This is a genomic window from Mesorhizobium sp. M7A.F.Ca.MR.176.00.0.0, assembly GCF_004023165.1.
GTDB lineage: Bacteria > Pseudomonadota > Alphaproteobacteria > Rhizobiales > Rhizobiaceae > Mesorhizobium.
Map to the genome: position 1 here is coordinate 3,494 of NZ_RZTC01000004.1, position 56,981 is coordinate 60,474.

Sequence of the window (56,981 nt, forward strand, 5' to 3'; positions counted from 1 at the left end):
CGGCAACCATGTGCGCCAACCGCACCGGCAGGGCGAGCTTGCGCATCGCTGCACCCGCGTCCGTCAGGCGCCCCATGTCGTCGATGGCATCCAGCGCGCGTAGTAGCCCCCTTGCCTCATTAAGGGCCGGAACAGGCGGCGGATCGAGAAAAGCGAGCCCTGCCGGATCGGCAACGCCGAAGGCAGCGCAATCGAGCAGCAGTCCGGACAGATCGGCCTCAAGGATTTCCGGCGGCGTGAAGGCGGGGAGTGCAGCCGTCTGCTCGGCCCGCCACAACCGGATGGCGACGCCTGGCTGCGTGCGCCCGGCACGGCCGGCGCGCTGGTCGGCGGAAGCCTTGCTGACGCGCACGGTCTCCAACCGGGTGAGGCCGCTGGCCGGCTCATAGCGCGGCAGCCGCGACAGGCCCGAATCGATGACGACGCGCACGCCGTCGATGGTGATCGAGGTTTCGGCGATCGAGGTGGCCAGCACCACCTTGCGGCGGCCGGCCGGCTGCGGCTTGATCGCCGCGTCCTGCGCCTTGCCGTCGAGCATGCCGTAGAGCGGGACGATGTCGGTATCGGTGCCGACCTTGCCGGCCAGCCGTTCGGCGGTGCGCTCGATCTCGCGCTGGCCGGGCAGGAAAGCAAGCACGCTGCCGCTTTCGTCGGCGAGGGCGGCGCGGATCGCCTTTGCCATGGCGTCCTCGATGGCGATGCCGGCCGGCCTTTCGTCATAGCGGATTTCGACGGGAAAGGCGCGGCCCTCGCTCTCGATCACCGGCGCGCCCGACATGAGTTTGGCGACACGCGCGCCGTCGAGCGTCGCCGACATCACTGCCAAGCGCAGATCCGGCCTGAGCGCCCCTTGCACGTCGAGCGCCAGCGCGAGACCGAAATCGCCGTCAAGCGAGCGCTCGTGGAATTCGTCGAAGATGACAGCCGAAACACCGGGCAGTTCGGGATCGTCGAGGATCATGCGCGCCAGCACGCCTTCGGTGACGACCACGATCCTGGTCTTTGCCGAAATGCGGTTTTCCATGCGCATGGCATAGCCGACGGTGGCGCCAGGTTCCTCACCAAGCAATTCAGCCATCCGGCGGGCGGCGGCGCGGGCGGCGAGCCGGCGCGGTTCAAGCAGGATGATCTTGCCGGCGCCGAGCCAAGGCGCGTCAAGCAGCGCCAGCGGCACCAGCGTCGTCTTGCCGGCGCCCGGCGGCGCCACCAGCACGGCGCTGTTGCCATGGCCCAGCGCTTCCCTCAGCGCCGGCAGCACGGCGGATACAGGAAGCTCCGGCAGGGGTTTTGTGGTCATGGCGCCCGCATATCAGCGGTTACGGCCAAGGCGCAACCAGAGTCGGTTTAAAGCCGGGTGCGCGAAAACGGGTTCCAGCGCACGGTGCCCAGCCGCGCTTCCTCACGAACCATGGTCAAAAGGCCGGCGCCGCCAACGACCGCCAGGCCAACCAGCGACAGCCCGTCCGGATATTCCTGGAAGAACAACGCGCCGAGGATCACCGCCCAGGCGATCTGCGAATAATGCGTCGGCGCGACGCGGTTGGCGGGCGCGTATTTCATGGCCAGCAGCTGCAGGAATTGTCCACCCGCGGTGAAGGCACCGGCCATTGCCAGCCACAGCAACTGCTTTCCGCTGGGAACAGTGAAGGCGGTGGCGGCGGCACCGATGCCGTTGAACAGCAGGCCGCAACCGACCAGCACGCCGAGCATGGTGGTGCGCTTTTCCTGCTGCGCCAGCGAGCGCATCAGGATGACGCTGGTGGCCGCGAGGAAAGCAACGCCGAAGGCGGCAAGATGGCCGAGATTGAGTTCGCGAAAGCCAGGCCGCACCACCAGCATGACGCCGGCGAAACCGGCGACCACCGCCAGCCAGCGCCAGGGGCCGACCTTCTCCTTGAGGATCACCGTGGAGAGAATGGTGACGCAGAGCGGCGCCAGGAAGATCAGCGCATAGGACTCGGCCAGAGGAATGGTGGTGAAGGCGTAGACGCTGAGCACGCCGGAAGCGATGCCCGCCCAGGCGCGCGCCTGCACCGCCCATGGTCTTTTGGTGCGCCAGAAATCGCGCCAGCGTTCGCCCGCAGGTCGCGTGAAGAATAGGAAGAAGCCCGCGAACAAAGTTATGAAAAAGCCGATCTCGAAGATCGTGAGTTGACCGCCCAGGCTTTTGACAACGGCATCGCTGCCCGAATAGCTTGCGTAGGCGATCAGGGCGAGCAGGATTCCGTTCGTCACGTTGTTCCAGTTCCGGGGAGAGAGTGATTTGAAAATCCTGGCGCTCGGTGCCCATCCGGACGACATCGAGATCTTCATGTTCGGTACGATGGCCGCCTATGCCGCGCAAGGCGCAGAGCTCACTTTTGCCATGGCCACGGATGGTGCCAGGGGCGGCACGAGTGATCCCGCTGTTCTCGCTCGTGTCCGTCGCGATGAAGCAACGGCCGCGGCTGCGCTGGTAGGCGCAATGCCACGCTTCCTCGACTTTCCGGACGGCGAGTTGGTGGCCGATGCAGCGCTGATCGGAGCTCTGAAAGCACTGATTGGTCAAACCGGCCCGGATCTGGTGATCACGCATGCGCCCAACGACTATCATGCCGACCATCGCGCGCTGTCGGACGGCGTGCGCATCGCGGCGTCTTTCGCCGTCCCGGTGCTGCATGCCGACACGATGGGCGGCACCGGTTTTTCGCCGACGCACTATGTCGACATTTCCGCCCATGCCGACGTCAAGGCCGAAGCGATCCGAATGCATCAGTCGCAGGATCCCGACCGCTTCGTCGACATCGCGCGGACACAGAACGCCTTTCGCGCCGGCCAGTGCAACGGCGCGCAAGGCTCCTCGGCCGAAGCCTTCCGCTTCGAACCGTCGTTCCCGTTTGCCGATATCCGTATGCTGCTGCCGCCGGCACCGCCGATCCGGAAGGTGATGGTGAGCACCAGAAGGGTCGGTTGAGAAGCCGAGGCGACCCCACGTCCTGGTCACAATCGGCCTGAACAGCTTCGGTAAGCCGACCAGCGAGCCGCGCTTCTCCAACGTTTTCAGACATCGCGATAAGCATGCTGCGGCGCAGCAACGAATTCGCTTGCTTTGTTTAGTAAAAATTGCATCACTAAACAAATTACTAAACATCCGCAGCGTAACCGCGCAGCCATGTTTGGCCCCCTGAGGAGAGGGGTTGAGGGCTTTTTGAAACCGTCATCCGGGCGCGTTTCGCAAATGGGAGGAAGTCATGAAATCGAGCTTGAAACTGGCGTTGGGACTGACCTCGGCGATCACAGCGTCGACAGCCGTCTCGAACGTCGCGCACGCTGAAGACCTGACGCTGTGCTGGGCCGCCTGGGACCCGGCCAACGCGCTTGTCGAACTGTCCAAGGATTTTACCAAGGAAACCGGCATCGGCATGAAATTCGAGTTCGTGCCATGGACCAACTATGCCGACCGTTTCCTCAACGAGCTGAACTCGCACGGCAAATTGTGCGACCTGATCATCGGCGACAGCCAGTGGATCGGCGGCGCTGCCGAGAACGGCCATTACGTCAAGCTGAACGACTTCTTCGACAAGGAGAAGATCAGCATGGACGATTTCGTGCCGGCAACCGTCGTCGGCTATTCGGAATGGCCGAAGAACACGCCGAACTACTGGGCGCTGCCGGCCATGGGCGACGTCGTCGGCTGGACCTATCGCAAGGACTGGTTCTCCAAGCCGGAACTGCAGAAGGAATTCAAGGAGAAGTACGGTTGGGATCTCGGCCCGCCGACCACTTTCGACCAGTTGAAGCAGGTCGCCGAGTTCTTCCAGAAGCGTGAGATCGACGGCAAGACCGTCTACGGCGCCTCGATCTACACCGAGCGCGGCTCTGAAGGCATCACCATGGGCGCCATGGACGTGCTCTACAGCTATGGCTTCCAGTACGAAAACCCCAAAAAGCCCTACGAGATGGAAGGCTTCGTCAACTCCGACAAGTCGGTGAAGGGGCTGGAGTTCTACAAGGCGCTCTATGATTGCTGCACGCCTCCGGGTGCCTCGAACAGCTATATGGGCGAAGGCGTCGATGCCTTCAAATCCGGCCAGGTGGCGATGCACATGAACTTCGCCTTCACGTGGCCGGGCCTGCAGAAGGACGAGAATGTCGGCGGCGACAAGATCGGCTACTTCGTCAACCCGAAGGGGCCTGACGGCGAGCAGTTCGCCCAGCTCGGCGGCCAGGGCATCTCCGTGGTGTCCTATTCCGACAAGCAGGAAGCGGCGCTGAAATACATCAAATGGTTCGCCAACAAGGACGTGCAGGCCAAATGGTGGTCGCTCGGCGGTTATTCCTGCCTCAACGCGGTGGTCAAGGATCCGGGCTTCCCGGCCAGCCAGCCCTACGCGCAGACCTTCCTCGACTCGATGGCCATCGTGAAGGACTTCTGGGCCGAGCCGAGCTACGCCCCGCTGCTGCAGGCCTCGCAGAAGCGTTTCCACGACTATGTCGTCGCCGGCCAAGGTTCGGCCAAGGATGCGCTGGACGGCCTGGTCAAGGACTGGACGCAGGTCTTCCAGGACGACGGTAAGATGTAACTGGGGCAAGATGTAACCCGGCTCCTCCCGAGCTCGACCCATGCGTCCCGTGCCGCCCTTGGCACGGGACGCAGTTCAGATAAATTCCATGACAGAGACGACCAAGTGACCGAAGCAGGACTCACCATGCTAAATCGGACCGCGGAGAACGTTGCCCGGGCGACGCCGGAACCGTTGGCCCGCAAGGTCCGGGGCATCAGCGACAAGGGCCTCGCCTGGCTGTTCATCTCGCCGACGATCCTGTTGCTGCTGGCCATCAACATCTTCCCGCTGTTCTGGGCGATCTATCTGTCGTTCACCAACTACCGCGCCAACCGCCCGAACGAGGTGGTGAAGAACCTCGGCTTTGCCAACTACCAGCGCATCCTCGGCGACAAGGATATCTGGATCGCCATGCAGACGACGGCGCATTTCGTGTTCTGGACCATCCTGCTGCAGACGCTGATCGGCTTCACCCTGGCCTGGCTGATCGACAGGAAGTTCCGCGGCCACGCCTTCTGGACGACGCTGATCCTGGTGCCCATGATGCTGTCGCCGGCGGTGGTCGGTAATTTCTGGCGCTTCCTCTACGAGCCGCAGATCGGCCTGTTCGCCTACGCGATTTCCTTCGTCACGAGGATTCCGCCGACCGATATCCAGATGCTCTCCAACGTGTCGCTGGCGCCCTGGTCGATCATCATCGTCGACACCTGGATGTGGACACCCTACGTGATGCTGATCTGCCTCGCGGGCCTACGCTCCATCCCCGAATACATCTACGAGGCGGCCGAGGTCGACCGCGCCTCCAACTGGCGGCAATTCTGGTCGATCACGCTGCCGATGGCGCTGCCCTTCATCATGCTGGCTGTGCTGTTTCGCGGCATCGAGAACTTCAAGATGTTCGACATGGTCAATCTGTTGACCGGCGGCGGGCCGGGCTCGACCACCGAGGTCGCCTCGATAACGCTGAAGCGGCAGGCTTTCGAAAGCTGGCGCACCGGCTATTCCTCGGCCTTCGCAATCATTCTTTTCGTGGCGGTGTTCGGCCTCGCCAACATCTACGTCAAGGCGCTCAACAAGGTGAAGCAGAGATGAGCCTGACCACAGCCCATTCGGTCGTCGCACCGAGCAGCAACTCGAAACGGATCGCCGGCACGATCATCGTACTTTACGCACTGATCTCGATCGTGCCGCTGCTGTGGATCTTCGCCACCAGCTTCAAAACGCCGCCGGATTCGATCGCCTATCCGCCCAAGATCCTGTTCCAGCCAAGCCTTGAGGGCTACTGCAATCTGTTCACGACGCGGACCCGGCAGACGCCGGAATACATCAACTCGCTGGGCCCGGCGACAGGCTTCTGCGACGAGACCACGCGCAAGCGCAACATGGTGATCGCCGGCCCGTCCAACTTCCTGCCGCGCTTCGTCAATTCGCTGATCATCGCCTTCGGCTCGACTTTCTGCGCCGTCTTCCTCGGCACGCTGTCGGCCTACGGCTTCTCACGCTTCAAGGTGCCGCTCGCCGACGACCTTTTGTTCTTCATCCTGTCGACGCGCTTCATGCCGCCGATCGCCGTCGCCATTCCGATCTATCTGATGTACCGCGAGCTTGGCCTGTCGGACACGGCGCTCGGCATGATCCTGCTCTACACGGCGGTCAATGTTTCGCTGGCGGTGTGGCTGCTGAAAGGCTTCATCGACGAAATCCCGCGCGAGTACGAAGAGGCGGCGATGATCGACGGCTATACACGGCTGCAGGCCTTCTGGCGCACCGTGCTGCCGCAAGCGACGACCGGCATTGCAGCGACCGCGATCTTCTGCCTGATCTTCGCCTGGAACGAGTATGCGTTCGCGGCACTCCTGACCTCGGGCACCGCGCAGACCGCGCCGCCCTTCATCCCAACCATCATCGGCGAAGGCGGCCAGGACTGGCCGGCGGTCGCGGCCGGCACGACGATCTTCCTGGTGCCGATCCTGGTCTTCACCATTCTGCTCCGCAAGCAATTGCTGCGCGGCATCACCTTCGGCGCGGTGCGCAAATGAGCATGACCAAGCCTCAGAAACGCAAGTCGCGCTGGCCGGTCTGGGCCAGGCGCGGGCTGATGGAAAACATCGCCACGGCGCTGATCGCCATCGGCTTCCTGATGCTGTTCCAGCCCTTCGCGCTGTCGCTCTACACCTACTCCTTCATCACCATGCTCGCCGGCACCGTGATGTTCATCATCGTCTCGAAATTCCCGGAATAATCATGGCCGAAATCCGCGTCCAGCACCTGAGAAAGGCCTTCGGCGATTTCGTTGCCGTGCAGGATTCCAACTTCGTCGTCGAGGATGGCGAGTTCTTCGTCATGCTCGGGCCGTCGGGCTGTGGCAAGACGACGACCTTGCGCATGATCGCCGGGCTCGAACTGCCGACCGGCGGCCAGATCCTGCTCGGCGGCGACGACGTCACCATGCTGCGGGCACGCGAGCGCGACATCGCCTTCGTCTTCCAGCTGTTCGCGCTCTATCCGCACATGAACGTGCGCAAGAACATCGGCTTCCCGCTGTTGGCGCAAGGCATGCCTTCGGCCGAGATCCGCACCCGTGTCGAGGAAACAGCAAAACTGCTGCGCATCGATCACCTGCTCAACAAATCCGTCTCCGGACTTGCCGGTGGTGACCGCCAGCGGGTCGCGCTCGGCCGCGCCATCGTGCGGCGGCCAAAATGCTTCCTGATGGATGAGCCGCTCGGCACGCTCGACACCGAATTCCGCGATTTGATGGTCCATGAACTGCGCGAACTGCACAACCGCATCCGTGCCACGACGGTCTATGTCACGCACGACCAGATGGAAGCGATGTCGATGGCCGACAAGATCGCCGTGATGAACCATGGCGTCATCGAACAGTTCGGAAGCCCACGCGAAATCTACGACCGCCCGGCAACCATGTTCGTCGCCGACTTCATTGGCTCGCCGCCGATGAACTTTTTGGGATTTGGCGGCGGGGTCGCCAAGGGCGCCAGGGAGATCATCGTGCAAGGTGCGAAGGTCGCGGTGCCGGAGGTACGAGAGGACATCGCACCCAGCGACATGGCCCTTGGCATCCGCCCGGAGCACATACGCTTCGACGACGCCTCCAAGCTGCGCGGCGCCATCTACGGCACCGAATATCTCGGCACCACGCAGATCGTCGCGGTCGAAACGGCGGACGGTATCATCAAGGCACGCGTGCCGGCCGAAATCCGGCTGTCCACCGGCGACCATGTCGGCCTGACGCTGAGCAGCGCGCGGCTGTCGCTGTTCGAGAAGGGATCGGGCCGCGCAGTGAGAACCGCGATCCACGATGTCGCCTCGGAGCGGAGGACCCAGCATGGCTGAGGTGCACATCAAGAACGCGACCAAGAGTTTCGGCGATCATGCCGCCGTCAACGGCCTCGACCTGCACATAGCAGATGGCGAATTCGTCGTGCTGCTCGGGCCGACCGGGGCCGGTAAGACAACGACGCTGCGGCTCATCGCCGGGTTGGAACGGCCGGATACCGGCACGATCGAGATCGGTGGACACAACGCCACGACGCTGTCGCCGGCCGAGCGTGACACCGCCTTCGTCTTCCAGCAGTATTCGCTCTATCCGCATCTGTCGGTATTCGACAACCTCGCCTTCCCGCTGCGCTCGCCGGCGCGGAAAATGCCGGAGGACCAGATCCGCCGCCGGGTCGAGGAGGTGGCGAAGATGGTGCGCATCCATCACAAGCTCGCCAATCGCTCGACCAAGCTTTCGGGCGGCGAAATGCAGCGCGTTGCCATCGGTCGCGCGCTGGTGCGCAAGCCTTCGATCTATCTGATGGACGAGCCGCTGTCGTCGCTCGATGCCAAGCTGCGCGGCGATCTCAGGCTCGAGCTGAAGCGCATCCAGACCGAACTCGGCGCCACCATGCTTTATGTCACGCATGATCAGATCGAGGCGATGACGATGGCAGACCGCATCGGCATCCTCACCGAGGGCGTGCTGGTGCAGATCGGTTCGCCGCGCACCATCTATTCCGAGCCGGCAAACCTTCATGTCGCGGCAAGGCTCGGCCAACCGGCGATCAATCTTCTGCCGACCGGACTGCTGCCTGATGCCGGCGCGCCAGCCGGGACCAAGACGATCGGCGCGCGCACCGAACATCTTTCGATCGCGAAGGCTGCGAATGGTCATGCCGACGGCGTCGTCGACTGGGTCGAGCATCTCGGTGATCAGAACCATTTGCATGTGACGGTGGGGACCAAGAAACTGGTGACGCTGACCGATCCCGACACGGATCTGGCGCAGGGCGACAAAGTGGTGATCCGCTACCGGGCGCCGCTGTATTTCGGCGCCGATGGACAGCGATTGATGTGAGCGGTTTTCGGTGATTCAGCACCGGTTTTGACTTTGCCAGTATGGGACGAATTCGATGAAGCACTTTTTCAATCGCAGGGAAACGATCGTCACCGAGGCGCTCGACGGCCTGTTGCGGACCATCGGATCAGGCGATCTCGCGCGCCTCGACGGCTATCCCGAGATCAAGGTCATCCTGCGCGCCGACTGGGACAAGACGAAAGTCAGTGTCGTCTCCGGCGGCGGGGCCGGGCACGAGCCGTCCCATGCCGGCTTCGTCGGCAAAGGCATGCTGACGGCGGCGGTCTCAGGCGAGATCTTTGCCTCGCCGAGCGTCGAAGCCGTGCTGGCCGCCATTCGCGCAGTCACCGGCCCGGCCGGCTGTCTGTTGATCGTCAAGAACTACACCGGCGACCGCCTCAATTTCGGTCTGGCGGCCGAGAAGGCGCGCGCCGAAGGGTTTCGTGTCGAGATGGTGATCGTCGCCGACGACATCGCGCTGCCCGACATTGCCCAGCCACGCGGCGTTGCCGGCACCTTGTTCGTGCACAAGATCGCAGGCCATCTGTCGGATGCCGGCCATGATCTGGCATTCGTCGCAACGGCCGCTCGCGCGGCGGCGAAGGATATCGTTTCGCTCGGCATGTCGCTGTCGTCCTGCTCGATCCCCGGCCAGCCGCACGAAGACAGGTTTGGCGAGAATGACGGTGAGCTCGGCCTCGGCATTCATGGCGAGCCGGGCGTCGAGCGGATTGCGGTGCAGAGCGCCGACAGGCTGGTGGCGATCATGGCGGGGCGCCTCGCGGCACGGCTTGATCCCAAGGCCACCTACGCCTTGCTGATCAACAATCTCGGCTCCGTGCCGCCGCTCGAAATGTCTGTCGTCGCCAATGCGGTGCTTGCATCGCCGCTGGCCAAAACCATCAAGCTGACGATCGGCCCGGGCCCGCTGATGACGGCGCTCAACATGAACGGCTTCTCGCTGTCGCTGATCCGGCTGGATGCGGCGCGCGAAACCGCCTTGCAGGCGCCGGTCGGTCCGCACGCCTGGATGCCGGCAAAGCCGGTTGTTTCACCTGCCGTCGTGCCGATGGCGAAAGCGGCCGGACAGAGCGCGGCACGCAAGCCCAGCCAGGATGCGCGCACGAAGCGTCTAGTCGTCACGGTCTGCGAACGGCTGATCGCGCTCGAAGCGACTTTGAACGGATTGGACGCCAAAACAGGCGACGGCGACACCGGTTCGACGGTGGCGACCGGCGCGCGCAGTGTTCTCGAGCGGCTTGATACACTACCGCTTGCCGAGCCTGCAGCCACCCTTGGCGCGATAGGTGACATACTGAGCGCGTCGATGGGCGGCTCCAGCGGCGTGCTGCTGTCGATCTTCTTCACCGCCGCGGCGCAAGCTCTGGACAGCGGCGCGAACCTGGCCAAGGCGCTGCTTGCCGGCCTCGAGCGAATGACTTTCTATGGCGGCGCAAGGATGGGTGACCGCACCATGGTCGATGCCTTGGAGCCAGCGCTCAAAGCGCTCGATGCCAAGAGCGTGGACGAAGCGGCTGTGGCGGCCCGACGTGGCGCCGAGGCCACCGCTGCCATGGACAGGGCAAAATCCGGGCGGTCCGCCTATGTCGGCAGCAAGCTGCAAGGCGTGGCCGACCCCGGCGCCTATGCAGTGGCCGAGGTTTTCGCGGCGGCGGCCGCGCTGCATGAAGCAGCCTGATTCATGCTCCAGTTGTCGAATGAGCGTTCTTTCGATACTGCGGGCGGCATGGAAACCGGAAATGCGGGTGACATGGCGGCGTTGAACCTTGCCAGGCTGATCGCGGCCGCTGCGGATACCATTGCCGCTCACGCCGAGGAGTTGACGGCGCTCGACCAGGCGATCGGCGACGGCGACCACGGGCTGAACATGAAGCGCGGCTTCGAGGCCGTGCGCGCGGAAGCCGAAGCATTTTCGGCCAAACCGCTGCCCGATGCCTTGAAGGCGATCGGCACCAAGCTGGTGATGACGGTCGGCGGCGCCTCCGGCCCGCTATTCGGCACCCTTTTCCTGGCACTCGGCAAGGAGATTTCAGCGGCGCCTGATCGCGCCAATCTGACGGCGGCGTTCGGCAAGGCGATCGAAGCGGTGGCAGCACGGGGCAAGTCGCAGGTTGGACAAAAAACCATGCTCGACGTGCTGCAGCCGGTGCATGACGCGTTGCTGCAGGGAAAGACGGCGCCGGAAATCGCAGGTATCGCCGATGCGGCCGCCGAGGCGACCGTGCCGATGAAGGCCCGGCGCGGCCGTGCGTCGTTCCTTGGCGACCGGTCGATCGGCCACATGGATGCCGGTGCACGCTCGACCGCGCTTCTGGTGTGCACGATCGTCGAAACGCTGGAAGGTCAGCCATGAGCAATGTCGGCATCGTCATCGTTTCGCATTCGCCGCTGGTTGCCGAGGGCACGGCCGACATGGTGCGGCAGATGGTGGGCGACGAAGTGCCGCTTGCATGGTGCGGCGGAAACGGCCATGGCGGGCTCGGCACCAATGTCGAGGCGATCATGGGCGCCATCGACAAGGCCTGGTCGGAAGCCGGTGTCGCCATTCTGGTCGATCTCGGCGGTGCCGAGACCAACTCGGAAATGGCGGTGGAGATGATCGGCGAGCCACGCTCGCACAAGATCATCGTCTGCAACGCGCCGATCGTCGAAGGCGCGGTGATGGCGGCGACCGAGGCCTCCGGCGGCGCCTCGCTCCGGGAAGTGGTGGCGACGGCACATGAATTGTCGCCGTCGTGAGTGAACGGGAAGTTTGAAGACATGTCCGCATCCGCCGAAGCGACCGTTGTGATCACCCACGAGGTGGGCCTGCACGCGCGTCCTTCGGTGAAGTTCACCAAGCTGGCCAAGAGCTTTGCCGCCGAGGTGGAAATCGCGCTTGCCGCCAACGGCCCCTGGTTCGACGCCAAGAGCATCGTCAAGGTGATGGCGACCAAGGCGCCGAAGGGTACGCTGTTGCACATCAGGGCCAGCGGAGACGGCGCCAATGATGCCGTCGACGCGCTGGTCGAACTGGTGCGGCGCGATTTCGACGAAGGCGCGGACCATGCCCGAACCGCTTAGGATTAAAGGCATTTCGGCCTCGGCCGGTTATGCCGAAGGGCCGCTGTTCGACCTCGACCAGACTGTCGGCTCCTATGTCGGCAAAGAAACAGCCGACGATGAGAAGGCCGCGCTCGAAACCGCAATCGGCATTGCCACGGGCCGTCTCACTGCAATGATCGGGATGGCCGAGGGCGATGCCGCCGACATTCTCGAGTTTCAGATCGCCATGCTGCAAGACGATGCGCTGAGCAGCCCGGCCTTTACCGCGATCCGCTCCGGCCTGCCAGCGGACAAAGCATGGCGGCAAGCGCTTGATACTGAGACTGCCGGCTACGATGCTTCGGACCAGGATTATTTCCGCGCGCGCGCCGCCGACATCCGCGATATCAGGGACCAGGTGCTGCGGGCTCTGTCGGAGGTTGGCAACGTCGAGCCGCCCGCCGGCGCCATCCTCTATGGCGAGGATATCGCGCCGACGCGTTTTCTCGAAACCGACTGGAGCAGCGGCGGCGGCATCGCGCTGAGGGCGGGCAGCACGGCCAGCCATGTCGCCATGCTGGCGCGCTCGCGCGGCGTACCCATGATCGTCGGTCTCGGTGCTTCGCCGGCTCATCTCGCCGGCATCGCCCTGCTCGACGCCGAACATGGCGGCATCGTGGTGTCGCCCTCCAGGACCGAAATCGCCGCTTTTCGGCAATCCTCCTCATCATTCCGGGCGCGCCGCGATCGGGCCGGGACCTTCCTGGCGCGACCGGCGGTGACCAAGGCCGGCACGGCGGTGCGGATGCAGGTCAACATCGCCGACCCGTCCGAGGTCGACGGCATCGATATCGCCACCTGCGACGGGGTCGGGCTGATGCGCACCGAATTCCTGTTCGGCAAGACGCTGCCGGACGAGGGGACACAGTATCGCGCCTATCGCAAGGTGCTGGAATGGGCTGGTGAAAAACCGGTGACGATCCGCACCGTCGATGCCGGCGGCGACAAGCCGGTGCCCGGCTTCACCATCGAGGAGAGCAATCCGTTCCTCGGCCTGCGCGGAATCAGGCTGTCGCTGGCAAGGCCGGAGGTGTTTCGTGTACAGATCCGGGCACTGCTGCGCGCCGCGGTGCACGGCAATCTGAAAGTGATGTTTCCGATGATCGCCATTGTGGAGGAATACCGACAGGCAGCGGCGATGTTCGCCGAGGAGCAGACCGCACTTGCCGCGCGCGGCATCGCGAGCAAGATGCCGCCGCTCGGCATCATGGTCGAGGTGCCGTCGGTGGCGATCCTGCCGGAAGCCTTTGCTGATGCCGCCTTCTTCTCGATCGGCTCCAACGACCTCACCCAGTATGTCATGGCGGCTGCCCGCGATAACGCTGCCGTGGCACATCTCAATTCGGTCCGTCATCCGGCCGTGCTACGGCTGATCGCTGCCGTGACCGCGTTTGGCCAGCGGGAAAAAATCCCGGTCAGCCTGTGCGGCGATGCAGGCGGCGATCCCGCCTCGATCCCGTCACTGCTCAAGGCCGGCCTGCGCGATCTTTCCGTCCCTCCGGCGCAACTCGCCATGGCCAAGGCGGCCATCGCGGACGTTTCTGTCTAGGCGCGGCCGGCATGGTCGACAGGGCATCCGAACCCGGTTCCGAAGAGGCGATCCGCGCCTACAAGACGATCCTGTCGCAGGTCATCGACCAGCGCCCATCCGGCATGCGCCAGCGCCTGGCCGATGCGCTCGGCAAACACCGAAGCTTCGTCACCCAGATTTCCAGTCCTGCCTATTCGATCCCGATTCCGTCAAAACATTTGCCGGCTATATTTTCGGTGTGCCATTTCAGCCCGGCCGAGCGCGACCAGTTTCTCGCCGCCTACCATCAGGCGCATCCGGGAAAAATGTCGATCGCATCAGGCATGCGCAAGACGCGGCATGTCTCGCTGATCGTGCCGGATTTCGGCGACGACAAGCAGAACGCCGCGCTCGATAAGGCGGTGAACGATTTTATCCAGAAGATCACCAGCATCACCGGCAAGGGTGGCTGATCGAACTCTTTGTTTTACACAATTCCGGACGGAAAACCGCGACACACTTTCCCTGGAATTGCTTTGGAAGGCCTATTTCGGGAGGAGACGGCCGTGAAGAAGTTTATCAATTCGGTGGACACGGTGCTGACCGAAAGCCTCGACGGCTTCGTCGCCGCCCATGCCGACATCCTTGTGCTCGGCGACGAGCACAAATTTGTCCGCCGCAAGACCTTGCGGCCGGGCAAGGTGGCGTTGATCTCCGGCGGAGGCTCCGGCCACGAGCCGCTGCATGGCGGCTTTGTCGGGCACGGTATGCTCGACGCCGCCTGCCCCGGCCAGGTGTTCACCTCGCCGACGCCGGACCAGATGCTAGCGGCGGCGGAGGCCGTCGACACCGGCGGCGGTTGCCTGTTCATCGTCAAGAACTATGAGGGCGACGTCATGAACTTCGACATGGCGGCCGAGATGTCTGAAGGCGTCCAGCAGATCGTGACCAATGACGATGTCGCCGTCGAGAATTCTTCCTATACGACGGGCCGGCGCGGCGTCGCCGGCACGCTGGTGGTGGAAAAGATCGTCGGAGCCGCTGCCGAACATGGCTTGGCACTGGCGCCGCTGAAGGCGCTGGGCGACGGCGTCAACGCTGCTACCCGCTCGATGGGCGTGGCGCTGACCAGCTGCACCGTACCGGCGGCGGGCAGGCCGACTTTCGACATCGGCGACGGCGATATGGAGTTCGGCGTCGGCATCCATGGCGAACCCGGTCGTCGGCGCGACACGTTGAAAAGCGCCGATGCGATCGCGCAGGAGATCTGTGCCGAAATCCTGGGCGATCTCGGCGACCGGGCGAAGGGTCCGGCGCTGCTGTTCGTCAACGGCTTCGGCGGCACGCCGCTGATGGAGCTCTATCTGATGTACAACAGCGCGCGCGCGATCTTCGAAAAACACGGCGTGACGGTGACCCGTTCGCTGGTAGGCTCCTACGTCACCTCGCTCGACATGGCCGGCTGCTCGATCACGCTGACCATGCTCGACCACGAGACGACCGCATTCTGGGACGCGCCGGTGCACACAGCAGCGCTGCGCTGGGGCATGTAAAGCTGGCTTCCACCCTGCTTTTCTGCAACATCTTTCCCTTTAATCGCAACATTGTCCGGGTTGATGCTGCCACCGCTTACCCCTGCCGAAGAAAAGCTGCTGCTGCGCTACGCAGATCCGGAAGCGCCGACTGTCGACGTCGATAATTTGCCGGCAAAGACGCTGATGTCGCTGCTCGACAACGCCGAATTCCATGGCGTCCTGCCGATCATGCTGCGCAAGCTCAGCGGCGACGCGCAACTGCCATCGGATCAGGAGCTGGGAGACAAATTGGAGGACCTGCGCCAGAAGGCAACGATCGCCACCGGCCAGTCGATGCTGTTGAAGTATCATGGCGACCGCATCATGAAGGGACTGGCGGCGGACAATATTCCGGCGCGGATCGTCAAGGGGCCGGTCTTCGCGCGAAAGCTCTACCGCAACGTCGCCGACAGGCCGTTCACCGACATCGACATCCTGGTCGAACCCGCCAATCTGGCCAAGGCAAATCGGGTGATCGCGGCATGCGGCTTCGAGCTTGGCAGCAACGAGGCCGAGTCCTACGAATTGCAGGAATTCAAATGGCTCGAAAAGGAGAATTCCAGCCTGCTGGTCGAACTGCATGGCGACCTCGTGCATGACACCGGCATGCGGCGGCGCCTGTCGCTGGGTTTCCCTGAATTGCGCGCCATCGACGGCGACGCGACAGACACACCGGCGGCTCTTCTGACAATCGCCATCGTGCACGCCGCCGGCGGCCACAAATTCCACCGGCTGCAGCTTTGCGTCGACGTGCTGCAAGGCGTGCGGGCGCTGCAATCACCCGAAGCGGAAGCACGCCTCTTCGACGCTGCCCGTACCACCGGCATCGAGCTCGAGTTGGCAATCGTGCTCGATGTGACCGGCCAGTTGTTCGACGAAAGCCGAGCGCTCGACCTCGCCGGCCAGATCAAGCCCGATCTCTCCATACGGCTGGCCAGACGGTTGATCACCACGAATACGCTGCTCGGCGTCAATTCCAGGGATAAGCTTGGTTCGCGCCTACGCCGCGACGCCTTCCGCTGGATCCAACGGCTGGCCAGGGCCAGAGCAATTCCAGGAAAAGTGTGAGACGTTCTCTCCCGGAAAAGCGTCGCGCCATCACCTCAGGTCGGAAAGTGATGGCGCTCTTGGCTTGACCGCTCTGAGTCTTTAGCCTGCGTCGGGAAGCACACGACGAAGGATTGAGGAATTTGGCCGATCTCAATACCCACATTGCGAATGCTGCGCGTGATCGGAGTTCCCCGCGAGTCGTCGCGGTCCTTACAACACGGAACGAAGAACGGTTCGTTGCCGGATGTCTCGAGAACCTCTTTCGTCAAGGCGTACAGGTCTACATCTGCGACAATCAGTCGACGGACCGAACGCTTGAGATTGCCCAGCGCTACGGCGGAGCCGGATTGATAGGATTCGAAACCATCCCGCATAACGGCTGGTATTGCTGGGAGCACCTTCTTCGTCGCAAAGAGGAACTGTTTCGGTCGCTCGAAGCAGACTGGTTCATGCATGTTGACGCTGACGAGATCCACCTCCCGCCGACTTCGTACTCATCGTTGGTCTCCGCCATTGCGGCAGCCGACGCACTCGGCTTCAATGCAATCGAATCTTCCGAGTTTACGTTCATTCCTACCAGGGAAGCTCCCGATCACGACAATCCCGATTATCAACACACGCTGCGCACCTACTACCCGTTCCGGCCGACCTCTCCACACTGCGTCCGTGCCTACAAGAAACAGGACGGCCCCATGGAGATTGCGTGGTCAGGCGGCCATCTCGTACGGTTCGCGGGTCCGGTGAGGCTTTACTCCGAGCGTTTTCGCATGAAGCACTATCTGTTCCTTAGCGCAGAGCACGCCGCATGCAAGTATGCTGGCCGCCGGTTTCTGAGCGAAGAGGTCATTGGTCGTGGCTGGCACGGATGGCGACCCCGCTTGCGATCAGAGGATATTCTGCTGCCGGACGCCAGCCAGGTGCGCGCCAGCGCGACGGACGACGATCTGGACGAGGCCAATCCATGGTCGGCACACTGGCTTGAGCGGTACGCCTCGTGAATGAGGTACACCTCCCCCGCGTCCTGGCGATCGCGGATCGACCCGGCTGGGCGATTGATCGCAAGACCCAAAATCTCAGGCGCGTGCTGGAAAGAAGGTTCGAGATCGTCCAACGATTTCAACATGATGTGACTGAGTCGGACGTGAACACGGCGGACATCGTGCTCATCTTCTATTGGCTCCAGATCTCGAAGCTGCCCCTGCCGGAATCGGCCCTCGCCGGGCGGTCTGACAGGCTGCTCATCGGGATCTGCAGCCACAGAGAGCTGGAGGGCGAATTCCGCGAGCCCGGGCTCGCCGCCCTGCACCGGCTGGCGCGCGCTGTCTTTGTCAACAATCGGCAGCTCGAGCACGAATACGGTCCTCTACTGCGTGTTCCGGTCCACTACACGCCCAATGGAGTCGACACGACGTTCTTTTGTCCCGCACAAGAGCCACAACCCGGTTCTGGCGAGCTCCGTGTCGGATGGGCGGGAAGTCTCGGCAACCATGGTCCAGCACATCGCGGCTTCCACGACGTCATCGAGCCCGCGGTAGCGGCCGTGCCGGGCGCGCGCCTACTGACGGCGATTCGCGAGCAACGCTGGCGTAGCCATGACGAGATGCCCGACTTCTATCGGGATCTCGACGTTTATGTCTGCGCCAGCCTCAGCGAAGGCACTCCCAATCCTTGCTTGGAGGCGGCGGCGTGCGGTGTCCCTTTGGTGACCACCCGTGTGGGAAACATGCCCGAGCTGATTCGGGATGGCGACAACGGGCTGTTCTTCGATGGAACTGCGGAGGGGCTTGCGAACAAGCTAGCCTTGTTGCGGGACACGCCATCGCTCCGGTCGAGGATGGCCGCCCGCATGATCGAGACGATCCAAGAGTGGGATTGGGGCGTGCAGGCGGAGAACTACGCGCGCATGTTTGCCTCGTTGCTTACTGCGGGCGGAGCTGTCGGGCCCATGAGATGAGCGGCTTCGGGTGTGCCCTGCCAAACCTGACCTTTGTAGCGCCATTCGAGTTTTCCCGGACCCTTGCTCTTCCGTACCTCGCGCAGCAAGGATAACGAGGCGGCGCTGCGCTTAAATCGTTGTTTTTGCGCAAAACTGCGAAGTAGAAGCACTCCGAAACACGCTATCCCCACGCCCTTGGGAACAAGGAATAGCGGCCCCACGTTGCCTGGGGTATTCAGTCCCGCGTCGTCAGAGCGGCGCTGATCAGTGCCGCAGCGTCAGCCGGGCGCGCGCCCACCTCCAACCGGAAGGTCGGCACCGCATTGACCACCCCGGCGATGGTCGCCAGCCGGCGTTTCTGCATCGGCAGCAGCCCGGTCATACCGGTGCGGACGTTGTCCACCGCCAGTGCCACCATTGCGTCAGTGCCGGCCATGGCGACGAGCCGGCTCTGGCTTCCGGCGGAACGCGCCAGGTGCAGAAGGGCCGCCACCGGCCGGGCGGATGCGTTTTCCACCCGCACGATCGCTGCCAGCCTTTCAAGCGAGACGGGCTGTTCGCCGTTGCGATCCCAGGTCTGGCCAAGGCATGGCGCAACCTGCGGGATCATTTCGGCAGTCTTTCGGTGGATCTTGACGGCGCGCGGCAGACCCCAGGCTACGACCTTGCCCGAAGTGGCATTCACGATCATGGCGTCGTCGGAGCAGAGGCCAAAGCCCTGAGTTGCCAGCGCGAGCGACGTTGTGGTCTTGCCGGTGCCGCTCGGAGCATGGATCAGCACCACCGCATCGCTGTCCGGCAACGTCAAGCCGGCAGTGTGCAGCATATGCTGGCCACCGGCGTCGAGCGCGGCGTCGAGCACCAGCATTGCCGGTGTCCACGCGGCTTTCGCGCCAGGGCGGATCCGGAGTTCGGCCCATCCCGCCACGCCATTGATGGCAACGGTCTGACGCCCGGGAAAGACCAGATGGATGATACCACCATCCTCGAACATCCGGCAGGGACCATCCTCCGGCACCTCGCCATCGAAGACGAGGGATCCGTTGGGTGCCTCGTCCAAGGTGTCTGTCTCGGCGATCTCGAGACGAAAGTCCGGCTCGACGGGTTCCGCGATACGCAGGCTGCCCAGCATCCGGTCGAAATCCTGCCACAGCTCTGGGCGCTCGGCCGATATGCCAAGGATCAGGCCGTCGAGGCCATAGCAGGCTGAAGGTCTGGTCAAGCGGGACGCGCCTTTACGGCATCGGCATGATGACGATAGATTTCGACCATGCCGGGAAGCTTGTCGCTGACCACCGGCCTGCCATCGAGGCAGACCCAGCAATGCGCTGCCAGGCGCTGCGCTTGCATCGACTGCGGATCGACGCCGAAGCGCAGGTCCGGATCGAAGCCGGCCAGGCGCAGGAAACGATGACCTAGCAGACCCTCCCTCAGGCACCTGCGGTCACGCATCAGCCAGGGACGGCGGACGGCGCGGTTGACGCTGGCGACTATGTAGGCGGACGGCAGACCGCGATAGGGCGTCGACGAGGCGAGCGGCGCCCATTTGAGCACCTCCTCGAAGCTCCGGTTGGTGACAAGGACCGGCATCAGTCGCGCGCTTGCCCAGAGATGGCAGCGAAACAGAGCGCGCAGGAGCGGGCCGTCAGCCATCAAGCACCTGGCGCGGCGAGGATACCTTCAGAGATCAGATCCGTGGCCAGTGCCGCCATGTCCTGATCGAGCGTCCCCTTGTCAACCTCGAACTCCTCGCAAAGCAGGTCGACGATCTCGTCGAGGTTGCGCGCGCCGTCCACCTTGTCGAGAAAGGCTTCGGTCGTGCCGTTGCATGTATAAAGCTGGCCGCTGCGCGCCAAAAGCACGACTGCGCCATCGCCCACATGCTGCACCGAGGCATCCTCGGCCAGCCGCAGAACGGTTCCAGAGACTATTTCCACCACGCCCCTCCAAGCCACGCTCATCCCGGAAATCAGATAGCGCGGAGGTGGAGCGCTGTCTATCAGCCGATCATGGGAGCCCAGTGCACGGACCAACGGCTTTGCTGACGGATTCTCCGCGCCAGTCGCGTTAGAACCTGCTCGGTTGCGTCTTCCCGGCCGCACTCGTCCCAGAAATAGTTATCGATGAAACGTGACAAGCAGCGGGCCTGCCGGCAGCGGACGTTGCATTTCTTCCCCTAAGTAAGGTAAAACCTGTCCGGGTGTTGGGGAGATTGCGTATGCGTTACAATTGGGAGCGGGCTCCGACGAGCTTCGAACGTCACAGAAAAGCGCTGGCTACAGCCATTTTGATCGCTGGCGGCATTGGCCTCATGCTTGTGGCCCTGCCGATCTAGAAACAACCTTCAGACAGAGCGGCTGCCGGCGCCTGGGCGTGACCTCTCAGCGTGGCTGCCCGGTCACCGCGAGGAAGCGGCGATCGCGCCCCTCGAAACCCTGGCTGAAACGCTGCACCAGCACAACGATCACCGCCGGCTTGCCGGCCGGGGTGAGTTCGTAGGATTCCGACAGGCTGTAGGAGGTCGGGCAGTTTCTTGAGCCCGGCACGGTCTTGTCCTCGTGCAGGATCTTGATCGGCTTGCCGTCCTGGCCATGCAGCGTCAGCCGGAAGCCGAGCGCCTTGCCTGCCTTTTCACCTTGAAGTGCCTGGTCACGCTGCTGTGTCGTTGCGAAACTCGCCGAACAATCGCTCGTGCTGGCCGCCAGGATTTCGTCGAGCTGGATGGTCGAAATGCCTGTTTCGCCATGGAGCGGCGACAGCCATTTCTGCGACACCTGCTCGAGGCGAGAAATATCGTTGTAGGCAACCGTTTCGCCCGGAAACGTGAACTTGTCGGAAGCCGCCTGCTCGGCTGGGAATGTGATGGCATATTGGGCGAGAATGGGCGCCGCCTGAGCGGCGGCCTGCGCCCTCGCCTGCTCCAGCGTCAGTGTCGCCTCCTCCGTCTCGTCGACGACGAGGATCGGCTTACCGCCAACGAGCTGATCCGTGCGGGTATCGATGATGTCTATCTGCGACCAGCCAGAGTCCGAGGCGCCGGCGTCGAGCGTTCCATATTGCTCGAAGGCGAAATAAGCGCCATCCGGCGAAAAGCCGATGATGTGCCGTGCCGCGGCATCGCCAGCCTGAGCGATTCCAGCGGAGATCGCGAGCACGACACCCATGACCAATGGGAGCGCAAGGCGCCCGATGATCCGCACAGCAGCAAACATCCCCACTCCAATCTCGTATCGCAATTTCATAGCTGCTTGCCCCCAAGCGCCAGGTCGATATCGGCCGTACAATGGCGTGCATTTGCGGCCAAGGGTAGAGCGCGCTATCTGGAGGGAAGAAAATCATTCCTGGGGAGGTATGGATGGCTTCACGCTATCACGAGGTCTATGAAGGCTGGAAACGCGACCCGGAACGCTTCTGGGCGGACGCAGCCGGCGCCATCGACTGGTATTCGCCCTGGAACAAGGTGTTCGACGCCACGGCTGGCGTCTATGGCCGCTGGTTCACCGGCGCCACCTGCAACACCTGCTACAACGCCATCGACCGCCATGTCGCCGGCGGGCGCGCCGACCAGATCGCACTGATCCATGACAGCGCGATCACGGGAACGATCAGGAAGTTCACCTATGCCGAGTTGAAGCGCGAGGTGGTTGCACTCACCTCGGTGCTGAAGAACCGTGGTATTCGCAAGGGTGACCGCGTCATCATCTACATGCCGATGGTGGCCGAGGCGGCCATCGCCATGCTCGCCTGTGCCCGCATCGGCGCCGTGCATTCGGTGGTCTTCGGCGGCTTTGCCTCGCATGAGCTTGCCACCCGCATCGACGATGCCAGGCCGAAGCTGATCATTTCGGCATCCTGCGGCCTGGAGCCGGGCCGCGTCGTTGCCTACAAGCCGTTGCTCGACAAGGCGATCGAGATCTCCCGCCACAAGCCGGACGCCTGCCTGATCCTGCAGCGCGACCAGTTGCGCTGCGAGTTGAAGGAGCATTTCGACATCGACTACGCCGATGCCGTCGCTCGCGAACGGGCAGCGGGCGCCAATGTCGATTGCGTGCCGGTGCTGGCCACCGATCCGCTCTACATCATCTACACATCGGGCACGACCGGCCAGCCCAAGGGCATCGTGCGCGACAATGGCGGCCATATGGTCGCGCTGAAATGGACGATGGAAAACGAGTTCGGCGTCAAGCCGGGCGAGGTGTTCTGGGCGGCGTCCGATGTCGGCTGGGTGGTCGGCCATTCCTACATCGTCTACGGACCGCTGCTGCATGGCTGCACCAGCATCCTGTTCGAAGGCAAGCCTGTCGGCACGCCCGATGCCGGCACCTACTGGCGGGTGATAGCGGAGCATGGTGTCGTAGCCCTTTTCACCGCACCGACCGCGTTCCGCGCCATCAAGGGGCAGGACCCGAAGGGCGAGTTCATTGCTAAATACGACCTCTCGAGGTTCCGCACGCTGTTTCTTGCCGGCGAGCGCGCCGACCCGGAAACCATCAAATGGGCGGAGCAGAAGCTGAATGTGCCTGTGGTCGACCATTGGTGGCAGACCGAGACCGGCTCGCCGATGACGATCAATCCCGCCGGCCTTGGCCTGCTGCCGGTGAAATACGGCTCGCCCGGCGTGCCGATGCCCGGCTACGACATCCGCGTGCTCGACGATGGTGGCCATGAGGTGCAGCGGGGCACGCTGGGCAATGTGGTGATCAAACTGCCGCTGCCGGCCGGCTGCCTGCCGACGCTGTGGAATGCCGATCAACGGTTCCGCCAAGCCTATCTCGACGAGTTCCCCGGCTTCTACAAGACGGCGGATGCCGGCATGGTCGACGAGGACGGCTATCTCTACGTCATGGCTCGCACCGATGACATCATCAACGTCGCCGGCCACCGGCTGTCGACCGGCGCCATGGAAGAGGTGCTTTCGGCCCATCCCGATGTCGCCGAATGCGCGGTGATCGGCATTGCCGACGCCATGAAGGGCCAAGTTCCGCTGGGCTTCGTGGTGTTGAATGCGGGTGTGACGCGTGACGTCGGCCTGATCGAGAATGAAGTGGTCGGCCTTGTGCGCGAACGCATCGGCCCGGTTGCCGCCTTCAAGACGGTGGTGACGATCAAGCGCCTGCCCAAGACGCGTTCGGGCAAGATCCTGCGCGGCACCATGCAGAAGATCGCCGACAAGGAAGAATGGACCATGCCGGCGACGATCGACGATCCGGTCATCCTCGACGAGATCACCAAGGCCCTGAAGGAACGCGGAATCGGACTTTGAGCCACTGAAGGGTGGGCCGCGGACGACCTTTTCGATCGGCAAGCAATACTTTTATTGTGCGACGCAGCAATGCACCCTAAAGTCGTTCGCGGGGGGACATCGACAAAGGTCGCATGGCTCAGCAGAAGATTACATTTGGTGGCGTAGACATCCTGCGCTTTCTCGCCGCCGTCATGGTCATGGTCTACCACTATGGCTTCTGGGTGTGGGCGTATCCGGACGGTGTTTCGGCGCGCGCCACGGGCGGCGTTCCCCCGCAGCCGGCAATAGGCGCCTGGGTCGAATCCGGCTGGGTCGGCGTCCAGATCTTCTTCGTCATCAGCGGTTTCGTCATCGCCTTCAGCGCCGAAAGGTCGACACCCCTGCAGTTTTTCGAAGCAAGGGTGAAACGGCTGGCGCCGGCGGTCTGGATCTGCGCACCGGTCACCGCGCTGGTGCTGCTGCTTGTCGGGCTCAGTTGGCCGACCGATGCCGTCATCAGGCTCCTACGCACCGGCCTGTTCGTTCCGTACGCGCCTTGGGTGGACAGCGTCTACTGGACGCTGGGCATCGAGATCGCCTTCTATGCCATCGTCTGGATCCTGCTCAGCTTTGGCCGCTTCCATCTGATGGAGATTGTGGCCGTCGCCATCGGCTTGGTCAGCACGCTGTTCTGGTGCCTCTACTACCCGCTCGGCTGGGCCGATCTTGCCGAAACACGCACACTCGACCTGCTGCTGGTGCATCACGGCGTTTTCTTCGCCACCGGCGTCATGCTGTGGCGGATGCGCATCAAGGCGGTGACAGGCGCCCGACTTGCCTTCTGCGCCCTGTTCCTGGCCGGTGGTGTGCTGCAGATCGCCAGTTCAGTCGACGTTCATATCCTGAAGGTCGGGCGGGATATGCCGTTCGCGCCGCCGATCCTCATCTTCCTCATCGGCATCGCGCTGATGGCATGGTCGCTGCGGCTCGACCTCTCCTGGAGCGGCTGGCGCCGGATCGGGCTGCTGACCTACCCGCTCTACCTGCTGCACGATGTCGTCGGCGCGGCCCTGCTCGGCATCCTGGTTCGCGCCGGTCTGCCACATCTGTTCTCGATGGCGGTCGTCGGCGCGACGATGATCGCGGCAAGCTGGCTGGTGGCGATCGAGGCCGAACCACGCATCCGGCTGCTGCTCGACCACACCGTTTTCCGTTATCGGCTCAAGGCAGCCTGACGACGATCCGGCAGACCGGGCCGGCCGCCGACCTAAAGCATGTCGCGCCTGAGCGATTCAGGCCCGCTTCAGGCCTTTGTTTCCACAGATCGTTTTCCCAAGACCAAGCTCATTTCTGAGCGACATGCATTGCGGTCCCGACCCGGCGGGGCTGCATTTTCCACGATTGCGGAATTCTCCGTTTCGGGCATGATAACAGGCACTTATGCCTTCCGTATGAGAGCTTGCCTCGAGACGCCCTGCACGTGAACCTGTTCCAGCGAAAACCCCGCATCGCGGCGCGTGCGCGCCTCGATATCGACATGCAGGACGCCGTCGTCTATGCGATCGGTGACGTGCATGGCTGCTACAAGGAACTCCGTGCCCTGGAGCAGAAGATCCTGCTCGATTCGCTTCGCTTCCAGAGCCGCAAGATCATCGTCATGCTTGGCGACTACATCGACCGGGGGCTTCAGTCGGCGCGGGTGCTGGATCACCTCCTGGCGCCGCCGCCGAAAGGGTTTCAGCGCATTTGTCTTGCCGGCAACCACGAAGTGGCGATGCTGAACTATCTCGACGGAAATCTGTCCCGCGAGCCCTGGCTGGCGACGGGCGGCCTGCAAACCCTGTTTTCCTATGGCATCGATCCGGCGCGCCTCGCCAGCCTCTACGGGAGCAGCGCGCAGATCGACCGACGCATAAGGGAGATCATTCCAGATGATCACGTCAGCTTCCTGCGCGGGCTGCCGATCATGGTCCGTTCGCGGAAGTTCGTGTTCGTCCACGCCGGCATCAGGCCCGGCGTCGACCTTGCGGCGCAAACCGACCACGACCTGGCCAACATCCGTTCGGACTTCTTCGAGGCAACGCACCTGCTCGACCGCTGGGTGGTGCACGGGCATACTCCGGTGGACGTCCCGAAGCTCGAAGGGCGCCGGCTCGGCATCGACACAGCCGCCTTCCAGAGCGGACGCCTGACCGCCGTCAGGATCGCCGACAAGCAAGGCAGGCTGATCTTCTCCTGACGCGCATCGATATTCAGGTGTGCTGACCTGAAGATCGATACACTTCAGAGAGGGTCCACTCGCGCAACGGTCGACGTCACACCGGCGCCTTGCCGCGCACTTCCGACTTTTCCAGATAGTAGCTCGAATATTTATCAAAGAATTTTTCCGAGCCGCCGAACGATCCGTATTTGGCCAGTTTCTTCAAATCGACCTTGTTCAGCACCGCGCCGACGATCTTGTTGGCGACATAGGGTTCGGATTCCAGCATCGACCTGACCATCGCGCGCGGGGTGCGCCCCCACTCGGTGACCAGGACAAAACCGTCGACCAACGGCGCGAAAGCCTTGGCGTCGACCACCGGTCCGAGCGGCGGCAGATCGACGACGATGTATTCGAACGTCTCCTTGGCGTTCTCGATGAAGCGTCGCATGCCGGCCGAGGAGAGAAGTTCGCTGGTATGCGAGAAGTGACCGCGCAGCACCGCCGGGATGATCGCCAGCTTCGTCTGCCTGTCGATCTTGCCGACGGACTGCCAGGTCTGGCCACTGACCACCGCTTCCATCAAGCCCTGCTCGGTTTCCATGCCAAGGCCCCGGCTGAGGCCGGGATTGCGCAAGTCGCCGTCGATCAGCAGCGTCTTGGAGCCATTGGCGGCGAGCAAGCCGGCGAGATTTGCCGCGACCGTCGACTTGCCTTCGCCGGGAAGCACCGAGATGACGCCGATGACGCGGCTGCCTTGCCCTTCCATCACGACGTCGAAGGCGATCTTGGCGCTGCGCAGCGTTTCGGAGAACATCGAGGCTGGAGAATCGATGCTGACCCGCATGCGCGCCCGCCTTTCGGCCGCCGACAGCGATTGGGTGGTCTTGGCGTCTACCTGGGTCTCGCCCGGCTTTTCGTCCTTGCCGAGCTTGCCGCCGATCGTCGGGAGATAGCCGAGGAATTTCAGGTTGACGCGGTCGCGCACGTCCTCGCCGGTCCTGAAGAAGCGTTCGTTGAACTCGTTCAGCCCACCAAAGCCGGCGCCCATCAGCAGGCCAAGCACCAGCGAAAGTCCGAGCACGACGATGGTGCGCGGGCTCGAGGCCGCCATCGGCATCGACGCGTCGGAGATGATGCGGATCTTGCCGACAGGGAAGGATTGCTGTTGCGCAGCTTCCTCATAGCGGCCGAGGAATGTCTGATAGAGCGTGGTGAGCGCCGTCGCCTGCTGATCGAGTTCACGCAGCTTGACTTGCGTCTGGTTGTCGACGGAACTCTTGCCCTGTGCGGCCGCGACGTTGGCCCGGAGCGCGGTCTCGCGTGCCTGCGCCACCTCATATTCGTTGCGATAGCTTTCGGTCAGCTGCTTCAGCTCGCCGAAAATCTGCGTCGATATGTCGGCCTTCTCCTTGGAGAGAGCCACCGCCTGCGGGTGCTCGGGGCCGAAATTCGCCTCGACGTCCTGCAGACGCTTGGCCACCGTGAGGTAGCGGGTCTTGAGCGCCGATATGACCGAGCTGCTCGGCTGGTCGCTCGATATGGCGGCATCCTTGAAGGCGTTTTCGGAGCCGCTGTCGACAATGGCTTTGTACTGCTGGTAGCGGGCGCTGGCGCGCGCGGTGTCGGCCTGCGCCACGATAAGCTGGGCGTTGAGGTCGGAAAGCTGCTTGTCGCTCATCAGCTGGCCATCGCTGTTGGCGGCCAGCCCGTGTTCGGCCCTGAATTTCTCAACCGCAAGCGAAGCTGCCTGCGAGCTCTGGCGCAGCTCCGTCAACCGGCCCTGGAGCCAGACCGCAGCCCGCTCGGTGGCATCGAAGCTGGCGTCGAGCTGATCGGCGAGATAGGCATCGGCGTAGGCCTTGGTGATCGCGTTTGCCAAAGCCGGGTCCGTCGCCTGATAGCCGAGCGCGATGACGTAGCTTCGCCCGATGCGTTCAGCACGGATCTCGTTCTGCAGTTTGAGGATCGCGTAGTCGCGGCGCGACGTGGCGATCAGCGCATCGCGGGCGGCCGGGTCGAGCTTGCTGAAGTCAGTGCCACCCGGCATGGAAGAGTTGGGGCGGACATACTGGATCAGGCCGCGGATGAGGCCTATGCCTTGGGCAAGCGCCGACTGGGGCGGATTCATGAATGTGTCGTTCTGGTCGAGCTTCAGCTTGTCGACGACCACGGCGGCAAGCCGCGTCGAGGTCAGGATCTCGATCTGGCTCAGGATCGCCGAATCGGTCTGCATGGTTGTCGACGTCGCCGAAATGTCGTCGACAATCTTGTTCAAGCCCTCATCGATCAGCACGCTGGCGACCGACTGATATTTAGGCGGCGTCGTCTGCAAATAGAGCAAGCCCAGGAAGAGACCGATGACGGCACACACGGCAACCACCTTGGCCTGCCGTGCGGCCATGCCAAGCAGCCGCTCGATATCGATGAAGTCTTCGCCGTCTCCTGCGTCCGAATTCGGCAATGGCATCCTCTTGTCGAGAGGAAAGTTGGCATAATTCATCTTCGGTCCAATTCTAGAGCCGGTCCATCGCAATGGACTCTATCTCACTGTTTCAACATGATCTTTTCCGGAAACCGGGACCCACTTTCCGGGATCATGCCTTGGCTTGCAGGCGCCTCGAAGATCGGGAGCATCGCCAGAAGCGAAGCAAGCGTCGTGCCAGACGGCGAGAACCTGCCGGCCCCTCTTCGCCGGCCATCTGACCATGCTCCCGAAAGATGGGCATTATGCGGCTTCTTCCTGGCGTTCATGCGACCGGACGAACTCCTGAAGCATCTCGAAAACCGGACCCTTCATGTCGTCGCGCGCCAGCGCGAAGGCGATGTTGGCCTGGATGAACCCTTCCTTGGAACCGCAGTCGAACATGCGACCCTTAAAAGGCTGGGCGAAGAACGACTGATCCTTCGACAGACGAACCATGGCGTCCGTCAATTGAATCTCGTTGCCGGCGCCGCGCTGCTGATTGCCCAGAAGCGCGAAAATCTCGGGCTGCAGGATGTAGCGGCCATTGATGTAGAAATTCGACGGCGCATTGGCCGGCGCCGGCTTCTCGACCATGGCCGTCACCTCGAAACCGCCACCGATCTCGGCGCCACGGCCAACGATGCCGTATTTGTTGGTCTCGCTCGGTTCGCAACGCTCGACGGCGATCACGTTGCCGCCCGTGCGCTCATAAAGCTCGACGGTTTCGGCGAGGCATCCGCGCCCGCCGAAGGACACCATGTCCGGCAGCAGCAAGGCGAAGGGCTCATTGCCGATAACCTCGCGCGCGCACCAGACGGCATGGCCGAGGCCTTGCGGCGATTGCTGGCGGATGAAGCTGGTGGCACCGGCCACAGGCAGCATGCTTTCGAGCGCCTCCAACTGGGTCTTCTTGCCGGTCTGCTCCAGGGTGCCGATCAATTCCGGATGCAGGTCGAAATAGTCCTCGATCACCGCCTTGTTGCGGCCGGTCACGAAGACGATGTGCTCGATGCCCGCCTCGAAGGCCTCGTCCACCGCATATTGCACGACAGGCCTGTCGACCACGGGAAGCATTTCCTTTGGCATCGACTTGGTCGCCGGCAGGAATCTTGTTCCAAGCCCCGCCACCGGTATCACGGCCTTCCTGATTTTCTTCATCGCAAATTCCTTCTGAGGAGATCGACTTCAGTCCATTCACAGGCCACGAAAAATCCCTCCATGTGCCTGCATCTTCACCTCCCCGCCCCAACGGCAAATTGTGCCGCCATTCTTCGCAACCGCACGGCGATCGGCATGCCCATATGCCTGACCGCCGCCGGGTCGCTGAGCGCTGTTCGGATCGCCTTGAGCGGGGACCGCGCCTTGATGTGCTGTACCAGTGACAGAAACGATGCCGCCTTGCGCAGGCTGCGGCCGCGCCGGGCGAACGCGGCCTGCGCGGCCTCATCCATCCGATGGGTTTGAGCGAACACGGCATCCGCCCTGCGCATCGCTTCGACGTGGTGAAGCTCGAGCACGCGCGAGATGGAGCCGCTGCGGATATGATAGGCATAGCCGATATCGGGCTCGACGACGCATTTTCCGCCCCTGGCCAAGGCGCCGGCAAACAGGATGTAGTCTTCGCCGATCCTCAGCTTTTCGTCGTAGCGAAGCCGGTTTTCGTTCAGGAACTCGCGCTGGAAGATCGGCTTGAGATAGCCGAGGTTGAACTTGGACTCGAAGACGACGTTGCCGGCGATGTAGGTGGCCAGCGAAATCTCGCGCAAGCCTTCCAGATATTGCCGCGGGAACATCGCGTCCTCGATGACGCCGTCCTCGCGAACGACCTGCAGATTGTCGACGGCGATCTGGGCATCCGCGCTTTCGGCACGAGCGATCATGGCTGCGAGCCGGCCGGGAAAGACCGCGTCGTCGGAATCGAGAACCGCGATCCATCTGCCTCGGGCGGCGTCGAGGCCGGCATTCCTGGCGCCGCCGGGGCCGCGGTTGCTGGCCAGGGCGACGACACGGACGATATCCCCGGGGTAGGCCCGCGCCACGTCGAGCGTCGCATCGCGCGACTTGTCGTCGACGACGATGATTTCGACGCTGACACCCTTCTGGGCGATGGCGCTGGCAATTGCCCGATCAAGGGTCGCCTCGGCGTTGTAGGCGGCAATAACGAAGGAAACATCCGGGACAGAGCTGACGTCAGGCTGCACGTTTGCCTCCCTCCTGTGGCGACGGCTGGCCATAGAGGCGAATTTCGCGGATGCCGACGAGGCCGCTGACGACACCGACATGCATAATGCCGCGCAGCACGCTGCGGTTCCTGCGGACTGGACTGACGACGACCGGAAGTGCCGAGGCGAAGCAATAGATGGCCTTTGCCGAGGCCAGGCCGACCTGCTTGACCAGGCCGATGCCGCTGGCGCTACTGCCCAGGAGATGGCCATGCGTCTGGCCGACGCGAAAGCGGCGGCGGCCGAGCCATTCGAATGCCGCCCTTGAGCGCGGCACCACCTCGTCGACCCACGCCTCGGGCGCGAAGGCGATGCGGCCGCCGGCCTTGTGCATCTGGTCGAAGAATTCGGTGTCCTCGCCGCCGGTCTGGCCACGCGCCAGGCTGAAGCGGCGGCCGCGCAGGCTGTCCGAGCCCATCCGCAGCAGAACATTGCAGGTGTAGCCGGTGCGGATCTCGCCGCGTACCCAGACGGGCAAGGTCGAATGGAAATCGCCGCGCCGCATCCAGTCCGGCGCATCCGGGCGATAGCGCGCCCTGACCGGGCCGAGCACGACGGCGACACCGCTTTGCTGCGCCATCGCGACCAGTTCGGCGAGCCATCGAGGCGTGGCCGTCTCGTCGTCATCAATGAAGGCGACGAAATCCGCTGTGCTCGCATCGAGGCAGGCATTGCGGGCGATCGAGATGTTGCGCGCCGGGGCATGCCGATAGTGGATCGGCACCGTCAATTCCCGCGACAGCGCCGCCACCAGATCACGGGCCGTCGGGGTGTCGTCATTGTCGGCGACGATAATGCGGATATCGAATCCCGCCGGCATCTCCATGGCGTCGAGCGAGCGCAGCGTGTCAGCCAGCTCCGGCCGGCGAAACGTGCAGACGCCGATGTCGATGCTGCGGTTCTTTGCCGACGCCGCCATCAGGCCACTCCGCGTCGCGAGCCGAGGCCGAGAAGCTGCAGCCAGAAGCCAACCGACCAGCCAAGATGCATGACCATGGCCGAGACACCGGCCAGCGCAACGTCAGCCTTGCGCTGGCGGATAGCCGTCACCAGCCCGTAGCCCAGGCACACCGACACCCACAGCAACAAAGGCACTGCCGCAATCCAATGCACGAAGGAGAAGGCCGCAAGAAGAACCACCGGGAAGACCGCCAGCGGCACCATCTGCCGGATCTTTGGGATGACGCGGTGCTTCAGCACATTCTTGGCACGCCCGCGACCGTAGCCGAGATACTGGAAATAGAGGCCTGAGAGCGAGGTGCGCGGATAGTAGACCATCTGCGTCTTGCCACTCATCCAGATCTTGTAGCCGGCCTTGCGCAGGCGATAATCGAGCTCGGCGTCCTCGTTATGGCTGAACGCTTCGTCGTAGCCGCCGACGGCGCCGAATGCCGATATCCGCATCAGTGCATGATGGCCGTGATCGATCCACTGTCCCTGCGAAAGATGCCGATGCTTCGAGCCGCCGGTGCCGAGCTTGGAGTTCTGCGCCGCGGCGGCCGCCTTCTGCACGGCACCGCTGCCGCTGGTCAGCATCGAAACGACAACCGAATCCGCTGATGTAGCCAGAGCTTCCTCGACCAGCCGGTCGCAATAATCGTCGGGATAACCGCCATGCGCATCGATGCGGATGAGATAGTCGGCACCATCGCCGAAGGTACCGACGGCGAGATTGATCGCCGCGCTCTGGATGCGCCGCTTGTTGTGGAGCAGGATAACCCGCGGGTCCTTGGCAATCACATCCTCGACGATGGAAAGCGTGCCGTCGGTGCTGCCGCCGTCGGCGACGATGATCCGGGCGCCAAGCCGGGCGGCCGCGGGCCGCAATTGATCGAGCAGCGCACCGATATGGGTGGCTTCATTCAGGCACGGAATGACGATCAGGCTGGATGAGGGTCTTTCGGTCTGCGTCATCAACCTCTGTCCATCTTGCCTCTGTCCATCCTTGGCCATCCTATGCCAATGCCTCGGCGGCAAAGGAGCCGGGCACGGCCGTCAGGCTGCGCAGCCGCTCGACAAGCGCCCGGCAATCGCTGCGATCGTAGCTCCAGGTCCTCGGATTGCGGGCCAGAACGCGCTCCTTCAGCCTGGCGAAGCGATGCTCCTCCATCTTGCCGAGCACGGCTTCGAGCGCTTCGGGCGACGCTTGCGGCAACAGCACGCCGATATCCTGCTGTTTGAGGAACCGCCCGGTCTCGGTGTTGCCCATCGAGATCGGCACCGCTCCGAAGCGGCAGCCTTCATAGAGCCGGTTGGGCAGAAGCCATTCGGAGTTCTGCCCCGCCTCGAAGAAATCGATCGCCCACGAAAAATGGACATCGTTGTAGATCGCCGCCATGTCTTCCGGATTGCGGTAGGGCCCGAGAAACGACAGCCACGGCTCGGCTTCGACAAAGCCGTGAAAGTCAGGGAATTCCGACAAAGCCGGACGGCCGCGCAGCACGATCTCGAAGCGGCCCTCCATGCGGCGGGAGAAATCGGCCAGCAGCTCGAGTGAGCGTCGGCAGCGCAGCGCACCGAACCAGCCGATCCGCCATGGCGGACCGACCGGGCTCTCTTCAGTCTCCGGAGCGCCGGGCAAGATCGTCGCGGCCTCGAAATATTTGTTTTCGACCAGCTCGATGGGTGCCGCAACCTGGCCGAACGGCTTGAAATAATTGGCGATAAAGGCAGGAGAACTGGTCACCAGCAGCTTCACATCCCTGGCCAGAAAGCGCTCGGTGGCGCGCAGCGCCTTGCCCAGGACATCGTTGCGCAGCACAAGCCGATGAATGTCGAGGCACTCGTATACGATCGGAACCGATGCACCGAAGGCTGACCTGGCGCGGCGGGCAAGCGCCAGCATTTCCAGGTTGCGCGCGATGATGAGATCCGGTTTTGGCATACCGCCAAGCTTCGAGCCTATCGAAACGGCTGCTTTGGCGACGGCCGCGAGGCGTTGGCCGAATCGCCCGTCACGCGTCGCGCCGAGGTCGATCGGCCGCAGTCCCTCGATATCCGCAATCGGATTCGCGGTGCGACGGAAGCCGGCCAAAGTGACCTGGGCCCCACCTGCCCTGAGCATCGTGATCCGCCGGCGCACCGCCGGGTCGGAAACGTCGTGCACAAGGTACAAGACATGCAGCATAAAAACTCGACCGCTGTTGGCCCACCCGAGGGAATGCTAGTACAGGTCTTGCTGCATCGCAACATTTTTGGTGCGGCGGCCCACGTTTTCTGTTGCACTGCAAAATTATTGCCGTAGTTTGTGGTCGGCGGCGGTCGTGGATTTTCGGGCTCGGAAATCCACGTAAAAAAAAATCAGGAATCCTGAATTTGGAAGCCAATGCATTCGATCCGCCAGAAGGCTCCTTGCGCAAATCGGTTGGGCGCGGCGCGGTTGTCACGGCCATGGCGCAGTCGGTGCGGGTCGCGACACAGATCCTGTCCGTCATCGTCTTGTCGCGGTTGTTGTCGCCACAGGATTTCGGCGTCGTGGCGATGTGCGCGCCGGTGCTTGCCTTTATCGCCCTGTTCCAGGATTTCGGCCTGACCCAGGCGACGATCCAGAAGTCGGGCATCCGGCATGAGGAGGTGAACTACCTCTTCTGGATCAACGTCGCGGTCAGCGCGATCCTGGCTTGCGTGCTTGCGGGTGCGGCGCCGCTGGTTGCCGCCTTTTACGGCGAGCCGCGCGTGACGGGCCTGGTGGCTGCGTTCGGGCTGCAGATCATGGCCTATGGGCTGGGCGCCCAGCATCTGGCGCTCTTGACGCGCCGCATGCAGTTCGGCCGGCTGGCCGTCGTCGACGTCGCCAGCGCCATTGCCGGGCTTGCGGTGTCGATCGCCTGGACCTTTATCGATCGCTCCTATTGGGCCCTGTTTGCCGGCACGCTGACCGGTGCCGTGCTGCCGACGCTCTGCTATTGGGCGAGCTCGCGCTGGCGCCCGGGCCTGCCGCGCAAGGTCGCCGGCATCGGCGAGCTGATTAATTTCGGCGCCGGCATCACCGGCTTCAACTTCGCCAATTTCTTTGCCCGCAACCTCGACAATGTGCTGATCGGCAAATATTGGGGCGAGGCGCAACTCGGCCTCTATGACCGCGCCTACAAGCTGCTTCTGTTTCCGCTGAGCCAGATCACCAACCCGCTGTCGAAGGTGATGGTTCCGGCGCTTTCGAGGCTGAAGGATGAGCCGGATCGCTACCGCAGCGCCTATCTGCGCGTCATGCCGCTGATCCTGCTGGTGGCGCTTCCCGGCGTCGCCTTCGCCACCGCGATGTCGGATGTGCTGATCCCCTTCGTGCTCGGCGAGCAATGGCGCGCAAGCGCCTCGATTTTCCTGGCGCTCGGCTTTGCCGGGCTGCTGCAGCCGCTCAACAATCCGGCGGGGTGGCTTTTCGTCAGCCAGGGCCGCTCCGGCGATTTCATGCGCTGGGGCATCATAACGGCCGTGACGTCGGTGCTGGCCTTCATGCTCGGCCTGCCCTATGGCGCGCTGGGCGTGGCGATCGCCTATGCGATCAGCGAATATCTGCGGACGCCGTTCCTGTGGCTCTATGTCGGCAAGAGCGGGCCGCTTCAGGCGCACCATGTACTTCGCGCGGCAACGCCGTTCGTGCTTGGCGCCCATCTGGCACTGGCCGGCATCTGGTTCATCAAGCCAGCGCTGCCGCAGCAGCATGTCGTCGCCCTGGCCAGCGGCGCCGTGCTCGCCTACCTCATCACCATCGTCATCGCACTGGCATTCGCCTCCGGCCGCGAAGCCTTGCGCGAGGCCCTCAAGATGCTGCCGGCAAGGCTGCCTGCGGCGGCGGCGCGCGAAGCGCAATAATTTGGGCGTCTTCGACTGCTACCGACATCTCCTCCAGGACCAGGTCTGAACCATGCACTACCGATCGATCTCCGATATGAACGACGCCATCGTCAGGGGCCTGCACCGGCTGCCGCGCGACATCGACCTGGTGGTCGGTGTGCCGAGAAGCGGCGTTTTGGCAGCGACACTGGTCAGCCTTGCCGCGAACATCCCGATGACCGATCTCGACAGCTTCCTGGAAGGGCGTATCTATACGTCTGGCGTCACCAAGCGCCGTGCCGCTCTCGACCGCAAGGTTTCCGAGATGCGCAAGGTGCTGGTGATCGACGACAGCGTCGCCGGCGGCAACGCCATGCGTGACGCACGCGCCCGCATCCAGGCTGCGGGCATCAAGGCGGAGTTCACCTTTGCCGCCGTGTTCGGCCTTGAGCCCCAGCACCAGGAAACCGACCTCGTCTTCGAAGTCGTGCCGCATCCGCGCATGTTCCAGTGGAACTTCATGCATCATAAATTCCTGGCGCAATGCTGCGTCGACATTGACGGCGTGCTGTGCCTCGATCCGACAGAGGCGGAAAACGACGACGGCCCGGCCTATGAACAATTCCTCAGCGAAGCGCGGCCGCTCCATGTCGCGACCCACAGGATCGGCTGGCTGGTCACCAGCCGGCTGGAGAAATACCGCGCGCTCACCGAGGCATGGCTCGCCAAGCATGAGATCAAATACGACCAGTTGATCATGCTCGATCTGCCGAGCAAGGCGGAACGGCAACGGCTCGGCGCGCATGGCAGTTTCAAGGCCGATTTCTACCGCAAATCCGATGCCATCCTGTTCATCGAGAGCGAGCACGAACAGGCGCTGAGGATCACCGAACTGTCAGGCAAGCCGGTGCTGTGCGTCGAAACGCATATGGTCAGCTTTCCCAACACGCTGTCGCTGCCGGCACTTGGCCAGGCGGCCAGAAACCTGCCGGCAAGGCTGCGGCAGATCAAGTCGCAAGAGGGCCGCAAAAGCGCCGCCAAGACCATTGCCCGCGCGCTGCTTGGCGCCCGCGGCTACGAGACGCTGAAAAGCCGGGTCAAACGCCCGGCCTGACCTGCTCAGGCGGCGCCGTCAGGCCGCCTGCCGCGCGCGTTGCTGCATGGCCCTGTCCAGTATCGAGAAGAAGGTGATGAACTGGCGATCGGGATCGAGTTCCGGGCGCCCGGCGAAGCTGCGGGCGAGGCTGGAAAGCCGGTCATATTCCTGGTTGTCGTTCCACAGCCGCCTGACGGCCGCGACCCAGTCGGCCAGCGGTGCATCATAATCCAGCACCACGCCACCGGAGCCGATCGCTTCGGGCAGACCGCCGCGCCGCGAGCCGACAACGGGGATTCCGCTGCAATGGGCCTCCGACGCGACGCGGCCCCAGGCCTCTTCCCACTTGCTGGGAGCAAGCAGGATCTTCGTGCGGCCGTAGACCGTCTTCATGTCGCTGGTGCGGCTCTCCAGGACGACATTGCCCAAGGGAGCGATCGTCTGCTCGATCCGCGCCCGGTGATCGTCGTCGAGCTTCCAGCTTTCGACGAACAGGAATGGAATTTCGCGGCAGGCGCCGGCGATCCGCACCGCGAGCTCGAACCCCTTTTCCTCATAAGGGTTGATCAGCGTGACGAACTGGCCCGTCGTCGGCGTCGAGTAGTGCGCCGGGTTGATGGTTGGCGGGATCACCACCGCCTCGATGCCGAACTCCTGTCTGTAAGTACGTGCGGTGAAGTCAGAATTGGCGATGTAAAGCGCGGAATGCAATTCGCGCAGATCGCCGCCCAGTTCATGGAACTCGACATTGCGGAGATAGACGACCAGAGGCACGCCCTCCGCCTGCAGCGCCTTGCCGATCGGAACCGATTTGTGACACTGGACCACGGCGACATCGGGCTTCAGCCTGTCGACGGCATAGCCCGCTGCTTCCCAGGGAAACCAGGCCCGCACCACCGGATAGCCGGGATAGCTGTCGACAACCGCCGGCTGCCGCAGCAGCTTCATCTTGGCGCGCGCCTTGAAGCCGAAGACACCATCACCGAACAGGGCGGCGAGCACAGCGGCTTCATGACCGTGCTCGATCAGCTGTTCGGCCAGATGATGCGTGCTCGACTGAACGCCGCCGCTGAACTCGGGCGGGTAGCCGTTGCCGCCTGCAAAGAGAACTTTCATGATCGGGCTCCTTGTCGCATCTCGTATTCCTTGCTCGGAGACAACAGGCAAAGTCCGCCGCCTCGCTTTCGACGTCAGGCAAGTTTCGGCGGCTCCAGATTGGCGAAGGGATTGGTACACGATTGCCAGCCGGTAAATCGGATCGGGTCGTTGGGCGAACTGCGCCAGGCATAGTCCGTCAGCATATGGAATTCGGCGACCACCCAGCGGTCGAAATGCACTAGATCTTCCCGCTTCCGCTCGGGCAGCAGGCGGCGTGCTGCGCCCAATTTGAGTTCCTCCACCAGCGTGACGGCGTCGCTTAGTTTTTCGCTTGGAAAGTTCCACGGATTCCTGTTGCGGAACGCCAGCACGAACTGCTGCAGATGCTCGATGCGGATGTTCAACTTGCCAAGGTATTTTTCCAGCGTGACGCGCACCAGATCCTCGTCCGAGAACGAGGAAACGGCGGCGTAGGCGACCCCTGTCGAAACCACTCCGCCAGCCATGACGGCCAGGGCCGAGCGTCTGGAAATCTCGATCATGCGATACCTCCTTTCACGCGATCCGGCTCGCCGCCCGCAAGGACAGCGCTGCCGCGGTCAGGCTCGGGTTGGCGCAGGAGCAGCTCGGATAGGTGCTGGTGCCGACGACGACCAGATTTCTGAGCTGGTGGTGGATCATGCCGCTGTCGATGACCGAATCGGCTGGGCCCGTACCCATCCTCAGCGTGCCCTGGACGTGCGATTCGCTCGGCCGAATGCCGCGGTCGAAGAGCTTTTCGACCGGCAGCGGCGCCAGAAGGCCAGGCAATTTCTCCAGAGCGCGCGCCATGCCCTTCACCGCATAGTCCGATGGCGCCTTGAAGCTGACGAAGGCATTCTCATCCTCGTCAAGCGTGACGAAGTTCTCGGGATCGAGCAAGTCCTCGGTGACCACGACAAGCGGCAGCGCCTGGCGTAGCCGCCCTTTTTCGGCACGCAGTCCGTGCTGCCAGCGGTTCTCGAAATAGACCAGTGCCGCCGCATGCTCCGATCGGTGAGGACCATCATAGAGGCCGAAATTCAGGCCGGTGGTGATGGTGCTGCCATCGAAATTGTCGACGCCGTCCAGATAGACCTCGAAATTCCAGCCGTAGGATTCATGCAGGCCGCTGCCGACGAACTCGCCGCCCAGGCCGGATCGCAGCATGATCGCCGCGCTCTGGATGGCATTGGCGCCGAGAATGAAGAGATCGCCGCTGACCTGGTATTCCTTGCCGTCATGGCGGAACGTGACCGAACGGACAGCGCCGCCGACGTGATCGAGCCGGCGGACTTCCGCACCGAGGCAGACCGAGACGTCGGGATGCTCGAAGACGTGCATCAACCCGTTGTTGACGGTGAATTTGGCGTCGACCGGGCACAGCCAGCAACGCAGATTGGCACAGCACGAGGTGCGTTGTGATGTCGGCAGCCGCGCCCGCGCGGTTGGCATGACAAAGTGCTGGCCGGGCTGCGCCGCCTTCATCACCCTGTCCGGTGTCGACATGCGATGCGGCGGTTGCGGAAACGGCTTCGAGCGGGGCAGCATCGCCGCCATGTCGGGATCGCCGGAGATCGACATGATGTCTTCCGCGTCGCAATAGAACGGCTCGACGTCGTCATAGCTGATCGGCCAGTCATTGCCGATACCGTAGGTGCTTTTCAGCCGGAAATCATTGGGATGAAATCTTGGCGTCTGCGCGAACCAGCAGTTCGTCCCGCCACCCAGTCCGATCGTGTAGTTCCACGGCTTGTTGGAATTGGTCTTGTAGGTCGTTTCGTCTTCGATGTCGGTGTTGACGTTCTGCTCGAGCTGCCATTCATGGGTGTTGTGGCGCCCCCACTCCAGCACCAGAATGCGTGCCTTTCGGCGCTTGGCGAACTCGTGCAGGAAGAAGGCCGAACCGAAGCCGGAACCGATCGCTACGAGATCGAAATGATCCTTGGTGATTTGCTCCGGCTTTACGTCCAGCACCATCGGCTACAACTCCACACAGAAATACGCGCTCAGTCCCAGCGCCCGCAGGCCATGTGCGGACCGGTATTGCATCCGTCTGCCAGGGCCTAGTCTCATGCCGCCATTCTGCCGATCGAGTGATATTCGATGCCGTGGCGGGCGATGACCTTGGGGTCATAGAGGTTGCGGCCGTCGAAGATGACCGGCGTAATCAGCGCATCCTTTACCGCATCGAAGGACGGCGCGCGAAAGCTCTTCCATTCCGTGGCGATCAGCAGCGCATCGGCACCGCGCAGCGCTGCCTCCTTGGTGCCGCACAGAAGCAGGTCGTCGCGCAACCCGTAGATGGCCTGGCATTCCTGCATCGCCTCGGGATCATAGGCCTGCACATTGGCGCCGGCCTTCCAGAGCGCTTCCATCAGGACGCGCGCCGGCGCCTCACGCATGTCGTCGGTGTTGGGCTTGAAGGCCAGGCCCCAGAGCGCAAAGGTCTTGCCTTTGAGGTTGCCCTTGAAATAGCGGTCCACCTTGTCGAAGAGAACCGATTTCTGTGCGTTGTTGCGCTCCTCGACGGCGCGCAGCAGCTTGGCGTCGAATTTGACGCCTTCGGCGGTCTTGATCAGCGCCCGCACGTCCTTGGGGAAGCACGAACCGCCATAACCCAGACCCGGATAGATGAAATGGTAGCCGATGCGGGGATCGCTGCCGATGCCCTTGCGGACCTCCTCGATGTCGGCGCCGAGCTGTTCGGCCAAATTGGCCATCTCGTTCATGAAGCTGATCTTGGTCGCCAGCATACAGTTGGCGGCATATTTGGTGAATTCGGCGCTTCGCACGTCCATCACGATCATCTTCTCGTGGTTGCGGTTGAACGGCGCGTAGAGTTCGCGCATCACAGCCTCGGTGTCCTCGCTGTCGGTGCCGACGATGATGCGGTCCGGCTTCATGCAATCGGCGACCGCGGACCCCTCCTTGAGGAACTCGGGATTCGAAGCGACATCGAAAGCCAGGTCCTCGCGGCCTCTTTTCTTCAACGTGTCGGCAATCCTGGCCTTCACCTTTTCGCAGGTGCCGACCGGCACCGTAGACTTGCCGACGACGATCTTGGGTTTGTCCATTTCGCGGCCGATGGTCTCAGCGACGGCCAGCACATATTTGAGATCGGCCGAGCCGTCCTCGCCCGGCGGCGTGCCGACCGCGATCATCTGGATCTCGCCATGCCTGACAGCGGCGGCGGCATCGGTGGTGAACTTGATGCGGCCGGCGGCATGGTTTTCCTTAACGAGGTTTTCCAAACCGGGTTCGAAAATGGGAACCAGGCCCTGGTTGAGCCGCTCGACCTTGGCGCCGTCGATGTCGACGCACACCACCTGGTGCCCGACTTCGGCAAGGACCGCAGCCTGCACGAGGCCGACATAGCCAATTCCAAACACCGTCAAATTCATTCGGTTTCATTCCCATGCAAGGCAGCGGACCGTTTTCGGTCCCGCCGGTTCAAATCGACTTTCCCAACTACTTTACACTGCATGCCAGCGATTCCGGAAATTGACAGGGTTCGCCGAGCGCCGTGAAGGCAACCCGCTCGATCTGCAGGGAAAGCTTGCGGCCCGGATCCGCGAACGCTCCCATCCAACCCTTCATCGTATCGCTGCCCCAAAAGCTGAAGAATATCTTCTGTGCATGGCTGGGCAGCTTCGCCGGGTCGGTAATCGTGTTCACCAGCTGGCCGTTGACGTACCATCGCAAGCTGTCCTTCTGCCAGACGAAGGCGTAGTCGTTGAAGGCGTTCTCCGTGCCGCCAGGCACGTCGACCAGCTTCTCGTTCTTGCCCTTGCCCGCGATATAGGCATTGACCTGCACCTTGGAAGTGTCCTTGGTCAGCACCTCGAAGTCGATCTCGTCCCAGGGCTGCTTGTCGCTGGGACCGATATAGGTGAAGAACGCCGCGTTGAGGCCGGAGCCGGTATCGGTCTTCAGCCGTGCCTCATAGGTGCCGTAGCCGAAGCGCTGCTTGGTCTGTATCTCGCCGCAGACGTAGTCGCGATCCTTCAGCGTCTGCTTTTCGAAGCCGAGCGACAGCACATTATTCGACAGTTCGACCATGCCTTTCGACCAGGTGCAATTCTGATGGCTGCCGTTGTTCCAGCCGTCGGAAACATACCAGCGCGCGCGATCGAAGCTTTTGAAATCATCGACGAAGGACGGCGATGTCGGAATTTCCTGGGCGTAGGAAGGGGTTGCCAGGAAACCGCCGAGAGCAGCCAGCAGCAACGCACCGAGCGACCCCAGCCGTCGCCAGGCGGCTTGTCCGGTCCGATATGCGAGAGGCGGCGCGTCAATTGCTGTCGTAGGTTTCGGATTCGACTTCATATCAAACTCACCTTTGCGCTGTGTGTCCCCAACCCAAAGTCGACGTGCGAACCGCTCCTGAACGGGCCAACCTTGACCTCCCCTGTGACCCTCTCGATTGCTTCCCGCTCTGCATCAAATCTGTTGCAACAGTTCCGAACCTTCACGTTCAACCTCTGCCGGCGCCTGCCGGCCAGGCGAATTCCGCCGAGGCGGCCGAATCGGCATTCTCGTCGAAGACCATATCCAGCGAATGACGGAGCTCTTTCATCATGCCGTCCTGGCGCGACAGCGCCGCAATGCGGCGTTCGCAATTCAGGATCGACTGTGTCAGCGCGCTGACTTCCGAAGACCGCTTGTCGGAAGCTGAGCCGTTTTCCATGGCTTCGACCAGGAAGGCGGCGTTGGTCGACGTTGTCCGGTAGCGATTCTCAAGCCCGGTTCTCTCGGCCTCGATCTCGGCCGCAATCTGTTCGAACAGCTTTGCCAGACGATCAAGACGTGAAACATCGGCCTGCCGGTCGCGGGCCGGATCCCTTGATCTGAAACCGAATATCGAGGCCATGAACTCAGATTCCTGTCATCGCCGGCTTGTGGGCCGGGCTTCTGGCCGATCCCCGCAGCCGGGGCTCAAAAATTCGTGTTGCGTTGTCCTGCTCCTTTTGAGGGAGAACATCGGACCAATCCGATCGGGGGCCAGTTCGGCTGGTCGTCCACTATGCTGCACCGCAACATAGACTGCCATCGTCGGAGCCGCGAGGCAACCACCCAATTCGTAAACTCATAAATCCGGCCGAAATGGTTTGCGTGATGACGTGCTGCGAGCGGACAAATCGCAAGCACCGGGGTCCGCTCTCAGCGTTCCTTGCCCGTGCTGGTTCCGGCCATCAGAAAGCGCAGCGGCGGCACAGGCTTTTGGCTGGACATAAGGCCGACGCGACGAAACAGCGCCTCGAGCTTGTCGGAAGCCACGCCCTGGACGATGGGGACGAGGTTGGACAGGCTGGCGAAAGCGTAAGCCGCGGCCGATGCCAGCCCCCGCTCGGCCTTGACATCAAGGAAATTGCGCAGCCGATATTTGTCGCGCACTTGCCGTTCATGCCGCCGCAGCACCGCCTTCGAGCTTTCCGGCAGACTGTCGATCGCCAGCAGCGCCAGATCCGCATCGGCCAAACGCTTCAGGTCCTGAGTCTTGTGGCGGCCGCTCAAAGAATCGGCGCGGACGACGGCGCCGTAGCCGCAGGAGCGAATGACCTTGAACCGCGCCCCGCATGCGACTGCGCGGGCGTAGAGTTCATAGTCCTCGCCCAGCCGCAGGCTCTCGTCGTAGCTCAACCCGTGGCGGTGGAGGAAGGCACGGCTTATCACCGGCTTCAAGAAGCCCAGTTCGCCCCTCTGCACGCGGCGCCTGGAGATGTTGCCTTCGACGAAGCGCTCGAAATCGAGGAATTCCGGATCGGCGGCAAATTGCGGCGCCACGATTTTCGTCGCGTCGCCCGTCGCATCATCCCTGATCAGCATGATGTTGTCGGCTGCGAAATCCCAATCGGCGCCGGCAAACAGGTTGCGAAACCGGCCTTCGAGGAAAAAATCGTCGGCATCAAGAATGCTGATGAACGGCGATTTCGAGCCGGCGATGGCTGCGTTGCGGGCAAAGGAGGGGCCGCGATTGACATCGAGGCGCATCACGGAGAGCCGCCCGCTGCCATCATCGGCGGATCGTGCGACATCGGCGGTGTCGTCGGTAGAGGCATCATCGACAACGACGACCTCCGCCACTTCCGGTTCGCGCAACGCGGATGCGATGGCGACGGCGATTGTCGCTGCCGCGTTTTTTGCCGCGATGATCACGCAGACCTCGGATTTCGTCATCGACATGGATTTGCCTCTCGTACAGGTAATATCGATTTGCCCTCGCCCCGTACTCCTTCGATGCCCTACAGAATTGCCATCAGCACCCAATTTGCCTTCATTCAGCGACTCCCCGGCCGCTCGAAGATGCGGCGGCTGATATCGGCGGACGCCGCCCAGCCGGCTTCGGCCAGATAGCGGACCGGCGCGCGGCCGCACAGTTCCCACAGCACCGTTCGCCGCTGTGGCCACCGCAGCGACGGCAGCCATGGCGCGATGACCATGCTGAGCAGATCCTCATTGCCGATGCGCGACAGGATCCTGGTCGCGCGCTGCGACAGCAGCGTGCCAGCGCCGCCGAGTAGCACATCGGCGGCGCGCAGGCCAAGCAGCAGCGTGTCGTCCAAACCTTGCACGGTTGCGGCATCGAGCAAACGCTGCTGATCCGCCTCGTCGAGGCGGGCGGCGCTGGCACCGATATCACAGACGTAGCCCGCGCAGGGTTCCCGGTTGAAAAGTGCCTTGGCGACGCTGATGCAGGACAAAAGCAAAGTATCGGCCACCGAGGTGAACGGCACCGTCGCACCGGCGATTTCGACCTGTCGCTTGCGCCGCAGAAACCCGTCCGCGTCGCGCGGGCTTGGCGAGCCGGGCTGCTGGAGGCGGTAATGGAGATCTACCGTGGACGACCTCGGTCCGTCGTCCCGGGTCATGTGCTGTTCGCCGAGGAAGCGGACCCACCAGACGGAGTTCGACTTGCCTGATACCTCATAACCGATCTGGCGAAGCGCATCACGCGCCCTGAAAAATCCGAGCGGCGAAACCAGGATGTCGACATCGCCGGACGGCTTCATGAAGTGGTCGTCGTAGAGAAGCTGCTGCTGGAACGGACCCTTCAGAAAAACAAAATCGATCTCGCTGGCGCGCAGCACATCATGGACCGCCATGGAATCCATGATGCAGGACGCGTTCATCGAAACCGTCCTCCTGCGGTAGGTGTCGAGCCATCGGAAAAGCTCAGGCGGCCTCTCAAGCGCGGGTGCGCGCGAAAGGGCCTTGAGGACAAAGATGGCGACCTTGTTCAGCCTGGCGATGTCGGCAATTTTGGCACCGTCCAGATCACGCATCGAAATGTCGCCCGCGCCGGCGTGCGGCCCGGCGAAATACAATCGCAGGCAGGCCTGCACGCAGGCCACCTCGTCGGCACAGCCGGCGGTGCGCAATCGTTCGTATGAGCCGTCAGGCAAGGCCATTTAGCGCACAATCTCCCAAGAAAGCGGTTTGCGCGAACACTTATGCTGCATGTGCGAAGCAAACATCACCAAAAACCTCGATGCCGTAAAGCCTTTCCTTTTGCAGTGCGAATTTTTGCAACCGAAGCGTCTATCGAGATCGCGTCGGAAAGAAGTGAGAACCGCGGCTGAAATATCCTTGCCAGGTCTTTTAGCCGATCCCCGGCCGAATTTTCCAAACAGAAAATTCTTTCCATTAGCGAAGCCTAAAAATAAGCACAAAGCAAACGATTTATGCAAGCAAAATCATACGCTTAAAGAATCAGCACAGGCGCTGCCATCATGCCCAAGGAATCGGCTAAAAAGTGACAAGTTTTAGGCATGGCCGCTCATGTCCTGACGCCAGCAACGTAATTGATTAACGGAAGGTAAAACAGTCTTGACTCATAAATGCTGCCGTGCAGCTATTGCATTGCAGCATAAAAGTGCTGACGGCACTCGACAGGCCGTTTCCAGTCCTAAATCGGAGAGTAAAATGGAACAGAATGTTGAAAAGCATGAATACGAGACACCAAGCCTGACGGTTCATGGTTCGATTGAGACCATCACCCAGGGTGGCGGCGGCAACACGGCGATCGACGCATCGTTCCCCGCGCACACGCCGATCGGCGACCTGACGTTCTCCTGAGACTTATAGCCGTCTCCAGAGTGACATTTTGGGACTCTGGATTCAAAAGCAGACGTAAGAGGGGTCGGGGGGCCAGCCTCCCGACTTCTCCTGCGCCAACCGGAGATGTCGAAGCGTTTTGTCAGTGAGGTGCGGGGATGAACGGGAAGCTATCCGACCATGATCTGGCCGACCACGATAGCGTGAGTGCGACCAAGGATGCCGTGGCTTGCGAGTTCGGCGATGGCTTGGCGCTGCTCAATCTCAAATCCAATGTCTACTACAGCCTGAATGGCGTCGGCGCCTTCATCTGGGATTTGATCCAGGAGCCCCGGTCGATCGGCGACATCCGCAGCGCCGTGCTTGCGCGCTATAATGTTGACCCGGTGCGCTGCCAGGCCGATGTCGACGCATTGCTGAAGGGCCTGACTGATAATGGGCTTGCGAGACGGCATCATGAGGCACTTGTCTAAGCCGGCCCAGCACAAGGCGCTGGTTTCGCAGGCCATAGTTTCGCGGGCCCTGGTTTCGCGGGCCCTGGTTTCGCGGGCCACGGCTTTACGGCAGGAACCCGCGAGGGAAACAGGCTTCAAGCAGTCGAAGCGCGGCGGAAGCCGGCACGGGCTGGTCAGGATTTTCTCCCTGAGCGGCTCGGAAATGATCTTCCTTGGCCATTGCCTGCTGGTGGTAGCGACAGTTCGGCTGGGGCTGACGCTGCTGTCCTACAATCGTGTACGCAGCCTGGTGACGCGCCTAGACGCGCGGCAGTGCGCTTCAATGGGCGAACTGCGGCGTGTCGCCTGGGGCGTTGCCGCCGCGGCCCGTTTCGTCCCTTACGCTACGTGCCTGACCCAGGCGCTCTCCGGCCAGTATATTCTCGCCCGCCAAGGCAATGAATCGACGATACGCATCGGCATCGAACGTGGTACGGGCGAGCAGTTGAAAGCACATGCCTGGCTGGTCAGCGACAACCATGTCGTGCTTGGCGGATCGATCGACGGCTTCGCCCATCTCGTCGACCACGGCAGCCGATGAGCGGCGTCGCTGGAATCCTGCTGCGCGGAGCACACGCACCGGCGGTCGCGGCGGCAGACATTCAGCAAATGCTGGCGCGCATGCGCCATCGCGGTCCTGACGGCAGTTCTTGGTGGCTGGACACCAGCATCGCCCTTGCCCACGCCTGGCTCAACACATCGGATGAGGTCGGTCCAGGCCCTTTGACGATGGCTGGCGGCCGGCTCGCCATCACCGCCGATTGCCGGCTGGACAACCGTGACGAGTTGCTGGCCAGGCTCGGTATCCGCGACCAGTCGATGGCCGACGCGATCGTGCTGATGCGGGCCTATCTGCGTTGGGGCGAAGCCTGTCCGGCGCATCTCCAAGGCGATTTCGCGTTCGCCATCTGGGATGACGAGCGGCAATCGCTGTTTTGCGCGCGCGATCATTTTGGCGTCAAGCCGTTCTACTACCACGCGGCGGACCGGCGTTTTGCCTTCGCGTCCGAGATCGGGCCGATCCTGGGCGTCGAAGGTATCCGCGCACGTGTCAGCGAGCGCCAGATCTCCGGCTTCCTGGCCGGGCTTCCCGACGACCCGCAGTCGACCCCCTACAGCGATATATTCAGCCTGCCGGCCCGCCACAGCCTGACCGTCACCGCGCAACAGGTGATGTTGCGTCGATACTGGCAGATCGAGCCGTCGGCGCGGCCCTTGCGGTCGGATGCATCGGAGGAATTCGCCCATCTGTTCTCGCAATCGGTGCGCAACCGCCTGCGAGGGACCTCGGCAGTCGGCGCAATGCTGAGCGGCGGCCTCGATTCCTCATCTATCGCCTGTGTCGCCGGCCTGCAGAATGCCGCTGCGCGCAAGCCGAAGCTGCCGACCTTCTCGCTGGTTTTCGAGAAGGGCTCGCCGATGGACGAGCGGCCCTTCATCGATGCCGTTCTCGACCAGCAGAAGGTCGACGCGACACTGATCCCGGTCGGCAACTATGCCCCATTCGCCGAATTCGAACGCGTGCTGGAGGAACAGGAAGGAACGTTCCTGGCGCCGGGCCTGACGCTCACCCGCGGTATCTACCGGACTGCCGGCGCCAAGGGCATCAAGGTGCTGCTGGACGGCCATGGCGGCGACGAGGTCGTTTCCCAAGGCCATGGTCACCTGCACGAGCTTGCGAATGGCGGCCGATGGATGGATCTGTGGCGCGAGGTCCGCAGCGCCTCCAATACCTATGGCGACAGCACGCTTGGCCTTTATCTCCAGTTCCTGACCCTCTACGGGCCGGCCTGGCGCATCGCCAAGCTGAGGCATCTGGCCAACCGTGCCCTGAACAGGATCCGCAAGCCCGCGCACGTGCAGCGCGCACGAAGCTGGCGCGACCTGATCAATCCGGACCTTGCCAAGCGCACCGAGCTTGTCGACCGGTTTCACCGGGCCGGCTATATGCCGCCCGGCGTTCAGGCCAGCGACGCCTTGAGCCATCGCTGGATCCTGTCGAACGGCTATGTCCCGCATGCTTTCGAGGTTCTCGACAAGGCCGCCGCCAATTTCGGCGTCGAGCCGCGATACCCTTTCTGGGACAAGCCGCTGGTCGAGTTCTGCCTGGCATTGCCGGGCGAGGAGAAGCTGAGCCACGGCTTTGGTCGCTATGTGCTGCGTCGCGCCATGCAAGGCGTATTGCCGGAGGCGGTGCAGTGGCGACGCGACAAGATCGACTTCACCGCCAATCTCGTCAACGGCATGCTGCGCAATCATCGCGACCTCCTGGAACAGCTGCTGGTCTCGGATGCAGGCCGCATCGCGCCTTATGTCAATCTGCCGCAAGTGAGTGCTGCCTATGCGCGACTGCTGCGCCAGCCCGATCAGGCAGCCCCCCTGGATGTCCAGTATGTCTGGCGCTCGGCCTCGCTGTCGCTCTGGCTGCGGCAACTCCAGCACGGCGGGAGCCCCACGTGATGCCGCGCAACGAGCCGATGGCCGCATACAGTGATAATTCCCGTCCGCATGGCCGGGCCATGCGAGAACGCCGCTTCTACCGCGCCTATGGTCTGACCATCGCGTCGGAGGTGATGTTGCCCGAACTGCAGCCGGCGCCGCCCGGGGCGGCGGATGTCGTGATCGCCGTCGGCGCGATCGACCTGCCAAAGCCGGCGCCCGAAGCCGCGACCGACTTTCGCTTCGAGGCGGACCGGCAATATCTGGCCTGGCATGCCGTGGGCGCGTTCCTGATCACCGATTCCAACCGTATCGACATTGAACCGGCGCCCGGCGTCGACGACGCGCTGCTGGCGTTTCCGCTGCTCGGCCCGGTCATGGCGCTGCTCTTGCACCGGCGCGGCCTGCTTGTCCTGCATGCCAGCGCCATCGCCGCCGCCGGCACGAGCGCCATCTTCATGGGTGACAAGGGTGCCGGCAAGTCGACGACCGCAAGTGCGATGATCCGGGCCGGGCATCGACTGCTTACCGATGATGTGGTGGCGCTGGACCTCGCCAATCCGAGTGAGCCAATGACCGTTCCGGGCTTTCCGCAGATCAAGCTGGCGGCCGACGCCGCGGCGGCGATCTCGCTCGGGGAAGCGGAAGTGCGGCCGCAAGTGCATCCGGCGATCGACAAGATGCAGCATCGCCTGAACGGTGACTTTTCGGGCGACAAGGTGCCGGCGACCAGGATCTATATCCTCGAGCGCGGCGAAAGGGCTGGCATTACGCCCTTGCCCGCCATTGCCGCCCTGCCGGCCATCATCAAATTCTCCTATGTGACGCGCTTCGGCCGCGCGGCCCTCCCCGACGACTTCGCGGCGGCGCATCTTCGGCAATGTTCATGGATTGCCAACCATATCGGCGTGCGGCGGCTGGAAGTCCCGACGGGCCTGGACAGGATCGGTGAAGCCGTGGAACTGATCGAAAAGGATCTGTCGGCTGGCAGCCGGCGGTCGTGAGCGCAACCATGTCGAAGCCCCTAACCCTTCGCCTGTCGCTGTTTCGAGAAATTGCCGCATTCGGCGCCGCCATTGCCCGGATCGGCGGCCGGCGAACATGGACGGCGCTTTTCTTCCTCATCCTCGGCAGCCTGACCGAGGGCATCTCCATCCTGCTGCTCATCCCGCTGCTGCATCTGGTCGGACGCGCCGACCAGGATTTCGCTGTTCGGCTGCCCAACAATGATTTCGTGCGCTGGCTGGTGCCTGACGGCACGCTGCAACTGACGACCGTGCTTTGCATGCTGGTCGGGCTTGTTGCAGCGCAGGCGGCGTTCAATCGCTTCAAGTCGGTCTACATGGCCAAATTGCTGTTCGATTTCGTCAACCGCGTTCGCATGAACCTGTTCGAAAGCATCGGCAAGGCGCGCTGGGGCGTTTTTACCCGCATGCGCAGTTCCGACCTCGATCATGCCCTGACCGGCGACATCGACCGCGTCCAGGGCGCGGCGTTCTCACTGCTGATGCTGGTGCAGATCGCCGTTCTTCTGGCTGGCTATCTCCTGGTTTCCATGTTCATCTCGCCGGTCATGACGCTGTTTGCCCTCGTCATCGGCATGCTGATGTTCGTGGCGCTGCAGCCCTTCCGGACACGGGCCACTGCCTTCGGCCGTGTGCTGACCGCCAATCGACAGGATCAGTACCGGACGGTCTCGGAATTTCTCGGCGGCATCAAGGTGGCCAAGAGCCTGAACGTCGAGGACAGCTATTTCGCGCAGCTGCGGTCGACGCTTGAGAAGATGAAGGCCGACAACATCGACTATGTGCGCAACAGCACCATCGGCACCGCGGTATTCCAAGTGGCGAGCGTGGTGGGCCTGAGCCTGTTCATCTATGTGGCTTTGGTTCGCTTCAACCTGTCGCTGGCCGAGATCGTCGTCCTGCTCCTGGTCTTCATGCGCATCGCGCCGCGCTTCATGGGCATGCAGACGCAAGCCCAGCAAGTGCTGATCAACCTGCCCGCCTTTACGGCAATGCGCAGCCTGCAGGCACGTTTCGATGCCGAACGCGAACCAGGCCATACCGAGTTCGCCGACGCCGGGACACTCTCCCTCAATACGGGATTGAATATTCGCGGTGTCTCCTTCGCCTATGGAGATGCTGGCGACAAGGTGGTGGTGAGCGGCATCACCTTCGGCCTGCCCGCCGGCAAGGTCACCGCCCTGATCGGCCCGTCCGGATCGGGCAAGAGCACGATCGCCGATATGCTGCTTGGCCTGCTGGAGCCCACCACCGGCATGATGCTTGTCGACGGCGTCGAGATCGATGCCAGCAATCGCCGTCGCTGGCGCGACCAGGTGGCCTATGTGCCGCAGGACGTGTTCCTCCTGCACGACACGATCGCGGTGAACCTGCGCCTTGCCGCGCCACGGGCCAGCGATGGCGACCTGTGGGCCGCGCTGCATCAGGCGCACGCCGGCGAGTTTGTCGAACGGCTCGACCTCAGGCTCGAGACGGTGGTCGGCGATCGCGGCGTGCGGCTCTCGGGCGGCGAACGCCAGCGCATCGCGCTCGCGCGCGCGCTGCTGCGCAAGCCGTCACTGCTCATCCTGGACGAGGCGACCAGCGCGCTCGACTGGCAGAACCAGTCGCTGATCGCCAGGTCGATCGACGGATTGCGCGGCACGATGACGATCCTGACCATCGCGCACCGGCCGTCGATGATCGCCTTCGCCGACTGGGTGGTGGCGATGGAAAACGGCCGTATCGTCGAGGTCGGCCAATATCAGCGGCTGAAGGAAAAAAACGGCAGCCGGTTGTCGAGGATGCTGTCGGGGGAACAGTCAGAGAGCGAACCCGCCGATGTCGCGTGAGCCGGCGACCAAGACGCGCCGAAACGGATTCACGCGGCGCCTAGTCTCTTGTTTCGAAGCATGCCTACAAACCGGGGGCAGGTTTGAGCAATCTGCATCAATGCAGGCCGCGCCTGGCACCGCCCAGCTTCTCGCTTTCGGCGACCTCTGGTGCGTTCAGTTTGCGCTCGGCGTCACGGGCTATGTCGGCAGGCGTCGGCGCGCTCCTGGCGATCATGGTGTAGATGAGCACGAAATAGCCGGCCTGAATGATCACGGCGCAGATGATGACGCGCACCAATATCGTGCCTATCGACGCTCCGCCCAGCCAGGACCAGCCGACGACGATCGCCAGAGCGAAAATCATCCCGAGGATGAATTTTGGAAGTGCCATACCCAACAGCCCATAAACCGGCTCGGGTATAATCAAGATTGCCCCACCCGAGCGCCGTCCCTTGTCATGTGGGCTTGTTAAGGTCGCCCACTCTCGACCGGTTGCTTCCGGCCTTTTCCACCTGTCGTCACCGTGACAGGTATAATTTGCAATTCTATTAAGGCGAGCAATAGGCGGCAAGGGCAACTTCGGATATTTTTGATCGAGCTTTTGCGATCGACTCTGCCATGCTGCAATGCACGCAACGGGAGCTAAGCCGATCTCCTCTCCTCGGCATTTTCCAGTAAGATAGACAATATTAAGTAGTATTTTATACGGTTTTCACCAAGCATCAGGGCATGATAAAGCACTAATTTTCAGCTTGCCTTGGCAAATAGGTAGGTCCGCCTAAAAACCGCCCCACAAAGGCCTCTATTTTTTCGGCCGTGCCCATTTATTGTCACAAATGTGCTAAATACGCCGAAATTTGTGCATGACAAGCTTATTATTTAGTCAATTCATGACGTGACTATTTCAATGGGGTGGTAAATTGTGTGTTGCGCTGCAACATTTTTTTGGTATCGTGCGCTGAACCATTCGTTCAACGCATGGAGTTTACGGCATGAGGGACGTTGCCAAGTCGGCCACGGCGAGCTTTTCGCAGGCTGACATCGATTTTCCGCCACCGATCGGCGGCTTGCTCAAACGCAGCTTCGATATCGCCGGTTCACTGATCGGACTGATCGCACTCAGCCCGCTGTTTGTCATGATAGCGCTGCTGGTCAAGTTTTCCGACGGCGGCTCGATTTTCTACGGTCACAGGCGAATTGGACGCGGCGGGCGGATTTTTCCTTGCCTGAAGTTCCGCACCATGGTTCCGGACGGCGACAGGGTATTGGCAACCTATCTCGCCACCAACCCGGACGCCAACGCGGAATGGATCGCCACCCGCAAGCTGAAGAACGATCCGCGCGTTACCCGTGTCGGAGCTGTGCTGAGGAAACTCAGCCTCGACGAGCTGCCGCAGATCATCAACATCCTGCAGGGCGACATGAGCCTTGTCGGCCCTCGTCCGGTCGTGCGCGACGAGCTGGAGATCTATGGCACGTCCGCCGTCTATTACCTGAAATCCCGCCCGGGCCTGACCGGCCTGTGGCAAGTCAGCGGCCGCAACGATGTGTCCTATGACAGCCGCGTCGCCTTCGATCGCCACTATGTCGAGAACTGGTCGCTGTTCGAGGACGTTCGCATCATCATCAAGACCGTCCCGGCCGTCTGGATGTCGCGTGGTTCTTACTGACCGGCCGGTGGCCAATGCCAGACATTGGCATCGGCCATTCGACGCAAGCTCATCGGGCGATGGGGCTATAGCGGATCGGAACGTTGAGTTGAAAACAGATTTGTTCGAAGCCTTTCGCAGCGGCCCGGATTCCGGCCGGCTGCGGCGGGCGCGTTTGCTGGCCACATGCCTTGCCATGGCGCTCGTCGCCCCGCACATCGCCGCCGCCGGCGACTATCGCCTCGGCTCGCAAGACAAGCTCACCATCCGCGTCGCCGAATGGCAGACAGTCGAAGGCACATTTCGTGATTGGTCGGCGGTGAATGGCGAGTACACGGTCGGTCCATCCGGTACGCTGTCGGTGCCGTTCGCCGGCGAGTTGCCGGCATCCGGCAAGACCACGTCCGAAATCTCGGCGGCGATCGGCGATGCGCTGCAGAAAAAGCTCGCTTTGTCGGACCGACCGGAAGCCTCGGTCGAGATGGCGCAGTTCCGGCCATTCTACATTTCGGGCGAAGTCCAGAACCCAGGCCAATTTCCTTATGTCCCGGACCTGACGGTGTTGAAGGCGATCAGCGTCGCCGGCGGCATCAGGCGCAACGCCGATTACGGCCCCCAGCTCGGCAAGGACCTGGTCACCGCCAAGGGCATGTTCGACATCTCCGACGACCAGCGCATCCGACTGATCGTCAGGCGCGCCCGCATCGATGCGGATATGGCCGGCAAGGCGAGTTTCGACGTGCCGAAGGAGGTCGAGGGCGATCCGAGACTGCCGGCCATCGTGGCGGACGAGATGACGATTCTGACGGCCGACCAAAAGGCGCTGAAGCTGAAACTCGAGGCGCTCGACGACCTGAAGGGGGTTTTGGAATCTGAAATCGAGTCGCTGCAGAAGAAGATCGTCAATCAGCAGCAGCAGGTCGACTTGGCGCAGCAGCAACTCGCCAGCATCGGTCCGCTGGCGCAAAAAGGCCTGATCGCCAATGCCCGACTGCTGGATTCGCGCCAGTCCGTGGCCGACCTGCAGGGCAAGATCCTGGACTACGAAACCGCCATCCTCACCGCCAAGCAGGCGATCAGCAAGGCGAAGCAGGATGCTATCGATGCCCAGAACACCTTGAGTTCAAGTCTCGCCACTGACCGGCAGCAGACCGAAGCGGACCTGAACGAGGCCGCGTTGAAGGTGAACATGCAGAAAGGCCTGATAGCCCAGGCCAGCGATCCCGCGATGGCGGCCGCTATGACAAATGATCAGCAGCCGACCCTGCTCTATTCATTGGTGCGCAATGTCGACGGCAAGACCACCGAAATAGCCGCCACGGAAGAAACTCCGGTGCTGCCTGGCGATGTGATCAAGATCAAGCTGGCGCCGCTGGCCAGCCAATAGACCGACTTCCAACACGATCCAGTGTTTCGAGCCAGAGCCTCACCCGACGAATCGGGATGAGGCTCTGGCTCAGTTGTTTGAACATCTCCCTGCGGAAACCATAATAGCCGTCTCGGGATCGAGGCTTCCCGTCCGAGCACATGCTTGCTCAAAAAAGGAAGGCCGCTCCCTTCAGCCCGCGAGATGATAGTTTATGAGGGACCTGCGCCCGCCGGACGGCCGGCATACCGAGGCCAGTCAGTCTCGCCCCCGGCCGCGTCAGCCGGCTCCAGAGCCGGTGACCGCCGCCTGCGGGTAACGGGCAGCCGCACCAGCTTGAAGAAGCTGAAATACATCAGGAAAGAACCCATGATGTAGGGGTTCAGTATCTCGACCTCGACGAAGGAGCGGATCAGCAGCAGGACCATCACGCCGAAAAGGATCACCGAGTCCGCCTGCCATGCCTTGAAGATCACCGCCGAGACGTGGCCGTAGAGCGTGCGCAGCATGATCAGCGACACCAGCGTCGCTCCGACGAAGCCGAGTTCGACGAGGGCCTCGATATAGGTGTTGTGGAAGTGGAAGCCGGTGCGGGTGGTGATGTAGAATTCGTTCCACAGCCGCTCGGCTTCAGCGAAGCCCTGCACCCAATAGGCGGCATAGCCGACGCCGAGAATCGGCGATTTCTGGACCGTGTTCCAGCCTTGCTCCCACAGATAGGTTCGCCCGGTGAGCGTCGAATCCTTGCCGAAGAGGCCGAGGACGAAGTCCATCAGCCCGAGATTCAAGGCGACGAAGGCCGTCACGACCAGCAGGCCGGCGCCGATCAGGAAGATGACCCGGCGATAGCGGCGTGACAGAAGTTTGCTCATCGCAAGAAGCGCCACCAGCGCCAGAACCGCGGGTATCGACGCCATCGAGGTGGCGGAATGCGAAGCGACCAGGACATAGGCCGACAGCAGCACAACGGGCACCGCCAGGATGAAGCTGAGCCGGCCGCGCCTGTAGAAAGCAAGGAAGACAACGCAGAAATAGATGCCGAGCGAGCCGACAAAGCCGATCTGATTCTTGGAGGCGAAGGCGCCGACGAAGTTCACGGTGCCGTCGAGAACATCCTCGGAATAGTTCCCGACCTTCAGCGAATAGATGAGGACGACGAATATCCCGACCAGCGCCCCTATGGTCAGCGTGCGCACGCTGACGGTGCGCGCAGCTATGTAGGCGCAGGCAATATGGGAAAAATACTGGACCGACGTCCTCGCGGTGACGCCGGGAGCCTGTGACCAGAAAACCGAGAAGCAGATATAGGCCGCAAACAGCAGCGGCAGCCAGGCGCTGGACAGATGCCGCAGAAACCGCCGGTAGTCGACCAGGATGAGCGGAAGCCAGACCGCATAATAGGCCAGGATCAAGATCTGGCCGAAGATGACCGAATAGGAAAACGCCCAGATCGAAACGGCTACGGCAAAGGCGCCATAGACCGAGTTCTTCTCGGGATCGATCAGCAGTGACTTTGGAATCTTCATCTCAGGGTTCTGCCGACACGACCCGGGGCCGGGGCCGGCAAGCCATGAGCCGGCCGGAATCTTCGCAAATATGGGCGTGCAATAAACGGCGTCTCCATTGTGCAGTGCAATATAACCTATTGCGCCCTGTGCTCAATGGCAAATCCGGTCACCTTGTCTTACAGCGAGGCATCTGCGGAGAGATCAGCAGGTCGCGCGTCCGAGATGCTACCAAAGCGCTCCGCCGGTGATCTGGATGTTCTCCATGGTGATGCCCTTGGCAAGATCCGAGCACAGGAAGACCGCCAGACCGGCAATCTCCTGCGGCTGCAGCATGCGCTGCTGCGGGTTGCCTTTGGCGATCTCGGCCATCGCTTCCTCAGCGGTGCGCCCCTTGCCTTCGCGCTCGACGACCTGCGCCACATTGCGGCGCATCAGTTCGGTCTCGACCCAGGTCGGGCTGATCATGACGCAGGTGACGCCATGCGCCGCCCCTTCCAGGGCCACGCAGCGCGTGAGGCCGAGAAGGCCGGCCTTGGACGCGCAGTAGGCTGGGTTGTCCTTCCAGCCGACCGAGGCGGCGGTTGAGCCGATGTTGACGATGCGGCCCCAGCCGCGTTCGATCATGCCCGGCAGTACCGCACGCGTGACGCGGAAGGCGCCCGTCAGGTTGGTATCGACGATCTTGTCCCATAGCGCGTCGGAATGGCCGCAGACCGGCTGCTCCGCGGTCGTCCCAGCGGCATTGACCAGGATATCGGCGGGGCCGATGGCCACCTCGGCGTCAGCCGCGAACCGATTGGCGACGTCGCTGTCGCGCACGTCTAGATGAGCGGCGTGAACCCTCGTTCCGTGGGCGGCAAGAGCCGCACGCACGCGCCCGATCTCGTCCGCGCCGGGATAATACGCGGCATCGGACCTGTCGACGCCGGCCGGCGCGATGTAGGAGCCGACGGCGACATTGGCGCCAGCTTCAGCCAAAGCCGTGGCAATGGCAAAGCCCATGCCCGAGAACCCACCGGTGACGATGGCGCTACGGCCGGAAAGGTTGTTCATGGCGCACCGTCTCCACTTCGTTCCGGGCAGGCAATCAGGCCTGACCGGATTTGGCAATCGCACCGGCGCAGCCTCCATCGCCAGCGTTTCATGTTTGCTGGAGCGGCTTGCCTAGCCATTCGCGATAGAAGCCTTCGAGGTCGGGCTCGAAATCGTGGACGATGGGATAGCCAGGTGCCGCCGCTTCCACTTCGTGCAGCGTGCCGCATTGCGGACAGATGAATTCGCGGATCTCCATCCATTCGGGATCGGGGAGATCGCTGTTGGGATAGATTTCGCGCAAAGCCCCCTCGGTGTTGCGGACGTTGATCGCAGCCTTCAGCTTCCAGTTCTTGCGATAGTCGCCGAAGGAGTGGCCGCATTCGCAGCGGGTAATGCGCTCATCGCCGCTCTGG

The 56,981-nt window shown here is 62.6% G+C and carries 54 protein-coding genes (1 of these 54 cut by a window edge); 30 read left to right on the forward strand and 24 right to left on the reverse strand.

Going from position 1 to position 56,981, the window contains the following annotated elements; all coding sequences use genetic code 11:
- Both hrpB and EOB59_RS02345 read right to left on the reverse strand, forming a co-directional pair.
- The coding region (hrpB, locus tag EOB59_RS35865; RefSeq protein ID WP_245486503.1) for an ATP-dependent helicase HrpB at positions 1-1,297 on the reverse strand (1,297 nt) is incomplete at its 3' end.
- A 47-nt stretch (positions 1,298-1,344) separates the two neighbouring features.
- Positions 1,345-2,235 carry a DMT family transporter gene (locus EOB59_RS02345; protein ID WP_127397038.1) on the reverse strand — a complete coding sequence of 297 codons (891 nt, stop codon included), beginning with the start codon at positions 2,233-2,235 and terminating at the stop codon, positions 1,345-1,347.
- Between the two features lie 28 nt (positions 2,236-2,263).
- Between EOB59_RS02345 and EOB59_RS02350 the strand changes: the two genes are divergently transcribed.
- The 17 genes from EOB59_RS02350 to EOB59_RS02430 all read left to right on the forward strand — a co-directional run bounded on the left by EOB59_RS02350 (position 2,264) and on the right by EOB59_RS02430 (position 18,100).
- Complete coding sequence (locus tag EOB59_RS02350; RefSeq protein ID WP_127273168.1) at positions 2,264-2,953, forward strand: PIG-L deacetylase family protein; 690 nt, start codon at positions 2,264-2,266, stop codon at positions 2,951-2,953.
- Between the two features lie 277 nt (positions 2,954-3,230).
- The gene (locus EOB59_RS02355) at positions 3,231-4,562 is read left to right on the forward strand and encodes an ABC transporter substrate-binding protein (protein WP_027039732.1); all 1,332 of its coding nucleotides are present in this window, start codon (positions 3,231-3,233) and stop codon (positions 4,560-4,562) included.
- A gap of 126 nt (positions 4,563-4,688) precedes the next feature.
- A complete protein-coding gene (locus EOB59_RS02360) occupies positions 4,689-5,636 on the forward strand; it encodes a sugar ABC transporter permease (protein WP_032901495.1) in 948 nt (315 codons plus the stop codon).
- Positions 5,633-6,583 (forward strand): carbohydrate ABC transporter permease, encoded by a 951-nt coding sequence (locus EOB59_RS02365; RefSeq protein ID WP_013528079.1) that lies wholly within the window; start codon positions 5,633-5,635, stop codon positions 6,581-6,583. Before EOB59_RS02360 ends, EOB59_RS02365 begins: the two co-directional genes overlap by 4 nt.
- Positions 6,580-6,786, forward strand: a complete 207-nt coding sequence (locus EOB59_RS02370) for a hypothetical protein (protein ID WP_127320730.1) — start codon at positions 6,580-6,582, stop codon at positions 6,784-6,786. Before EOB59_RS02365 ends, EOB59_RS02370 begins: the two co-directional genes overlap by 4 nt.
- 2 nt (positions 6,787-6,788) lie before the next feature.
- Complete coding sequence (locus EOB59_RS02375) at positions 6,789-7,901, forward strand: ABC transporter ATP-binding protein (RefSeq protein WP_127398595.1); 1,113 nt, start codon at positions 6,789-6,791, stop codon at positions 7,899-7,901.
- Complete coding sequence (locus EOB59_RS02380) at positions 7,894-8,907, forward strand: ABC transporter ATP-binding protein (protein WP_127398593.1); 1,014 nt, start codon at positions 7,894-7,896, stop codon at positions 8,905-8,907. Before EOB59_RS02375 ends, EOB59_RS02380 begins: the two co-directional genes overlap by 8 nt.
- Before the next feature lie 55 nt (positions 8,908-8,962).
- Positions 8,963-10,606: a dihydroxyacetone kinase subunit DhaK gene (locus tag EOB59_RS02385; RefSeq protein WP_128287559.1), complete on the forward strand. Its 1,644-nt coding sequence runs from the start codon at positions 8,963-8,965 to the stop codon at positions 10,604-10,606.
- A 72-nt stretch (positions 10,607-10,678) separates the two neighbouring features.
- Positions 10,679-11,281, forward strand: coding sequence for a dihydroxyacetone kinase subunit DhaL (gene dhaL / locus EOB59_RS02390; protein ID WP_128287610.1), 603 nt, complete (start codon positions 10,679-10,681; stop codon positions 11,279-11,281).
- Positions 11,278-11,667: a dihydroxyacetone kinase phosphoryl donor subunit DhaM gene (dhaM, locus tag EOB59_RS02395; protein ID WP_013528085.1), complete on the forward strand. Its 390-nt coding sequence runs from the start codon at positions 11,278-11,280 to the stop codon at positions 11,665-11,667. Before dhaL ends, dhaM begins: the two co-directional genes overlap by 4 nt.
- Positions 11,668-11,688: 21 nt before the next feature.
- Positions 11,689-11,991, forward strand: a complete 303-nt coding sequence (locus EOB59_RS02400) for an HPr family phosphocarrier protein (RefSeq protein WP_127271907.1) — start codon at positions 11,689-11,691, stop codon at positions 11,989-11,991.
- Positions 11,975-13,561, forward strand: coding sequence for a phosphoenolpyruvate--protein phosphotransferase (gene ptsP / locus EOB59_RS02405; RefSeq protein WP_128287560.1), 1,587 nt, complete (start codon positions 11,975-11,977; stop codon positions 13,559-13,561). The genes EOB59_RS02400 and ptsP overlap by 17 nt, the downstream gene beginning before the upstream one ends.
- A gap of 11 nt (positions 13,562-13,572) precedes the next feature.
- Complete coding sequence (locus EOB59_RS02410; RefSeq protein WP_127271698.1) at positions 13,573-13,995, forward strand: hypothetical protein; 423 nt, start codon at positions 13,573-13,575, stop codon at positions 13,993-13,995.
- 93 nt (positions 13,996-14,088) lie between these two features.
- A complete protein-coding gene (gene dhaK / locus EOB59_RS02415; RefSeq protein WP_128287561.1) occupies positions 14,089-15,075 on the forward strand; it encodes a dihydroxyacetone kinase subunit DhaK in 987 nt (328 codons plus the stop codon).
- A 63-nt stretch (positions 15,076-15,138) separates the two neighbouring features.
- On the forward strand, positions 15,139-16,164 hold the full coding sequence (locus EOB59_RS02420) for a nucleotidyltransferase family protein (protein WP_127808132.1): 1,026 nt from the start codon (positions 15,139-15,141) through the stop codon (positions 16,162-16,164).
- Positions 16,165-16,286: 122 nt separating this feature from the next.
- Positions 16,287-17,144, forward strand: coding sequence for a glycosyltransferase family 2 protein (locus tag EOB59_RS02425; RefSeq protein ID WP_245486504.1), 858 nt, complete (start codon positions 16,287-16,289; stop codon positions 17,142-17,144).
- Complete coding sequence (locus tag EOB59_RS02430; RefSeq protein WP_127808134.1) at positions 17,141-18,100, forward strand: glycosyltransferase family 4 protein; 960 nt, start codon at positions 17,141-17,143, stop codon at positions 18,098-18,100. Before EOB59_RS02425 ends, EOB59_RS02430 begins: the two co-directional genes overlap by 4 nt.
- 217 nt (positions 18,101-18,317) lie before the next feature.
- Here EOB59_RS02430 and EOB59_RS02435 read toward each other — a convergent pair whose 3' ends face one another.
- The 4 genes from EOB59_RS02435 to EOB59_RS02450 form a co-directional block, all read right to left on the reverse strand.
- The gene (locus EOB59_RS02435) at positions 18,318-19,214 is read right to left on the reverse strand and encodes a serine kinase (protein ID WP_245481812.1); all 897 of its coding nucleotides are present in this window, start codon (positions 19,212-19,214) and stop codon (positions 18,318-18,320) included.
- An 86-nt stretch (positions 19,215-19,300) separates the two neighbouring features.
- Entirely contained in the window at positions 19,301-19,735 is a 435-nt protein-coding gene (locus EOB59_RS02440) for a lasso peptide biosynthesis B2 protein (protein ID WP_127808136.1), read from the reverse strand.
- Positions 19,735-20,022 carry a PqqD family protein gene (locus tag EOB59_RS02445; protein WP_164895558.1) on the reverse strand — a complete coding sequence of 96 codons (288 nt, stop codon included), beginning with the start codon at positions 20,020-20,022 and terminating at the stop codon, positions 19,735-19,737. Before EOB59_RS02445 ends, EOB59_RS02440 begins: the two co-directional genes overlap by 1 nt.
- Positions 20,023-20,463: 441 nt before the next feature.
- Complete coding sequence (locus EOB59_RS02450) at positions 20,464-21,294, reverse strand: DUF2259 domain-containing protein (RefSeq protein WP_245481813.1); 831 nt, start codon at positions 21,292-21,294, stop codon at positions 20,464-20,466.
- A gap of 143 nt (positions 21,295-21,437) precedes the next feature.
- Here EOB59_RS02450 and EOB59_RS02455 point away from each other — a divergent pair, with 143 nt between their 5' ends.
- From EOB59_RS02455 to EOB59_RS02465, 3 genes are all read left to right on the forward strand, one after another.
- Positions 21,438-23,345: a propionyl-CoA synthetase gene (locus EOB59_RS02455; protein WP_128287564.1), complete on the forward strand. Its 1,908-nt coding sequence runs from the start codon at positions 21,438-21,440 to the stop codon at positions 23,343-23,345.
- A gap of 113 nt (positions 23,346-23,458) precedes the next feature.
- Positions 23,459-24,541: an acyltransferase gene (locus EOB59_RS02460; protein WP_128287565.1), complete on the forward strand. Its 1,083-nt coding sequence runs from the start codon at positions 23,459-23,461 to the stop codon at positions 24,539-24,541.
- A gap of 245 nt (positions 24,542-24,786) precedes the next feature.
- Positions 24,787-25,545, forward strand: a complete 759-nt coding sequence (locus tag EOB59_RS02465) for a metallophosphoesterase family protein (RefSeq protein WP_127395428.1) — start codon at positions 24,787-24,789, stop codon at positions 25,543-25,545.
- A gap of 76 nt (positions 25,546-25,621) precedes the next feature.
- Here EOB59_RS02465 and EOB59_RS02470 read toward each other — a convergent pair whose 3' ends face one another.
- The 6 genes from EOB59_RS02470 to EOB59_RS02495 form a co-directional block, all read right to left on the reverse strand.
- On the reverse strand, positions 25,622-28,009 hold the full coding sequence (locus EOB59_RS02470) for a polysaccharide biosynthesis tyrosine autokinase (RefSeq protein ID WP_127811275.1): 2,388 nt from the start codon (positions 28,007-28,009) through the stop codon (positions 25,622-25,624).
- Between the two features lie 225 nt (positions 28,010-28,234).
- A complete protein-coding gene (locus tag EOB59_RS02475; RefSeq protein ID WP_127269746.1) occupies positions 28,235-29,131 on the reverse strand; it encodes a UTP--glucose-1-phosphate uridylyltransferase in 897 nt (298 codons plus the stop codon).
- Positions 29,132-29,205: 74 nt separating this feature from the next.
- Positions 29,206-30,174 (reverse strand): glycosyltransferase family 2 protein, encoded by a 969-nt coding sequence (locus tag EOB59_RS02480; RefSeq protein WP_128287566.1) that lies wholly within the window; start codon positions 30,172-30,174, stop codon positions 29,206-29,208.
- On the reverse strand, positions 30,164-31,114 hold the full coding sequence (locus EOB59_RS02485; RefSeq protein ID WP_128287567.1) for a glycosyltransferase family 2 protein: 951 nt from the start codon (positions 31,112-31,114) through the stop codon (positions 30,164-30,166). Before EOB59_RS02485 ends, EOB59_RS02480 begins: the two co-directional genes overlap by 11 nt.
- Positions 31,114-32,109, reverse strand: a complete 996-nt coding sequence (locus tag EOB59_RS02490) for a glycosyltransferase family 2 protein (protein ID WP_128287568.1) — start codon at positions 32,107-32,109, stop codon at positions 31,114-31,116. Before EOB59_RS02490 ends, EOB59_RS02485 begins: the two co-directional genes overlap by 1 nt.
- Positions 32,110-32,149: 40 nt before the next feature.
- Positions 32,150-33,322 carry a glycosyltransferase gene (locus tag EOB59_RS02495; RefSeq protein WP_127270877.1) on the reverse strand — a complete coding sequence of 391 codons (1,173 nt, stop codon included), beginning with the start codon at positions 33,320-33,322 and terminating at the stop codon, positions 32,150-32,152.
- A gap of 188 nt (positions 33,323-33,510) precedes the next feature.
- Between EOB59_RS02495 and EOB59_RS02500 the strand changes: the two genes are divergently transcribed.
- A complete protein-coding gene (locus EOB59_RS02500) occupies positions 33,511-35,007 on the forward strand; it encodes a lipopolysaccharide biosynthesis protein (RefSeq protein WP_127808142.1) in 1,497 nt (498 codons plus the stop codon).
- Positions 35,008-35,059: 52 nt separating this feature from the next.
- The gene (locus EOB59_RS02505) at positions 35,060-36,082 is read left to right on the forward strand and encodes a phosphoribosyltransferase family protein (protein WP_127396117.1); all 1,023 of its coding nucleotides are present in this window, start codon (positions 35,060-35,062) and stop codon (positions 36,080-36,082) included.
- A gap of 18 nt (positions 36,083-36,100) precedes the next feature.
- Here the strand turns inward: EOB59_RS02505 and EOB59_RS02510 are convergent, their stop codons facing one another.
- The 8 genes from EOB59_RS02510 to EOB59_RS02545 form a co-directional block, all read right to left on the reverse strand.
- Positions 36,101-37,180: a glycosyltransferase gene (locus tag EOB59_RS02510; RefSeq protein WP_127267654.1), complete on the reverse strand. Its 1,080-nt coding sequence runs from the start codon at positions 37,178-37,180 to the stop codon at positions 36,101-36,103.
- A gap of 74 nt (positions 37,181-37,254) precedes the next feature.
- Complete coding sequence (locus tag EOB59_RS02515; RefSeq protein WP_127267655.1) at positions 37,255-37,704, reverse strand: hypothetical protein; 450 nt, start codon at positions 37,702-37,704, stop codon at positions 37,255-37,257.
- A 13-nt stretch (positions 37,705-37,717) separates the two neighbouring features.
- Positions 37,718-39,160 (reverse strand): GMC family oxidoreductase, encoded by a 1,443-nt coding sequence (locus EOB59_RS02520; RefSeq protein WP_127808143.1) that lies wholly within the window; start codon positions 39,158-39,160, stop codon positions 37,718-37,720.
- A gap of 92 nt (positions 39,161-39,252) precedes the next feature.
- Positions 39,253-40,584, reverse strand: coding sequence for a UDP-glucose/GDP-mannose dehydrogenase family protein (locus EOB59_RS02525; RefSeq protein WP_127808144.1), 1,332 nt, complete (start codon positions 40,582-40,584; stop codon positions 39,253-39,255).
- A gap of 67 nt (positions 40,585-40,651) precedes the next feature.
- The gene (locus EOB59_RS02530; RefSeq protein ID WP_127808145.1) at positions 40,652-41,509 is read right to left on the reverse strand and encodes a family 16 glycosylhydrolase; all 858 of its coding nucleotides are present in this window, start codon (positions 41,507-41,509) and stop codon (positions 40,652-40,654) included.
- A gap of 148 nt (positions 41,510-41,657) precedes the next feature.
- Positions 41,658-42,053: a hypothetical protein gene (locus EOB59_RS02535; RefSeq protein ID WP_128287569.1), complete on the reverse strand. Its 396-nt coding sequence runs from the start codon at positions 42,051-42,053 to the stop codon at positions 41,658-41,660.
- A 290-nt stretch (positions 42,054-42,343) separates the two neighbouring features.
- A complete protein-coding gene (locus EOB59_RS02540) occupies positions 42,344-43,366 on the reverse strand; it encodes a glycosyltransferase (protein ID WP_128287570.1) in 1,023 nt (340 codons plus the stop codon).
- Positions 43,367-43,461: 95 nt separating this feature from the next.
- The gene (locus EOB59_RS02545; protein WP_128287571.1) at positions 43,462-44,592 is read right to left on the reverse strand and encodes a nucleotidyltransferase family protein; all 1,131 of its coding nucleotides are present in this window, start codon (positions 44,590-44,592) and stop codon (positions 43,462-43,464) included.
- Positions 44,593-45,106: 514 nt separating this feature from the next.
- Between EOB59_RS02545 and EOB59_RS02550 the strand changes: the two genes are divergently transcribed.
- The 6 genes from EOB59_RS02550 to EOB59_RS02575 all read left to right on the forward strand — a co-directional run bounded on the left by EOB59_RS02550 (position 45,107) and on the right by EOB59_RS02575 (position 51,028).
- Positions 45,107-45,259, forward strand: coding sequence for a lasso peptide (locus tag EOB59_RS02550; protein WP_013891488.1), 153 nt, complete (start codon positions 45,107-45,109; stop codon positions 45,257-45,259).
- 137 nt (positions 45,260-45,396) lie between these two features.
- The gene (locus EOB59_RS02555; protein ID WP_128287572.1) at positions 45,397-45,711 is read left to right on the forward strand and encodes a PqqD family protein; all 315 of its coding nucleotides are present in this window, start codon (positions 45,397-45,399) and stop codon (positions 45,709-45,711) included.
- Entirely contained in the window at positions 45,695-46,273 is a 579-nt protein-coding gene (locus tag EOB59_RS02560; RefSeq protein ID WP_128287573.1) for a lasso peptide biosynthesis B2 protein, read from the forward strand. Before EOB59_RS02555 ends, EOB59_RS02560 begins: the two co-directional genes overlap by 17 nt.
- Positions 46,270-48,192: a lasso peptide isopeptide bond-forming cyclase gene (locus tag EOB59_RS02565; protein WP_128287574.1), complete on the forward strand. Its 1,923-nt coding sequence runs from the start codon at positions 46,270-46,272 to the stop codon at positions 48,190-48,192. The genes EOB59_RS02560 and EOB59_RS02565 overlap by 4 nt, the downstream gene beginning before the upstream one ends.
- A complete protein-coding gene (locus EOB59_RS02570) occupies positions 48,189-49,175 on the forward strand; it encodes a serine kinase (RefSeq protein ID WP_128287575.1) in 987 nt (328 codons plus the stop codon). Before EOB59_RS02565 ends, EOB59_RS02570 begins: the two co-directional genes overlap by 4 nt.
- Positions 49,176-49,183: 8 nt before the next feature.
- A complete protein-coding gene (locus EOB59_RS02575; RefSeq protein WP_128287576.1) occupies positions 49,184-51,028 on the forward strand; it encodes an ABC transporter ATP-binding protein in 1,845 nt (614 codons plus the stop codon).
- A gap of 97 nt (positions 51,029-51,125) precedes the next feature.
- Here EOB59_RS02575 and EOB59_RS02580 read toward each other — a convergent pair whose 3' ends face one another.
- The gene (locus tag EOB59_RS02580; RefSeq protein WP_023811582.1) at positions 51,126-51,401 is read right to left on the reverse strand and encodes a hypothetical protein; all 276 of its coding nucleotides are present in this window, start codon (positions 51,399-51,401) and stop codon (positions 51,126-51,128) included.
- A gap of 601 nt (positions 51,402-52,002) precedes the next feature.
- Here EOB59_RS02580 and EOB59_RS02585 point away from each other — a divergent pair.
- Positions 52,003-52,680 carry a sugar transferase gene (locus EOB59_RS02585; RefSeq protein WP_023811581.1) on the forward strand — a complete coding sequence of 226 codons (678 nt, stop codon included), beginning with the start codon at positions 52,003-52,005 and terminating at the stop codon, positions 52,678-52,680.
- Positions 52,681-52,780: 100 nt separating this feature from the next.
- Entirely contained in the window at positions 52,781-54,046 is a 1,266-nt protein-coding gene (locus EOB59_RS02590) for a polysaccharide biosynthesis/export family protein (protein WP_164895559.1), read from the forward strand.
- A gap of 191 nt (positions 54,047-54,237) precedes the next feature.
- On the opposite strand, the gene EOB59_RS02595 is transcribed toward EOB59_RS02590, so the two are convergent.
- The 3 genes from EOB59_RS02595 to EOB59_RS02605 form a co-directional block, all read right to left on the reverse strand.
- The gene (locus tag EOB59_RS02595; RefSeq protein WP_128287578.1) at positions 54,238-55,551 is read right to left on the reverse strand and encodes an O-antigen ligase; all 1,314 of its coding nucleotides are present in this window, start codon (positions 55,549-55,551) and stop codon (positions 54,238-54,240) included.
- A gap of 207 nt (positions 55,552-55,758) precedes the next feature.
- Positions 55,759-56,586, reverse strand: coding sequence for an SDR family NAD(P)-dependent oxidoreductase (locus EOB59_RS02600; protein ID WP_128287579.1), 828 nt, complete (start codon positions 56,584-56,586; stop codon positions 55,759-55,761).
- Positions 56,587-56,674: 88 nt separating this feature from the next.
- Positions 56,675-56,981 carry the 3' portion of an acetone carboxylase subunit gamma gene (locus EOB59_RS02605; protein ID WP_127328812.1) on the reverse strand. The gene runs 188 nt beyond the window's last position, so only the last 307 of its 495 coding nucleotides appear in the window; the start codon falls outside the window, past its right edge; it ends in the stop codon at positions 56,675-56,677.

What these genes read in the sequence shown, in the direction of transcription:
- EOB59_RS02355 (WP_027039732.1), top strand. Translation starts at nt 3,231, where the DNA reads ATGAAATCGAGCTTGAAACTGGCGTTGGGACTGACCTCGGCGATCACA.
- EOB59_RS02360 (WP_032901495.1), top strand. Translation starts at nt 4,689, where the DNA reads ATGCTAAATCGGACCGCGGAGAACGTTGCCCGGGCGACGCCGGAACCG.
- EOB59_RS02365 (WP_013528079.1), top strand. Translation starts at nt 5,633, where the DNA reads ATGAGCCTGACCACAGCCCATTCGGTCGTCGCACCGAGCAGCAACTCG.
- EOB59_RS02370 (WP_127320730.1), top strand. Translation starts at nt 6,580, where the DNA reads ATGAGCATGACCAAGCCTCAGAAACGCAAGTCGCGCTGGCCGGTCTGG.
- EOB59_RS02375 (WP_127398595.1), top strand. Translation starts at nt 6,789, where the DNA reads ATGGCCGAAATCCGCGTCCAGCACCTGAGAAAGGCCTTCGGCGATTTC.
- EOB59_RS02380 (WP_127398593.1), top strand. Translation starts at nt 7,894, where the DNA reads ATGGCTGAGGTGCACATCAAGAACGCGACCAAGAGTTTCGGCGATCAT.
- EOB59_RS02385 (WP_128287559.1), top strand. Translation starts at nt 8,963, where the DNA reads ATGAAGCACTTTTTCAATCGCAGGGAAACGATCGTCACCGAGGCGCTC.
- dhaL (WP_128287610.1), top strand. Translation starts at nt 10,679, where the DNA reads ATGGCGGCGTTGAACCTTGCCAGGCTGATCGCGGCCGCTGCGGATACC.
- dhaM (WP_013528085.1), top strand. Translation starts at nt 11,278, where the DNA reads ATGAGCAATGTCGGCATCGTCATCGTTTCGCATTCGCCGCTGGTTGCC.
- EOB59_RS02400 (WP_127271907.1), top strand. Translation starts at nt 11,689, where the DNA reads ATGTCCGCATCCGCCGAAGCGACCGTTGTGATCACCCACGAGGTGGGC.
- ptsP (WP_128287560.1), top strand. Translation starts at nt 11,975, where the DNA reads ATGCCCGAACCGCTTAGGATTAAAGGCATTTCGGCCTCGGCCGGTTAT.
- EOB59_RS02410 (WP_127271698.1), top strand. Translation starts at nt 13,573, where the DNA reads ATGGTCGACAGGGCATCCGAACCCGGTTCCGAAGAGGCGATCCGCGCC.
- EOB59_RS02420 (WP_127808132.1), top strand. Translation starts at nt 15,139, where the DNA reads ATGCTGCCACCGCTTACCCCTGCCGAAGAAAAGCTGCTGCTGCGCTAC.
- EOB59_RS02435 (WP_245481812.1), bottom strand. Translation starts at nt 19,214, where the DNA reads ATGCTGGGCAGCCTGCGTATCGCGGAACCCGTCGAGCCGGACTTTCGT.
- EOB59_RS02440 (WP_127808136.1), bottom strand. Translation starts at nt 19,735, where the DNA reads ATGGCTGACGGCCCGCTCCTGCGCGCTCTGTTTCGCTGCCATCTCTGG.
- EOB59_RS02450 (WP_245481813.1), bottom strand. Translation starts at nt 21,294, where the DNA reads ATGTTTGCTGCTGTGCGGATCATCGGGCGCCTTGCGCTCCCATTGGTC.
- EOB59_RS02455 (WP_128287564.1), top strand. Translation starts at nt 21,438, where the DNA reads ATGGCTTCACGCTATCACGAGGTCTATGAAGGCTGGAAACGCGACCCG.
- EOB59_RS02460 (WP_128287565.1), top strand. Translation starts at nt 23,459, where the DNA reads ATGGCTCAGCAGAAGATTACATTTGGTGGCGTAGACATCCTGCGCTTT.
- EOB59_RS02470 (WP_127811275.1), bottom strand. Translation starts at nt 28,009, where the DNA reads ATGAATTATGCCAACTTTCCTCTCGACAAGAGGATGCCATTGCCGAAT.
- EOB59_RS02475 (WP_127269746.1), bottom strand. Translation starts at nt 29,131, where the DNA reads ATGAAGAAAATCAGGAAGGCCGTGATACCGGTGGCGGGGCTTGGAACA.
- EOB59_RS02485 (WP_128287567.1), bottom strand. Translation starts at nt 31,114, where the DNA reads ATGGCGGCGTCGGCAAAGAACCGCAGCATCGACATCGGCGTCTGCACG.
- EOB59_RS02490 (WP_128287568.1), bottom strand. Translation starts at nt 32,109, where the DNA reads ATGACGCAGACCGAAAGACCCTCATCCAGCCTGATCGTCATTCCGTGC.
- EOB59_RS02495 (WP_127270877.1), bottom strand. Translation starts at nt 33,322, where the DNA reads ATGCTGCATGTCTTGTACCTTGTGCACGACGTTTCCGACCCGGCGGTG.
- EOB59_RS02505 (WP_127396117.1), top strand. Translation starts at nt 35,060, where the DNA reads ATGCACTACCGATCGATCTCCGATATGAACGACGCCATCGTCAGGGGC.
- EOB59_RS02510 (WP_127267654.1), bottom strand. Translation starts at nt 37,180, where the DNA reads ATGAAAGTTCTCTTTGCAGGCGGCAACGGCTACCCGCCCGAGTTCAGC.
- EOB59_RS02515 (WP_127267655.1), bottom strand. Translation starts at nt 37,704, where the DNA reads ATGATCGAGATTTCCAGACGCTCGGCCCTGGCCGTCATGGCTGGCGGA.
- EOB59_RS02520 (WP_127808143.1), bottom strand. Translation starts at nt 39,160, where the DNA reads ATGGTGCTGGACGTAAAGCCGGAGCAAATCACCAAGGATCATTTCGAT.
- EOB59_RS02525 (WP_127808144.1), bottom strand. Translation starts at nt 40,584, where the DNA reads ATGAATTTGACGGTGTTTGGAATTGGCTATGTCGGCCTCGTGCAGGCT.
- EOB59_RS02530 (WP_127808145.1), bottom strand. Translation starts at nt 41,509, where the DNA reads ATGAAGTCGAATCCGAAACCTACGACAGCAATTGACGCGCCGCCTCTC.
- EOB59_RS02535 (WP_128287569.1), bottom strand. Translation starts at nt 42,053, where the DNA reads ATGGCCTCGATATTCGGTTTCAGATCAAGGGATCCGGCCCGCGACCGG.
- EOB59_RS02540 (WP_128287570.1), bottom strand. Translation starts at nt 43,366, where the DNA reads ATGTCGATGACGAAATCCGAGGTCTGCGTGATCATCGCGGCAAAAAAC.
- EOB59_RS02545 (WP_128287571.1), bottom strand. Translation starts at nt 44,592, where the DNA reads ATGGCCTTGCCTGACGGCTCATACGAACGATTGCGCACCGCCGGCTGT.
- EOB59_RS02550 (WP_013891488.1), top strand. Translation starts at nt 45,107, where the DNA reads ATGGAACAGAATGTTGAAAAGCATGAATACGAGACACCAAGCCTGACG.
- EOB59_RS02555 (WP_128287572.1), top strand. Translation starts at nt 45,397, where the DNA reads ATGAACGGGAAGCTATCCGACCATGATCTGGCCGACCACGATAGCGTG.
- EOB59_RS02560 (WP_128287573.1), top strand. Translation starts at nt 45,695, where the DNA reads ATGAGGCACTTGTCTAAGCCGGCCCAGCACAAGGCGCTGGTTTCGCAG.
- EOB59_RS02565 (WP_128287574.1), top strand. Translation starts at nt 46,270, where the DNA reads ATGAGCGGCGTCGCTGGAATCCTGCTGCGCGGAGCACACGCACCGGCG.
- EOB59_RS02575 (WP_128287576.1), top strand. Translation starts at nt 49,184, where the DNA reads ATGTCGAAGCCCCTAACCCTTCGCCTGTCGCTGTTTCGAGAAATTGCC.
- EOB59_RS02580 (WP_023811582.1), bottom strand. Translation starts at nt 51,401, where the DNA reads ATGGCACTTCCAAAATTCATCCTCGGGATGATTTTCGCTCTGGCGATC.
- EOB59_RS02585 (WP_023811581.1), top strand. Translation starts at nt 52,003, where the DNA reads ATGAGGGACGTTGCCAAGTCGGCCACGGCGAGCTTTTCGCAGGCTGAC.
- EOB59_RS02595 (WP_128287578.1), bottom strand. Translation starts at nt 55,551, where the DNA reads ATGAAGATTCCAAAGTCACTGCTGATCGATCCCGAGAAGAACTCGGTC.
- EOB59_RS02600 (WP_128287579.1), bottom strand. Translation starts at nt 56,586, where the DNA reads ATGAACAACCTTTCCGGCCGTAGCGCCATCGTCACCGGTGGGTTCTCG.